42 protein-coding genes, 1 tRNA gene, 1 pseudogene and 1 other annotated feature (1 of these 45 running past the window's edge) are annotated in these 50,359 nt (G+C 58.5%); of the genes and pseudogenes, 22 read left to right on the top strand and 22 right to left on the bottom strand.

All coding sequences use genetic code 11. The annotated features are described in order from the left end of the window. The 5 genes and pseudogenes from NKJ21_RS20435 to NKJ21_RS20415 all read right to left on the bottom strand — a co-directional run. A pseudogene (locus NKJ21_RS20435) lies at positions 1-1,205 on the bottom strand (hemagglutinin repeat-containing protein); the annotation flags it as partial. A gap of 22 nt (positions 1,206-1,227) precedes the next feature. Next, entirely contained in the window at positions 1,228-1,584 is a 357-nt protein-coding gene (locus NKJ21_RS20430) for a hypothetical protein (protein WP_071787499.1), read from the bottom strand. 7 nt (positions 1,585-1,591) lie between these two features. After that, a complete protein-coding gene (locus tag NKJ21_RS20425; protein WP_239270566.1) occupies positions 1,592-10,777 on the bottom strand; it encodes a hemagglutinin repeat-containing protein in 9,186 nt (3,061 codons plus the stop codon). 12 nt (positions 10,778-10,789) lie between these two features. Then, positions 10,790-12,451, bottom strand: a complete 1,662-nt coding sequence (locus tag NKJ21_RS20420) for a ShlB/FhaC/HecB family hemolysin secretion/activation protein (RefSeq protein ID WP_239270565.1) — start codon at positions 12,449-12,451, stop codon at positions 10,790-10,792. A gap of 287 nt (positions 12,452-12,738) precedes the next feature. After that, positions 12,739-12,815: transfer RNA gene (locus NKJ21_RS20415), tRNA-Arg, on the bottom strand. A gap of 339 nt (positions 12,816-13,154) precedes the next feature. On the opposite strand from NKJ21_RS20415, the gene folD reads away from it, so the two are divergent. Together folD and ybcJ are read left to right on the top strand one after the other, a co-directional pair. Continuing rightward, positions 13,155-14,021, top strand: a complete 867-nt coding sequence (gene folD / locus NKJ21_RS20410) for a bifunctional methylenetetrahydrofolate dehydrogenase/methenyltetrahydrofolate cyclohydrolase FolD (RefSeq protein WP_004143017.1) — start codon at positions 13,155-13,157, stop codon at positions 14,019-14,021. 1 nt (position 14,022) lies between these two features. Further along, the gene (ybcJ, locus tag NKJ21_RS20405) at positions 14,023-14,235 is read left to right on the top strand and encodes a ribosome-associated protein YbcJ (RefSeq protein ID WP_004143016.1); all 213 of its coding nucleotides are present in this window, start codon (positions 14,023-14,025) and stop codon (positions 14,233-14,235) included. A 45-nt stretch (positions 14,236-14,280) separates the two neighbouring features. Here the strand turns inward: ybcJ and cysS are convergent, their stop codons facing one another. After that, positions 14,281-15,666, bottom strand: coding sequence for a cysteine--tRNA ligase (cysS, locus tag NKJ21_RS20400; protein WP_023297148.1), 1,386 nt, complete (start codon positions 15,664-15,666; stop codon positions 14,281-14,283). A gap of 175 nt (positions 15,667-15,841) precedes the next feature. On the opposite strand from cysS, the gene ppiB reads away from it, so the two are divergent. From ppiB to mnmH, 6 genes are all read left to right on the top strand, one after another. After that, positions 15,842-16,336 (top strand): peptidylprolyl isomerase B, encoded by a 495-nt coding sequence (gene ppiB, locus NKJ21_RS20395; RefSeq protein ID WP_008805471.1) that lies wholly within the window; start codon positions 15,842-15,844, stop codon positions 16,334-16,336. A 3-nt stretch (positions 16,337-16,339) separates the two neighbouring features. Continuing rightward, complete coding sequence (gene lpxH, locus NKJ21_RS20390) at positions 16,340-17,062, top strand: UDP-2,3-diacylglucosamine diphosphatase (RefSeq protein WP_032729472.1); 723 nt, start codon at positions 16,340-16,342, stop codon at positions 17,060-17,062. Positions 17,063-17,169: 107 nt separating this feature from the next. After that, positions 17,170-17,508 carry a hypothetical protein gene (locus NKJ21_RS20385; RefSeq protein WP_063266830.1) on the top strand — a complete coding sequence of 113 codons (339 nt, stop codon included), beginning with the start codon at positions 17,170-17,172 and terminating at the stop codon, positions 17,506-17,508. Between the two features lie 96 nt (positions 17,509-17,604). Beyond that, positions 17,605-18,114 (top strand): 5-(carboxyamino)imidazole ribonucleotide mutase, encoded by a 510-nt coding sequence (purE, locus tag NKJ21_RS20380; RefSeq protein ID WP_004204711.1) that lies wholly within the window; start codon positions 17,605-17,607, stop codon positions 18,112-18,114. After that, the gene (gene purK, locus NKJ21_RS20375; protein WP_032729471.1) at positions 18,111-19,178 is read left to right on the top strand and encodes a 5-(carboxyamino)imidazole ribonucleotide synthase; all 1,068 of its coding nucleotides are present in this window, start codon (positions 18,111-18,113) and stop codon (positions 19,176-19,178) included. Before purE ends, purK begins: the two co-directional genes overlap by 4 nt. A gap of 111 nt (positions 19,179-19,289) precedes the next feature. Next, positions 19,290-20,366 carry a tRNA 2-selenouridine(34) synthase MnmH gene (mnmH, locus tag NKJ21_RS20370; RefSeq protein WP_239270564.1) on the top strand — a complete coding sequence of 359 codons (1,077 nt, stop codon included), beginning with the start codon at positions 19,290-19,292 and terminating at the stop codon, positions 20,364-20,366. A gap of 106 nt (positions 20,367-20,472) precedes the next feature. Here the strand turns inward: mnmH and NKJ21_RS20365 are convergent, their stop codons facing one another. Next, entirely contained in the window at positions 20,473-21,618 is a 1,146-nt protein-coding gene (locus NKJ21_RS20365) for a porin (RefSeq protein WP_046882283.1), read from the bottom strand. A 91-nt stretch (positions 21,619-21,709) separates the two neighbouring features. Here NKJ21_RS20365 and NKJ21_RS20360 point away from each other — a divergent pair, with 91 nt between their 5' ends. Beyond that, positions 21,710-21,838 (top strand): hypothetical protein, encoded by a 129-nt coding sequence (locus NKJ21_RS20360; protein ID WP_046882284.1) that lies wholly within the window; start codon positions 21,710-21,712, stop codon positions 21,836-21,838. Here the strand turns inward: NKJ21_RS20360 and ybbP are convergent. Together ybbP and ybbA are read right to left on the bottom strand one after the other, a co-directional pair. Next, complete coding sequence (gene ybbP / locus NKJ21_RS20355; protein ID WP_038422197.1) at positions 21,800-24,214, bottom strand: putative ABC transporter permease subunit YbbP; 2,415 nt, start codon at positions 24,212-24,214, stop codon at positions 21,800-21,802. The two genes, NKJ21_RS20360 and ybbP, sit on opposite strands and share 39 nt — an antisense overlap. Continuing rightward, the gene (gene ybbA / locus NKJ21_RS20350; protein ID WP_008805463.1) at positions 24,211-24,897 is read right to left on the bottom strand and encodes a putative ABC transporter ATP-binding protein YbbA; all 687 of its coding nucleotides are present in this window, start codon (positions 24,895-24,897) and stop codon (positions 24,211-24,213) included. The genes ybbP and ybbA overlap by 4 nt, the downstream gene beginning before the upstream one ends. Between ybbA and tesA the strand changes: the two genes are divergently transcribed. The 3 genes from tesA to NKJ21_RS20335 are packed head-to-tail and all read left to right on the top strand — an operon-like array spanning position 24,868 to position 27,203. Then, entirely contained in the window at positions 24,868-25,491 is a 624-nt protein-coding gene (gene tesA, locus NKJ21_RS20345; protein WP_012542655.1) for a multifunctional acyl-CoA thioesterase I/protease I/lysophospholipase L1, read from the top strand. The two genes, ybbA and tesA, sit on opposite strands and share 30 nt — an antisense overlap. Further along, positions 25,481-26,290, top strand: coding sequence for an SDR family oxidoreductase (locus NKJ21_RS20340; protein WP_239270563.1), 810 nt, complete (start codon positions 25,481-25,483; stop codon positions 26,288-26,290). The genes tesA and NKJ21_RS20340 overlap by 11 nt, the downstream gene beginning before the upstream one ends. 58 nt (positions 26,291-26,348) lie before the next feature. Further along, positions 26,349-27,203 (top strand): co-chaperone YbbN, encoded by an 855-nt coding sequence (locus tag NKJ21_RS20335; protein WP_008805461.1) that lies wholly within the window; start codon positions 26,349-26,351, stop codon positions 27,201-27,203. A 96-nt stretch (positions 27,204-27,299) separates the two neighbouring features. On the opposite strand, the gene fetB is transcribed toward NKJ21_RS20335, so the two are convergent. Continuing rightward, positions 27,300-28,082, bottom strand: a complete 783-nt coding sequence (fetB, locus tag NKJ21_RS20330; protein WP_008805460.1) for an iron efflux ABC transporter permease subunit FetB — start codon at positions 28,080-28,082, stop codon at positions 27,300-27,302. Then, complete coding sequence (gene fetA, locus NKJ21_RS20325; RefSeq protein WP_022065246.1) at positions 28,069-28,746, bottom strand: iron efflux ABC transporter ATP-binding subunit FetA; 678 nt, start codon at positions 28,744-28,746, stop codon at positions 28,069-28,071. Before fetA ends, fetB begins: the two co-directional genes overlap by 14 nt. A gap of 140 nt (positions 28,747-28,886) precedes the next feature. On the opposite strand from fetA, the gene NKJ21_RS20320 reads away from it, so the two are divergent. Both NKJ21_RS20320 and NKJ21_RS20315 read left to right on the top strand, forming a co-directional pair. Further along, positions 28,887-29,804, top strand: coding sequence for an SPFH domain-containing protein (locus tag NKJ21_RS20320; protein ID WP_002892258.1), 918 nt, complete (start codon positions 28,887-28,889; stop codon positions 29,802-29,804). Continuing rightward, a complete protein-coding gene (locus tag NKJ21_RS20315; protein ID WP_239270562.1) occupies positions 29,801-30,259 on the top strand; it encodes an NfeD family protein in 459 nt (152 codons plus the stop codon). The genes NKJ21_RS20320 and NKJ21_RS20315 overlap by 4 nt, the downstream gene beginning before the upstream one ends. On the opposite strand, the gene cueR is transcribed toward NKJ21_RS20315, so the two are convergent. Then, positions 30,256-30,666, bottom strand: coding sequence for a Cu(I)-responsive transcriptional regulator (gene cueR, locus NKJ21_RS20310; protein ID WP_002892208.1), 411 nt, complete (start codon positions 30,664-30,666; stop codon positions 30,256-30,258). The two genes, NKJ21_RS20315 and cueR, sit on opposite strands and share 4 nt — an antisense overlap. Before the next feature lie 106 nt (positions 30,667-30,772). On the opposite strand from cueR, the gene copA reads away from it, so the two are divergent. From copA to ybaK, 3 genes are all read left to right on the top strand, one after another. After that, complete coding sequence (gene copA, locus NKJ21_RS20305; protein WP_239270561.1) at positions 30,773-33,274, top strand: copper-exporting P-type ATPase CopA; 2,502 nt, start codon at positions 30,773-30,775, stop codon at positions 33,272-33,274. A 131-nt stretch (positions 33,275-33,405) separates the two neighbouring features. Further along, positions 33,406-34,200 carry a TraB/GumN family protein gene (locus NKJ21_RS20300; RefSeq protein WP_239270560.1) on the top strand — a complete coding sequence of 265 codons (795 nt, stop codon included), beginning with the start codon at positions 33,406-33,408 and terminating at the stop codon, positions 34,198-34,200. A gap of 201 nt (positions 34,201-34,401) precedes the next feature. Further along, positions 34,402-34,881, top strand: a complete 480-nt coding sequence (ybaK, locus tag NKJ21_RS20295; protein WP_004204728.1) for a Cys-tRNA(Pro)/Cys-tRNA(Cys) deacylase YbaK — start codon at positions 34,402-34,404, stop codon at positions 34,879-34,881. A 105-nt stretch (positions 34,882-34,986) separates the two neighbouring features. Here the strand turns inward: ybaK and ushA are convergent, their stop codons facing one another. Then, positions 34,987-36,639, bottom strand: a complete 1,653-nt coding sequence (ushA, locus tag NKJ21_RS20290) for a bifunctional UDP-sugar hydrolase/5'-nucleotidase UshA (RefSeq protein WP_239270559.1) — start codon at positions 36,637-36,639, stop codon at positions 34,987-34,989. Positions 36,640-36,908: 269 nt separating this feature from the next. On the opposite strand from ushA, the gene NKJ21_RS20285 reads away from it, so the two are divergent. Then, a complete protein-coding gene (locus NKJ21_RS20285) occupies positions 36,909-38,129 on the top strand; it encodes an MFS transporter (protein WP_110199414.1) in 1,221 nt (406 codons plus the stop codon). 225 nt (positions 38,130-38,354) lie between these two features. Further along, positions 38,355-40,031 carry a YbaL family putative K(+) efflux transporter gene (ybaL, locus tag NKJ21_RS20280; RefSeq protein ID WP_008805453.1) on the top strand — a complete coding sequence of 559 codons (1,677 nt, stop codon included), beginning with the start codon at positions 38,355-38,357 and terminating at the stop codon, positions 40,029-40,031. Between the two features lie 35 nt (positions 40,032-40,066). Here ybaL and NKJ21_RS20275 read toward each other — a convergent pair whose 3' ends face one another. The 9 genes from NKJ21_RS20275 to NKJ21_RS20235 all read right to left on the bottom strand — a co-directional run bounded on the left by NKJ21_RS20275 (position 40,067) and on the right by NKJ21_RS20235 (position 49,450). Then, a complete protein-coding gene (locus tag NKJ21_RS20275; protein WP_008805452.1) occupies positions 40,067-41,371 on the bottom strand; it encodes an inosine/guanosine kinase in 1,305 nt (434 codons plus the stop codon). A gap of 63 nt (positions 41,372-41,434) precedes the next feature. Beyond that, positions 41,435-42,397 carry a ferrochelatase gene (hemH, locus tag NKJ21_RS20270; protein WP_008805451.1) on the bottom strand — a complete coding sequence of 321 codons (963 nt, stop codon included), beginning with the start codon at positions 42,395-42,397 and terminating at the stop codon, positions 41,435-41,437. 128 nt (positions 42,398-42,525) lie between these two features. After that, positions 42,526-43,170, bottom strand: a complete 645-nt coding sequence (adk, locus tag NKJ21_RS20265; protein WP_002892184.1) for an adenylate kinase — start codon at positions 43,168-43,170, stop codon at positions 42,526-42,528. 222 nt (positions 43,171-43,392) lie between these two features. Continuing rightward, on the bottom strand, positions 43,393-45,267 hold the full coding sequence (gene htpG / locus NKJ21_RS20260) for a molecular chaperone HtpG (protein ID WP_012542661.1): 1,875 nt from the start codon (positions 45,265-45,267) through the stop codon (positions 43,393-43,395). 112 nt (positions 45,268-45,379) lie between these two features. Then, positions 45,380-45,985, bottom strand: coding sequence for a recombination mediator RecR (recR, locus tag NKJ21_RS20255; RefSeq protein WP_008805449.1), 606 nt, complete (start codon positions 45,983-45,985; stop codon positions 45,380-45,382). Then, positions 45,985-46,317: a YbaB/EbfC family nucleoid-associated protein gene (locus NKJ21_RS20250; RefSeq protein ID WP_008805448.1), complete on the bottom strand. Its 333-nt coding sequence runs from the start codon at positions 46,315-46,317 to the stop codon at positions 45,985-45,987. Before NKJ21_RS20250 ends, recR begins: the two co-directional genes overlap by 1 nt. A 53-nt stretch (positions 46,318-46,370) precedes the next feature. Next, positions 46,371-48,278 carry a DNA polymerase III subunit gamma/tau gene (dnaX, locus tag NKJ21_RS20245; RefSeq protein ID WP_239270558.1) on the bottom strand — a complete coding sequence of 636 codons (1,908 nt, stop codon included), beginning with the start codon at positions 48,276-48,278 and terminating at the stop codon, positions 46,371-46,373. Further along, positions 46,974-47,038, bottom strand: a sequence feature (DnaX frameshifting element). Its footprint overlaps the gene before it by 65 nt. Positions 48,279-48,370: 92 nt before the next feature. After that, positions 48,371-48,922: an adenine phosphoribosyltransferase gene (apt, locus tag NKJ21_RS20240; RefSeq protein WP_012542663.1), complete on the bottom strand. Its 552-nt coding sequence runs from the start codon at positions 48,920-48,922 to the stop codon at positions 48,371-48,373. Positions 48,923-49,072: 150 nt separating this feature from the next. Next, positions 49,073-49,450 carry a DUF454 family protein gene (locus NKJ21_RS20235; protein WP_008805444.1) on the bottom strand — a complete coding sequence of 126 codons (378 nt, stop codon included), beginning with the start codon at positions 49,448-49,450 and terminating at the stop codon, positions 49,073-49,075. A 69-nt stretch (positions 49,451-49,519) separates the two neighbouring features. On the opposite strand from NKJ21_RS20235, the gene priC reads away from it, so the two are divergent. From priC to NKJ21_RS20220, 3 genes are all read left to right on the top strand, one after another. Beyond that, a complete protein-coding gene (gene priC / locus NKJ21_RS20230; RefSeq protein WP_016160398.1) occupies positions 49,520-50,047 on the top strand; it encodes a primosomal replication protein N'' in 528 nt (175 codons plus the stop codon). Positions 50,048-50,059: 12 nt separating this feature from the next. Continuing rightward, positions 50,060-50,233: a pleiotropic regulatory protein RsmS gene (gene rsmS / locus NKJ21_RS20225; RefSeq protein WP_008805442.1), complete on the top strand. Its 174-nt coding sequence runs from the start codon at positions 50,060-50,062 to the stop codon at positions 50,231-50,233. Positions 50,234-50,300: 67 nt separating this feature from the next. After that, positions 50,301-50,359, top strand: partial view of an Rpn family recombination-promoting nuclease/putative transposase gene (locus NKJ21_RS20220; protein WP_004191634.1) — the 5' end (the start) only. It continues 853 nt past the right edge of the window; only the first 59 of its 912 coding nucleotides appear in the window; it begins with the start codon at positions 50,301-50,303; the stop codon falls past the right edge of the window.

The raw sequence follows: 50,359 nt of genomic DNA, 5'->3' as shown, positions 1-50,359 counted from the left end.
TATCGCTGCCCGTGCCGTATTTCGCCTGTTCATCTTTGTACGTCTGCGTCTCTTTCAGCTGCTCCGCTGACATTGCCGGATGAACCTTGCGCGCCGCTTCCAGCGCGTTTATTTGCCCCTGCGTGCGCGCAATATCTGCCGCCTGGCGGCCAATCTCCCCTGTCAGCTGCACTTCCTGCAGGCGCCGCTGCTCCTTCTCCTTGTCAAATATCGGCCCGATACTGCCGCTGGCGTGTTCCGTGTCGCGACTCAGGTCAGCCACATCCTGCTTCTGATTCTCCCTGTCACGGATGGTGATAGTCCCCTCGGATACCGCCGACTGCGTCGTACCTTCCGCATGACCGCTGTTGCCGCCACCCGCCAGCAGGGCGCTGGTCATGTTCCCGGCGAACTGAGAGCCAATGCTGCCCCCGGTGCTGATACCCGCTCCCTGGTGCTGCGTCTTATAATCCGCCTGGTTGTGGATATCGCTGAAACCCAGCGTGCCGGTATTGAGGCTGTTCGGCAGCGATAACCACGTTACCGCCCTTAGATCCGACGGTGCTGAAGCTCTGGCTTTGCGTGGTGCCCGCCTCGTGTAAATCGTGGGTAGTTTTGCTGCTGCCGATACTGAATCCGATGCCGCCGGTACCCATCAGGCCGGATTTTTTCTCTTCCTTAAAGCGCCTGGAGGTATCCGTGTTGGTCGCGGCCACGATATCGACGTTATTACCTGCGTCAAGCGCCACGCTATTATCGCCCACTACGGAGGAGCCTTTCACCAGCAGGTTGTTGCCCGCCTGCACGGTGACGCTGTCGCCGGAAAGCAAGGTACCTGCTTCACGGGTCGCACTGTCTTCCTCTATGGTGTGAGTCGTTTTCTTGCTAAGGAACCCTTTTTTGGTCTTTGTCTCTTCCTTGTAGTGGTAATCGCTTTCTGTCGCCGTGGCCAGGTTCACATCGCGGCCTGCCCCCACGCCGATATCCCCGCTGGTGGTCACCTGCACCGCTTCGGTGTTGACGTCGCGTCCGGCGACGATAGTGGTGTTGCCGGAGCTGGCGATTTCGGTCCCCTGCTGGCGCACGGATTCATCGATAACGGTTTTCTTTTTCGAGTGTGAGCTGCTGCCAGTCACGGACTCTTGCGCCAGCAGATTAACGTCGCGCCCGGCCTGGATCCCGACATTCCCTTCCGCCACGATGCCTGCCGCCTGGCTGGTCACATCCGCCAGATGATCAGGATGTTACTTAACAAGCGATCACGGGATAATCCCCATGACTAGTTGTAATTACGTAAGATTCAAATCCATTTTTCTCAGGAATAATTCGAATACAACATTCCCTGCTAAAACATAATTTTAACACCTCACCATCAAGCATAGAACATGAATAAACCTTTTGATTAAGCATGGGGAAAAGAAGAACGCTTGTTGTGAGGTCCTCTCCATGTCCATTTTGGTAATGTTTTTCCCCCCCGCACTGGAACGGACATTGAATCAAAATTCTTCCCCCTGAGGAAAATAACAAAACTAAAGATCCAACCCCCACAATAACTCCAGTAAATATCGACGTTTCAAACTCTCTAAGCTCATCGATTGTAACCATTCGTAGCTTACCTTTTTGGTGGCATAGTATCTGTTGGTAGCGGTACATGCGTCTCTCCACGAGTTCCTGTACCGCCTGTAGCCGGATTTATTGGTTGTCCATTTTTGACAGATATCCAGTAACCGTTCTCGAGACCAGGTACAGGAGTTGAGCCAGATGGCATTACCCTTATGTAGGTACTTCCGGGACTACCAGGATCTGTATTTGGCGGATAGTAAATTGTACTTCCTGGTGTTCGCCCTGGCTTACTTACCCACCCCTGTGGAATAACAGGCCCTTGAGCAGAATTAGTAAATGGTTGCAATTTAGATGGAACCTTCGGAGTACCTTTACCAATCCCACCACCGCCTTTTAGCGGATCGCCGTCTGCACCTTCAATTCCAATCTTCAGCATCGGGTTGATGTCGAAGATTTTATCCTTACTCAGCGAGTTATTCTCAACCGCGTTCTTCCCGCCCTGCGCGCCCGCCACGGCTGACGCCGTACTGTCCCCGGCCAGACCGCCTGCCATTCCCGCTGAAATAGTGGCCAGCGTACTGACCATCTGCTTCTGTGCTTCCGTCAGTGTGGACAAATCCGTCACATCCGGGTACAGCATGCCCGCTATTGCCTTCGCGGCCAGTTCACCTGCTGCCGCGCCCGCTGCGCCCGCCGCCGCACTGTTGCCCTGCAATGCCGCCACCGCACCGCCCAGGATGGCGTGCGCCACCACCGCGGCACCGTCACTCAGCCCTGAACCGTGACCGATAAGATTCGCCAGCTCCGGCGCCGATGCCCCTGCCAGCGCCCCGGCGATATCACCGCCCGCCAGTCCCTGCAGCGCTGCAGTCGCTGCCTGGATACCCCGCTGCAGGTCACTGCCGGTTCCGTATGCAGCCATCGCGGTACGACCCGCCTGGTCCGCAATCTGTTCTGCCGTCGGACTACTGTTACCCTCTGCCTTCAGCTTCGCTTCCGCCGCCGTCAGGGCTGCAGGGTCTTTTATCGCCTTCTGTTTTGCTATCTCGCCCTGCGTACGCGCAATATCTGCCGCCTGGCTGCCAATCTCCCCTGTCAGCTGCACTTCCTGCAGGCGTCGCTGCTCCTTCTCCTTGTCAAATATCGGCCCGATACTGCCGCTGGCGTGTTCCGTGTCGCGACTCAGGTCAGCCACATCCTGCTTCTGATTCTCCCTGTCACGGATGGTGATAGTCCCCTCGGATACCGCCGACTGCGTCGTGCCTTCCGCATGACCGCTGTTGCCGCCACCCGCCAGCAGGGCGCTGGTCATGTTCCCGGCGAACTGAGAGCCAATGCTGCCCCCGGTGCTGATACCGCCGCCCTGATGCTGCGTCTTATAATCCGCCTGGTTGTGGATATCACTGAAGCCCAGCGTGTCGGTATCGAGGCTGTTTTTATCTGCGCTTCCTGTGGAAGCAATCACCCCGCCATTCAGCTGCGTGTGGCTGCCCACAGTGACATCAAAGCCACCCTGACCGGCAAATATCCCGCTCTGCTCCTGTACCGAGGACCAGTCACTGGTCATTTTGTCACGACTGGCATTCAGGCTTCCTGACCACGACCCGGCGCCGAAGGTGTAACCCAGGCCACCGCTGAGGCTGCTCTGTGTGCTGTCGTAATGGTCGCTGTCCCGCAGGCTGGTTATCGTCAGGTCGCGGCCGACATCAGCCGTCACCTGGTGACCGCTGACCTGCGCGCCGGCCAGCGTGGTATCCCGTCCGCTACTGATGATGACCTGATGACCGGCATCCACCGTGGTTTCATTCTGCCAGGTGCCGTTGCCGCTCTCATGCCCTTTGCTGCTGCTGGCGTTTGCCGAGATGCTGACGCCGGCTCCGCCGGAGCCCACCCCCACGCCGACGCCAATACTGCCGCCGCTGCTTTTGTTGCTGCCGGTAGTCTGCTGTGTGTCCTGTGATGCTGTCAGGTTCACATCCCTGAACGCCTCCAGCGTGACATCCTTACCGGCTTTCATCTGGCCGCCCGCGACCGTGATGTCGCCGCCCGTTGCCGTAACAGCGAGGTTATTTCCGGCATTCAGGGTGCTGCCGCTGGTCATCACCTGCTCCGAATGTGACCGGGAGGAAGAGGACTGCGAACCCAGCGACGCGCTGATACCAATCGTATTGTTATTGTCCTTATCGCTGCCGCCTCTGGCCCCATCCAGCGCGACGGCCTGGGCGGCCTGGACACCGGAAAGCGCCGCTTTTGTTCCCTGAAGCGCACTCAGGCGGCCATCACTGACCTCTTTCGCCTTCTGCGCGGCGGAAACCGTATTGTTCACCGCACCGCCTGCGCTGCCTGACAGGGCCACCGTCAGCCCGCTGGATTTCTGCTCAAACTTCTCGTCGACCGTCCGGGTGTCGTGCCCGGGGTCAATCACCACGCTGTCGCCGGTGATGCGGATATCCCGGCCCGCAACCACATCTGAACCACCGATATGCGCCTGCTTACCGGCAGAAATCACCACGCTACCGCCCGTACTTCCCGTCGTGGAAGCACTCTGGCTCTGGGTGGTGCCCGCTTCACGCAGCTCGTGCGTGGTTTTACTGCTGCCTATGGAGAACCCGATCCCCCCGGTTCCCGTCAGGCCGGATTTTTTCTCTTCTTTAAATCGCCAGGCGGTATCGGTATTGGTCGCCGCCGTGATATCGACATTATTACCTGCGTGGAGCTGAACATCACCCTCACCCACCACCGCCGAGCCCTGCAGCAGAAGATTATTCTCTGCCAGCACCTGAACCTGATCTCCGCTTAACAGCGTACCGGCTTCACGGGTGGCGCTCTCCTCTTCGATGGTATGCGTGGTTTTCTTACTCAGGAACCCCTTTTTGGTCTTCGTCTCTTCCTTGTAGTGGTAATCACTTTCCGTCGCCGTGGTCAGGTTCACATCGCGGCCCGCCGCCAGGCCGATATTCCCGCTGGCAGTCACCTGCGCCGCTTCGGCGTTGACGTCGCGTCCAGCAATAATCGTAGTGCTGCCGCCGCTGGCAATGTCGGTACCCTGCTGGCGCACGGATTCATCGATAACGGTTTTCTTACTGCTGTAATTGCTACTGCCTGCGGTGGTGGCTTCCGCCTGCAGGTTCACATCGCGTCCGGCCTGAATACCGACATTCCCTTCCGCTGCGATGCCCGCCGCCTGGCTGGTCACATCCCGCCCGGCTACCAGCGTTACCTTGTCGCCTGCGGTCACCGTGCTGCGCTCTGCGCCGCTCTGATGGCTTTCGCTGCCACCCTGGCGGCTGCTCTGTTCGTTACCCGCCGCGTTCAGGTTCAGGTCATTGGCCGCCACCAGCTGCGCGGTGTGACCCGCATTGATGGCGCTGGCCGTCACGTTCAGATCGCTACCCGCCCGCATTATCGCGTTACCGCCCGCCGTAATGCTGCTGCCCTGATACGTTGTGGATGATGAACGACTGTTTTTCTGGCCCCAGAAGCCAGACTGGCTGCGACTCTCGGTGAACTGGTTGGCGGCAATATTGATGTTGCTCCCGGCTTCCATCACCAGATCGCCGCCGGCGCTCACCGTCGCTCCGGTTATGTTGATCGTGTTCGCCGCGGCCATATACAGGCCGTCGCTGGCAGTAATGGCAGCCGTTTGCTCGCTATCGGTACCGCTGAACTGGATATTGCCCCAGCGGCTGTCATCGCCAACACGCCACTGCTCAGTGCGGGTGACGTTATTGATGCTACCGCCGGTGCTTACCAGCTGCAGCGTTTTCGCCGATATCGTCGAACCAATGTTATTGATATCGCCCGACGCGCTCAGGTCAAGACGGCCATCCGCGCGGATAAGTCCGGCGTTAAGGTTGCTGAAGCTATTACTGCTGTCAATGGCAAGGCCGTCTCGCGCCAGCAACGTACTGCCGCTGTTGCTGATATTGCCCCCTGCCAGTTGCACGGTATTGCCGCTGATTACGCTACCGTTCCGGACGCTAACGTCCTTCGGCGACAGGTAAACTTTCGGCACCATCACGGTCCGACCATTAAGCGTTGCGTGCTCCCACCACAGAATGCTGCGATTGAGCGCCGCCACCTGTGCGGCGGTGAGCGCCACGCCAAACGTCAGGCCAAGCGAGGTCTGCACGTCGGCCGCGTTGTCCATCAGATAACGCATCTGATCGAGATCAGAGCCGAGGCCATCAAGATAGCGTGACCCGGTCTGGTTCAGCACCACGTTGCTGACATACCGAGTATCAAACGCCGCATCGCCCAGAAAACGATAATCGCTGTCAGGGTTAAGCCCCAGGCGATCCAGCATATATGACGAGCCAAGAAACGAGTCGCCATCGGTGTACTGGCTGCCCGTCTCGCGTGGCGCGCTGCCTGGATTCATGCCAGCCAGCTTATACAGATCGCCAAACAGCGACGGATCGAGCTGGCCCAGGCCATTGAGCTTCGGATTGACCGTGATCAGATATGGGCTGTCCGGATCGTCGGACGTGACAAAATAGCCGTTGATGCCGGACGGCAGTGGATAGTTATCGCCCAGTGGTTCCTGAACGAGCGCCGTACCGTTGCCGATGGTCTGGCTGCCGCTACCGGTTGTGTCGTTCCAGTCCGGACGGGTGATGGCGGTGGTATCTGCCCCGGCGAGGGACTGCAGACTCTCACTGTCGTCAGTGAGTTGCGCTGAAGGTGTGTTCAGGTCAGGCGCGACAAGCGTGTTGCTTATTTTATCCGCATTAGCGATGCTGTTGGTGTTGCTGATGTCGCTGGCGAAACTGGCGCTGACGTTGCCGCCAGCCTGGATCACCGAACGGTAAATTTCTCCCTGTTCGGCCGTGGATTCATGCCCGGCCAGGGTAAAACCAATGGTAGAGCGTTCGGGCTGCGCATCCTCATAGTTATTGTCATCCGTGGGATAAGGCGCCCCCGGCGCAACGGCGTAGCCGGCGCCCTTGCCAAAGCCAATGTTGTAGCCATAGCGGTGCGGGTCGTACTGATAGATATACCAGTCAGTGACGGTACCGGCCTGCCAGCTCTGATTGTTGAGCATATTTCCCGTTAACGCGATATCGCTATTTGCCAGAATATGGCTGGCAACGTTCTCCAGCGTGCTGGCGCTAATATGTAGATTTTTCCCCGCGGCAAGGCGTGCTGCCCCGCCCCGGCTGGTGACCTCCGTCCGCGTCTGGCTGCCGATAAACTTCTGCTGTGCTGATTCGGCGTACATTGCATAATAGAGCTGGTTCCAGTTGTGATAGCTGCAGGCGCCATGACCGTTACATGCCCCTGACTCGCTTGACGCCAAATAGCTGCTCAGGCCGTACGTCCCGTCAGCCAGCTGGCTGATATCGACATCGATTATCGCCTCTCCGAGACCCGGAATGGCCTGCTCGCCGCTATTCTGCGAGATCTTCACCTCCAGCCCATCACGCTGATTGAGCAAGTACCCGGTGCTGATGGTCATGTCACCCTGCGTGGTTTCAATCGTTCCAGAGGTGTTAATCACTTCAGTATTGGCATCACCGCTGGCGTTTTTTTGCATCACCAGGTCATTACCCGCCAGTATGTCGCCGTGCAGGTTATGAATGCGGTTGGCAAACAGCGAGAGATTATGGCCCGCATACAGCAAGGCGGTGTTGAGGATCGTTCCGGTGGCCGTTAACACCAGGTTTCCCGCCGTACCGGTAAAGCCATCAAGCGTGATATGGCCAAGGCTGGTCAGGCTCACGTCCCCACCCGCCTGCAGGGAACCTTCCCCATTCATCGCAATCTGTTGCCCGGTCAATGCCGTATTGCCGTTGCCAGCTACCAGTTGACCGTTATTGATGAGCTGCCCGGCGGCGGTCAGCGTTACGCCATTGCCCTGTAAGGCGCCAGCGTTGGTGATATCGCTCTGGCTGCTGATGACAAGCTGTTTGTTTGCGGCCACAGTTCCCTGAGCGATCCAGCTGTTGACCAGCGCCAGCGTCAGATTACCCAGGGCGACTATCTGACCCGCACCGCTGAGGGAGGCGACGTTCGCCAGAAGATCGCCGCCGCTGAAGAGTTTGCCCGCGTCGTTGTTTACGCTGTCGCTGTAAAGCAACAGGTTCTGCTTGCCGAACAAGGTGCCGCTGTTGGCCAGTGTCCGGGTGTCGACACTTAACTGTGCGGCCTGAACGGTGCCGCTGTTTAATAGCGTGCTCCCCGTCAGCGTGGCCTGATTTGCCGCCAGCATCGTGCCTGCGTTGGCGATCTTCGCCGCGTCCAGAAGGAGATGGGTTGCCTGCAGCCAGCCGCTGCCGCTGTAGTCTGGAGTGGAAAGCGTCAGGTCTCCGCCAGAGACAATGTTGCCGGCATTGCGGGCATATAAGGTACTGTTGAGGCTGGTTGCGCCATGGCTTTGGATCGTGCCGTGATTGCTGAGCGCAGACGCCGTCAGCGTCAGCTCCCCCTGACTGAGGATGGCCCCGTTGGCCTGGTTGTTGAGCGCTTTTATCAAGTTCAGCGTCAGATTATTGTCACCCTGCAGGCGTCCGCTGTTGCTGAGCGAAGCCACGCTAATCTGCGTATTCGCCCCCTGCAACTGACCGCTGTTGTTCAGGTCTTGCGCATGGAGGACAAGCGATCCCCCGGTCAGCAATTTGCCCTGCTGCTGCAGATCGCCATTCAGCAATACGTCGAGATGGCTTACCCCGCTAATCTCTCCGCTGTTGATCAGCGAGTCGCCTTTCATCGTCAGCGTGCTGGCGCTCACCAGCCCCTCATTGCTGAGCGCGTGGCCGCTGATATGGACATCCCTCAGGGCAGTCATTTTACTGCCGTTAATCGCCTGCAGATCGCCGCTGAGCGTTAACGCCAGATCGACCGCGCTCTGGATCGCGCCGCTATTACTGAGGTCCGCGCCCTCAATAACGATGGTTTTCCCCTGCACCCGCCCGTGGTTAGCGATATCGCCAGCGGAGAGTGTCAGGTCGCCCTGGCTTAGCAGATCGCCGCGGTTATCCACGGTTCCGTTGCTGCTAAGCGTGAGCGCATCAAGCCCGATAACGGTCCCTTGATTGTCGATCGTCTCCTGCGTCAGTGCGATCCGGTTTGCCTGCAGCGAACCATTGTTGTTGAACAGGGCACCCGTTAACGACATATCGCCGGCGGCAAGGAGCTTGCCGCTGTTTGTCAGGGAGGGGGTTCGAAGGATGAAATCTCGCTGGCTCATGATGTCGCCATCATTGAGCAATGCGCCGCTGACGGTGGCATACAGATTGCCTGTCGCCAGGAGAGAACCGCTTTGCCGCCAGTCCTGAGTATTAATACGCAGTTGCTGCCCTTGTATGGCGCCTGCGGCGTTTAGCGTCGTCGCGGTGAGCGACATATCCCCTGCGGTCAGCCAACGTCCTGTGGCCCCCTGAGCCAGCGAATCGCCGGTGAGCGTGAGTGCCTGATTACCCTGAAGCAGACCGTCATCGGATAAAGTGACGGTTTTAACCGTTAACGTATCGGCGATGATGGCACCTGGATTGATCAGGGTCGTGCTGGCCAGGGTGAGCGCGTGGTCGCTGGTGATAAGCCCGCGATTGCGGATATCCGGGATAGCGAGCGTCAGATTTGCCGCGCTATAGAGCGTACCGTCCTGCTGGTTATTCAACGTTTGGCTGGTAACAGAAAGTTGAGCCTCGCCCTGTAGCAAGCCATTGTTGGTCAGAGACTGCGATTGCGTGGTCAGCCTGGAGGCGATGGCCACACCGCTATTGCTGAGTTGCGGGGCTTGCAATGACAGGGTATCAGCACTGCTTTTACCACTGTGGGTCAGTTTTTCGCTGGCGCGCACGGTGAGAGCGGATTTCGCCGCCTGAGTCCCTTTTAAATCAGCCTGTTTCGCCGCAATATGCAGGTGTTTTCCCTGGATTTGCGATGCCGCGCTGGTGGCGATTGTCTCCCCCGATACCGCGATATCGCCGGTGGCGTTTATCGCGCCATTCAACGTCTGGCGGGCGGCATCAAGGGAGATAGCGTTGCCAGCGATCAGGGCGCCATGATGGGCCAGCGTCTTCGCGGTCACCGAAAGATCGTCAGTGGCCGTCATTCTTCCCTCATTCGTCACGCTGTCGCCGGCCCGCAGCGCGATCTGGCGACCCGCATCGATTTGACTGTCGCTATCCTGGCGGATGCCGCTGGCCGTCAATGAGACATCCCGTCCGGCGGCCAGTTTTTCACTGCTTTGCGTGATTGAACCGCCCGCAGTCAGCCGCAGATCGGTATCGCTGGTCAGGGACCCATTGTTCAATACCAGATCGCTCTGACTATGCAATGTGATTGCGCCCCCGGCCTTGTGATCGCCGGTGAGCGTAATATGCTGGCCGCGAGCGGCGATCCCGCCGCTGGCCAATGAGTGACGCAAAGCAAGCCTGCCATTCGCTTCAAGGGTGATATCGCCCTGACGCGCGTTCAGGTCGCCGAGGTTCACCCCCACGCCGTTTTCGCTCGACACCAGACGAATACGATTGGCGTACATACCGCCCAGCGCCCCGGTATCCACCGCCAGCGTCGGGGCCTGACCTTCTCCGCTCATCGGGGTGACAGTGCCATGGCTATCCACCCGGTTGGCTCCGGCAATCACCGATAAGTCCCGGGCATGAACCGCCGCATTCACTTCCGTCGCTCGGGAGATAATCGACAACGCATCGCTGCCGCTGGCGTCAATGCCTTTGCCTTCAATGGAGATGGTTCCCTTCGCGACCTCCAGCGCCTGCAAATTTCCCGCCGCATCAAACACGGGTTTGCCAGTGGTCAAGGTTGCCTGGGGAGTGTTAATAAAGCCACAGCCGTTACAGGTGATGCCATAGGGGTTGGCGACCATCACGTTCGCCGCCTTGCCTGCGACTTCGGTGTACCCGTTCAACTGCGATCGATGACCACCGGTCACTTCGTTAATGATGCCCTTCGCTTCCCTGCCGGCCTGCAGATTCGGGTTGTTCTGGATCAGGCCACCGAGCTGGGTCTGATTCAGCTTCCCGGTCGCATTGTTGAGGATTAAACCCTCCTGGCCAACGTGGTAATCCTTAAACTGGTTATGCGAGATCCCGCTGCCGTTCGGGGTGGCAATATTAACGACCGGCACACCATTTGCGGCACTATCCACACCGGTGGCGCCCTCAGGATTGATCGCTGCGCCAATGGCGGGCAGGAGCGGCTGCCCGACCAGCAGGAGGCTAATCACGTAACTTAGCAGACGCGATGACAGGCGAATGGGAGGCTGATGCATGACGATAATCCTTTAAAATGCCACGGCAACGCGGTAGTAGATATTGAGGCGATCGGGACCAAGCCAGTCCGGATACGCCAGCGGACCAGCCACGGTAAAAGAGGTGGATAACCAGCGATTCGTCGTGGTGAACCCTACCGCTGCGCCCCACAAGGTTCCGGCGGCCCGGGGATCGAGTCGGTCAGCATGCAACCAGCCGCCATCCAGTGCGGCCAGAGCGCCGACCTGCCCAATGGCGGGGAGCGTAAAAAGCGCGTAGTTCAGTTCATTACGCCAGTAACCGCCGTTGTCCCCTGAAATATACTGTTCTTTAAAACCACGTACTGAGCTTTCCCCGCCTAAGGTCAGGCGCTCGCTGCCATATAAGCGGTCCGGAGACCACTGGCCGTAAAGGCTGCTAAGCCACCAGAGATCGTTGAGCAACGGGCGCTGAAAGCTGGCGCTCAGACTCCATTTTCTGAATTCCGCTTTTGGCAAATCGCCCGGTTTATTACCGTCACTTTCGGCACCAAACCACGGCATTCCGCGGGAAAACGTGGGGTTGAAGGTGGCAATCCCGACAAACACTTTTTGCGTGTGGTTGAGGCCAAACAGCAGTGTCGTCAACTTACGGCTACTGCTCTGCAGCAAAACATCGTCGAGATAATTGTGGTTGGTCCGATAACTCAGTCCGGCGGAGAGGCCCGTTTTCAGGTCGCCGTTGCGAAAGAGAACCTGTGAGAAGTTTAGCCGGTGGGTTTCGGTGTCACCGCTGGAACGCCAGATCCAGCCGTGGTTATCGAGTGTACTCAGGTAATTATTCCAGCTGTAGCTGTAGTCAAACAGCGTATAACCGTAAGGAATGCTGACCCCTGCGGCAACATTTTGCGCATCTTTGGCATTCGAAAACGCGCTGCTGCGCCCGCCGCTGACAAACCAGCGATCGGCCAGCCCTAAAAGATTGTTGCCTGTTAAACCCGCGTTGATTTGTCCGCTACCTGTACTCTTCTGGCCGCTGTTGTCGACGCTCATCGACAACAAAAGTGGGCGCTCCGCTGTCGCCGTCAGGTTAACGATGGAGCCGCCAGGTTTTTCGCCCGGCTGGATTTCAATTTGCACAGGCGTCGCGCGCGTGCGGTTAATCTGCTCCATCCCCTGTTCGATATCACGCAGGTTAAGAATATGGCCTTCCAGCCCTGGAAACGCCATTGTTAACTCACGTTTAGCCGCCCCTTCCATGGTGATTTTTTCGAGCTTTCCTTCAAGAATAGTCAGATGTAATACCCCGGAACGTAAATCCTGCTCGGTCAGAAAAGCGCGGCTGGTAATATATCCCCGACTGATATACCAGTCGGAAATAATATTTACGAGTTTAGTAATACGCGCAATATCCATGCACTGCCCAAGCCAGGGCTGGACTATTTTTTGCTGCTGACGCGGATCAATAAGCGTCGCGCCATCTAACGCGATGCGATGGATAGAAAAACAGGGACCATCAGAGGCTTCAGCCTGCGCAGGCATCGCCGCGTGAAGGCTGGGCGTGGCGCGCTCCAGCGATTCACGTTGCTGCTGGTTCTGACGCAGTAATTGTTGCTGCTGTTGCTCAATGCTGTCGCGATCGGCTGGCGATAAAAAAGCGGCGTGGGTGGTCAGACTCAGCGTCATTAGTCCCAGAGCCAAATACAGAGATTTCATCCGTGTTCTCGTTATTACTTAACGTGCAGTGCAAAAACATATTCCATTATATGTTGCGCGGATTTAAGCATGAAACTTACGGTATGTGAACATGAAATAATGAATGAGGATCGTTTTTAGGATAATGACTTTTGCGCAGAAAAATAGACGGCAGAGGAAAAATAACGAATGTATTAACACGTATTTGAAATATGTTTTTCAACCGCAATAGCACAGCCAGGTTACAGGATAGGGAAAATGGTGTCCGGTACGAAAAAGCAGCAAGAGGATAAGAAGCTGATATTGAATGGCACGCCCTACAGGATTCGAACCTGTGACCTACGGCTTAGAAGGCCGTTGCTCTATCCAGCTGAGCTAAGGGCGCCCTGAGAAGCGAGTGCTTCGCGGAGTGAAACGCCTGGAATTATACGGTCCACGTCCGTTGAGTCAATCCATTTTGCCAGGAAACTGCGGGGCTTATACGATGCTGGCGAAATATCCCTCAGCAACTGTACAAGAAGCATACCACCGGAGCTCATGCGCGCGAAAATTCACTTAGTGGCCAGGCGCAACACACCAATGACCCTGGACTTAACAGGGTCAAAACAGGCTAAATTCACCGCATACAGGATAAAACAGCAAACGAGGACTGACAGCGAGGCCCGCTTCTGACAAAATATCCTCATCCCCCTTTCGTAAAGATACAGATGGAATCCTCTCTCTGATGGCAGCAAAAATTATTGACGGTAAAACGATTGCGCAGCAGGTACGCTCTGAGGTTGCGGAAAAAGTGAAGGCTCGCGTTGCGGCCGGAAAACGCGCCCCTGGGCTGGCCGTCGTGCTGGTCGGTAGCAACCCGGCCTCGCAGATTTATGTCGGCAGCAAGCGCAAAGCATGTGAAGAAGTGGGCTTCGTCTCCCGCTCTTACGATCTCCCGGAAACCACCAGCGAAGCCGAGCTGCTGGAGCTTATCGACACCCTGAATGCCGATAAGACCATCGACGGTATTCTGGTTCAGCTGCCCCTGCCGGCAGGGATCGACAACGTCAAAGTGCTCGAGCGCATCGCGCCGGATAAAGACGTCGACGGCTTCCATCCCTACAACGTTGGCCGCCTGTGCCAGCGGGCGCCGCGCCTGCGTCCGTGCACTCCGCGCGGTATCGTGACCTTGCTGGAACGCTACAATATCGACACCTACGGCCTCAATGCGGTGGTCATTGGCGCGTCCAATATCGTCGGTCGCCCGATGAGCATGGAGCTGCTGCTGGCCGGCTGCACCACCACCGTGACCCACCGCTTTACCAAAAACCTGCGCCATCACGTCGAAAACGCCGACCTGCTGATCGTTGCAGTAGGTAAACCGGGCTTTATTCCTGGCGAGTGGATTAAAGAAGGGGCGATTGTGGTCGATGTCGGCATTAACCGTCTGGAAAGCGGCAAAGTGGTCGGCGACGTGGTGTATGAAGACGCCGCCGAACGCGCATCCTACATCACCCCGGTTCCCGGCGGCGTTGGCCCGATGACCGTCGCCACCCTGATTCAGAACACGCTGCAGGCGTGCGAAGAGTATCACGACGTTGAGGAGGCCTGAGATGGCGACATTTTCCTTAGGTAAACACCCGCACGTTGAGCTGTGCGATCTGCTGAAGCTGGAAGGCTGGAGCGAAAGCGGCGCCCAGGCGAAAATCGCTATCGCTGACGGGCTGGTGAAAGTTGACGGCGCGGTGGAAACCCGCAAACGCTGCAAAATCGTCGCCGGTCAGACGGTGAGCTTTGAAGGCCAGAGCGTCACCGTCACGGCCTGACAGCGAAAAGAAAAACGCCCGCTTTTGCGGGCGTTTTTTTATGGCTTACTTCCGGCGCCAGGTGGTGCCCTGCGGGCCATCTTCCAGCACAATGCCCATCTCGTTGAGACGGTCACGCGCCGCATCCGCCGCCGCCCAGTCTTTCGCTTTACGCGCGTCCAGACGCTGCTGGATGAGCGATTCGATCTCCGCCACTTCCGCGTCGTCAACCTGCGCGCCGCTCTGCAGGAACGCCTCCGGCTCCTGCTCCAGCAGACCCAGCACCGAGGCAAGCTTACGCAGGTGGGCCGCCATGGCGTTCGCCGCGGCCGCGTCCTCGGTTTTCAGACGGTTCACTTCACGCGCCATATCGAACAGCACCGAGTAGGCTTCCGGGGTGTTGAAGTCGTCGTCCATCGCCTCGATAAAGCGTGCTTCGAAGGCTTCGCCCCCCGCCGCGTCGACGGATTTGTCCGTCCCGCGCAGCGCGGTGTACAGACGCTCCAGCGCCGAACGCGCCTGCTTGAGGTTCTCTTCGCTGTAGTTCAGCTGGCTGCGATAGTGGCCGGACATCAGGAAGTAGCGAATCGTCTCCGCATCGTAATACTTCAGCACGTCGCGGACGGTAAAGAAGTTACCCAGCGATTTCGACATCTTCTCGCGGTCAACCATCACCATGCCGGAGTGCATCCAGTAGTTAACGTACTCGCCGTCATGGGCGCAGGTGGACTGGGCGATTTCGTTTTCATGATGCGGGAACATCAGATCCGAACCACCGCCGTGAATATCGAAGTGGTTGCCGAGCTGCTTGCAGTTCATCGCCGAGCACTCGATATGCCAGCCCGGACGACCCGCGCCCCACGGCGACGGCCAGCTTGGCTCGCCCTCTTTCGACATCTTCCACAGGACAAAGTCCATCGGATTCCGCTTGACGTCAACCACGTCGACGCGCGCCCCCGCCTGCAGCTGATCGAGATCCTGACGCGACAGCAGACCGTAGTTCGGGTCCGTCGGCACGTCAAACATCACGTCGCCGTTATCTGCTACGTAAGCATGGCCTTTAGCGATCAGCTGCTCGGTGATCTCAATGATCTCCGCGATATGGTGCGTTGCGCGCGGTTCGCTGTCGGGACGCAGAATATTCAGCGCGTCAAAATCTTTGTGCATTTCGGCAATCATGCGATCGACCAGCGCGACAAAGCTTTCGCCGTTTTCATTAGCGCGCTTAATGATTTTGTCGTCGATATCGGTGATATTGCGCACGTACTTTAGCTTATAGCCAAGAAAACGCAGATAGCGCGCCACGACGTCAAAGGAGACGAAGGTACGGCCATGGCCGATATGACAGAGATCGTAAACGGTAATACCACACACGTACATGCCGACTTCCCCGGCATGGATAGGTTTAAATTCCTCTTTCTGGCGCGTCAGTGTATTAAAAATTTTTAACATCGAAGATTCCGTGTAGACGTGTGTGGGTAATGAAGTCTCTATAATACCCATAATTCAGACCGGACGCAGCACACATTGCAAGGTGCATCGACCCCCGCGGTTATGCTATAACACCCCCCTATATCTCACCCGACATCGGGTGCTGGCACCACACTCATCGGAACAGGATGCAAAAATGGTTACTTTCCACACCAATCATGGCGATATCGTAATCAAAACGTTTGACGACAAAGCGCCGGAAACAGTTAAAAACTTCCTGGACTACTGCCGCGAAGGTTTCTACGACAACACCATTTTCCACCGTGTTATCAACGGCTTTATGATTCAGGGCGGCGGTTTCGAACCGGGCATGAAACAAAAAGAGACCAAATCTCCGATTCAGAACGAAGCGAACAACGGCCTGAAAAACACCCGTGGTACGCTGGCAATGGCCCGTACTCAGGCGCCGCACTCCGCCACCGCCCAGTTCTTCATCAACGTGGCCGATAACGACTTCCTGAACTTCTCTGGCGAAAGCCTGCAGGGTTGGGGCTACTGCGTTTTCGCCGAAGTGGTTGAAGGCATGGACGTGGTAGACAAAATCAAAGCGGTTGCCACCGGCCGCAGCGGCATGCACCAGGATGTGCCGAAAGATGATGTGATCATCAAAAGCGTCACCGTCAGCGAGTAATTCGTGGCGACACTTTTTATTGCAGATTTGCACCTGCAAACAGAAGAACCGGCGATCACCGCCGGTTTTCTGCGTTTTTTACAGGGCGAAGCCCGCCAGGCGGACGCCCTGTATATCCTTGGCGATCTGTTTGAGGCGTGGATCGGCGATGACGATCCGAACCCGCTGCACCAACAAATTGCCTCGGCAATCAAAGCCGTCGTCGACGCCGGCGTGCCGTGCTACTTCATCCACGGCAACCGCGATTTTCTCGTCGGCCAGCGCTTTGCCCGCCAGAGCGGGATGCTCCTGCTCGCCGAAGAAGAGCGACTGGACCTCTATGGCCGTGAAGTGTTGATTATGCATGGCGACACGCTGTGCACCGATGACCCAGGCTATCTGGCGTTTCGCGCCAAAGTCCACACCCCGTGGATCCAGCGTCTGTTCCTGGCCCTGCCGCTGTTTATCCGCCGCCGCATCGCCGCCCGCATGCGCGCCGACAGCAAAGCCGCCAACAGCAGTAAATCAATGGACATTATGGATGTGAATCCACAGGCGGTAGTTGATGTCATGGAAAGACATCATGTGCAGTGGCTGATCCACGGCCATACCCATCGCCCGGCGGTCCATGAACTGCAGGCCAACGGCCAACCTGCATGGCGCGTGGTACTTGGCGCCTGGCACAGCGAAGGTTCGATGGTCAAGGTGACACCGGACGACGTCGAACTGATCCACTTCCCGTTCTAGTTCCCCCGCGAGCACAATTCCGAAACCGTCTTTTGCCAGGGCAAAGGTGCGCGCTTCCCCCCGCCCGGCATGCTAGTCTTCCACAACATCACTCTCAAGGAACGAGTATGAGCAGGAAAAAGTGGAGTCAGCCGCTGATGTGGGGAACGATCATCGCGATCCTCAATCCGTTAGGGGTAAGTTATATCGCCTTAGTCGGCGTCGCTATCGGCAACACGCTGACGTTTGTCTGGTGTGCAATGCTGGCGTGGGCCATCTATTTCTATGCCATTTATTTGCTCTGTACCCGCCCCCACGATAGCCGGCTGGTACACATCTATTTACTGGTGATGGGCACCCTGATGCTCCCCTGGGGGCTAGTACTGCTCATCACCTGTATCATGAATGAGATAAAGGCCAATAAGCCGCGATCGACGTCATCACTGAACGAGACAAAAGACGGCTAACCATGCGCACGCAACCGTTTTCCTTGCTGGCAGTTCATGCTATTCTCTGTGGCCTCTAAAGCAGTGTGAAACACACCCACAGGAGTTTTAAGACGCATGTCTTCCCGCAATAATTCGGCGCGTATCGCCATCGTGATGGGGTCCAAAAGCGACTGGGCTACCATGCAATTTACCGCAGAAATCCTTGATGCCCTGAACGTTCCGTACCATGTCGAAGTGGTCTCCGCCCACCGCACGCCCGATAAGCTGTTCAGCTTCGCTGAAAGCGCCGAAAGCAATGGCTATCAGGTGATTATTGCAGGGGCAGGCGGCGCGGCGCATCTGCCGGGCATGATTGCGGCGAAAACCCTGGTGCCGGTGCTCGGCGTACCGGTTCAGAGCGCGGCCTTAAGCGGTGTCGACAGCCTCTACTCCATTGTGCAAATGCCGCGCGGCATTCCGGTCGGTACGCTGGCTATCGGCAAAGCTGGCGCAGCGAATGCTGGCCTGCTCGCCGCGCAGATCCTTGCCCAGCATGATGCCGAACTGCACCAGCGCCTGAGCGCCTGGCGTCAGGCACAAACCGATGAAGTGCTGGATAACCCGGATCCGCGGGGTGCGGCATGAAACAGGTATGCGTGCTCGGTAACGGTCAGTTAGGCCGCATGCTGCGCCAGGCCGGTGAGCCGCTGGGCATCGCCGTCTGGCCGGTCGGCCTGGAAGCCGACCCGGAAGCGGTGCCGTTCCAGCAGAGTGTCATCACGGCAGAAATTGAACGCTGGCCGGAAACCGCCCTCACCCGCGAGCTGGCCCGCCATCCGGCGTTCGTCAACCGCGATGTCTTCCCAATTATCGCCGACCGCCTGACGCAAAAGCAGCTATTCGACAAGCTTGGCCTCGCCACTGCTCCGTGGCAGCTGCTGGCGGATAAAAGCGAATGGCCGACGGTGTTTGCTCGTCTCGGCGAGCTGGCGATCGTTAAGCGTCGCGTCGGCGGCTACGACGGCCGCGGCCAGTGGCGCCTGCGCGCTGACGAAACCGCGCAACTCCCGGAGGATAACTACGGCGAGTGCATCGTCGAGCAGGGGATTAACTTCTCCGGCGAAGTGTCGCTGGTGGGCGCCCGCGCTCATGACGGTAGCACCGTCTTCTACCCGCTGACCCGCAACCTGCATCAGGACGGTATTCTGCGCGCCAGCGTGGCCTTCCCGCAGGCCAATGCCCGCCAGCAGGAACAAGCGGAAAGCATGCTGACGGCGATCATGAACGAGCTGAACTACGTCGGCGTGATGGCGATGGAATGCTTCGTCACCGCCGAGGGGCTGCTGATCAACGAGCTGGCGCCGCGCGTGCACAACAGCGGCCACTGGACGCAAAATGGCGCCTCCATCAGCCAGTTTGAACTGCATCTGCGAGCGATTACCGACCTGCCGCTGCCGCCGCCGGTGGTCAACAGCCCGTCGGTGATGATCAACCTGATCGGCACCGATCTCAACTACGACTGGCTGAAGCTGCCGCTGGTGCACCTGCACTGGTACGATAAAGAGGTGCGTCCGGGTCGTAAAGTCGGCCACCTGAACCTCACCGACAGCGATACCGATCGCCTGAGCGCGACGCTGGAAGCGATCAAGCCACTGCTGCCGCCGGAGTACACCAGCGGCCTGTTCTGGGCGCAATCGCAGCTCAGCTAAGCCCTTCGTGCCGGGGATTTGATCTATCCCCTTCCCCGGCACACCTTGAGGCGCGTACAATCCCCCCCTTGCTGTAAAGCCCATTTCTGTTTTGACTTCAGAGGATACCCCATGACCAATGGGACGGATTATCGCGCCATTCTCGCCAGCGATACGCCACTGATTGACGTACGCGCCCCGGTGGAGTTTAGCCAAAGCGCGATGCCGGCGGCGATCAACCTGCCGCTGATGAATGATGAAGAACGCGCCGCGGTCGGCACCTGCTACAAGCGTCAGGGACCAGAGGCGGCGCTGGCGCTCGGCCATAAGCTGGTTGATGGCGACCTGCGCGCCAGCCGGATCCAGGCGTGGCTGGAAGCGTGCGCCCGTTACCCGCACGGTTACCTGTGCTGCGCCCGCGGCGGCCAGCGATCGCATATCGTCCAGCAGTGGCTGAAAGACGCTGGCGTGGAATACCCCCTGATCGTCGGCGGCTATAAAGCGCTACGCCAGGCGGCGATCCAGGCCACCGACGAACTGGTGCAGCGCCCGATTGTGCTGATTGGCGGCTGCACCGGCAATGGCAAAACTCAGCTGGTCTGCTCGCGACCGGACGGTATCGATCTGGAAGGGCTTGCCCATCACCGCGGTTCTTCATTCGGTCGAACCCTGCAGGATCAGCACCCGCAGGCCACCTTTGAAAACCATCTGGCGGTCAGCCTGCTTAAAAAAGCCGAACAGCAGGCCCGCTGGGTGCTGGAAGATGAAGGCCATATGATCGGCGCCAACCATCTGCCGGAGTGCCTGCGCCTCCGCATGACGCAATCGCCGCTGGCGGTGGTGGAAGATCCGTTTGATGTTCGCCTCGAACGGCTGCGCGAAGAGTATTTCGATCGCATGTATCGCGACTTTATCGCCGCGTATGGCGAAGAGAAAGGCTGGCAGGCATACGGCGAGTACCTCCATCACGGTCTGTTTGCCATCCGCCGTCGCCTGGGGCTGCAGCGTTTTGCTCAGCTGACTGAACGGCTCGATGAGGCGCTGGCGCAGCAGCAGCGCACCGCCAGCACCGAGGCGCACTTCGCCTGGCTGGTGCCGCTGCTGGAAGAATATTACGACCCGATGTATCGCTATCAGTTGGGGAAAAAAGCCGGGAAGATCCTGTTTCGCGGCAGCTGGCAGGAGGTCGCCGCCTGGCTGGCGAAGTAATCGCATGCGCTATTGTCCCGGCTTGCGGCGTAAACGCCTTAGCCGGGCTACCGCTCGGCGCGATTTGTAGCCCCGGTAGCGCAGCGCGACCGGGGGTTGTGACCGCTTAGAAGTCGTAGCGCAGACGCACCAGGTTCATATCCCCCAGGTTGTCGGTGCTGGAGGTAAACACGTGTTCGTAGTCAACGCGGAAACCGTAATCCAGCTGGAAGCTGATCCCCAGACCGTTATCGATACGCTGGTAGTTGCGGCCATTCACGTACTGCAGGCGGTCGCCCATAAAGTACGGCTGAATAGATTTAACAGCGTATTGATTGATCGGGAATTTATAGCCCGCAAAATATTCAATCCCCCAGGCGTCGCCGGCGAAGTAGTTATGCACATCGGTTTTTTTGGTGGTGAGGAAGTTCTGATACCAGCCGCCGCCGAAGGAGAAGGTCCAGTTATCCGGGGTCCAGCTCAGCGCGGTACCGACGATGTTCTGGTCATAGGTTTTGCTGTCGGCGCTTGACGGGTCGCGCATTTCGGCGCGGGTATAGTTCCACGCGGTACCCCAGGTCAGGTCCTTCATGATGTGGTAGTCCGCACCAACAGAAGCGCCGCCTTTACGCTTGTAGCGCAGGCCGTTGCCCGGCAGATACTCACTATCTTCGAACAGATAAGAGCCGTATAGATCGACATCACCCACGGTTTTCTTATATTTCAGCATATTACGTGAACGATAGGAGCCATCGTAATCGCCGTTAATACCGTTTCCCGGGGCCTGACCGATCATGTCGTAGTCCCAGATATCGGTTTTCACCCCCACCACATCATAGTAAATGCTGTTCTGCTGCCCGTAGGTTAATGTGCCCCAGGTATCGCTTTTCAGGCCGGTATACAGCATGCGGCGGGTGGTATTGTTTGCGCCTTCCGCGTAGTGGTTATCCCAGTCAAACAGTGCCGGAATGTTCACCCCCAGTTCGTAGTAGCTGATCCAGCTAATATCATCGAACAGGTAGTAATCCGCCGCGAAGCGGAAACGGGTGCCACCGTCGAAACCGTTACGCTTATAGGATCCTTTATCACCATCACCGCTCATCATGTTGAACTGCGGACGAATACTCCCGCCGACGGTAAAGTTAAGCCGGCTTAACGGATCGCCCGCCTGCGGATCTTGTTTCAGCAGCGTGATCTCCGCGTGGGAAGCAAATGAAGCGAACACCAGTGTTGCGCCGATCGAGACCGCCAGCGCTTTTATTTTATGTGCCATAGTTTTTCCTTGATTAATAAGCAACCTTATATTTACCAGCTGAATATTAACCGCGAATCAGTACAGCGTGTTGTCGGTTTTTTAATGTTTTGTGCGCTTAAAAATCAACGAGTTATCAATTTGTGCGCTTAAAATAAAAGCGCCGCCAAAAACGGCGGCGCATCATCGAAATGCAATAATCTTACTGGCTAAACTGGCGGAACAACGCTTTCCCTTTTAACAAACGCAGCCCCAGCCCGCCGCCGCACAGAGATAACAACACCGCTCCCGTCAGCGGCAGCATCACCCACAAGCGCCAGTCCGGCGTCCAGGGGAAATCAAATACTTTCGTCTGCAGCATCGCCAGCGCCACTTCCGCGCCTATCGCCGCCACCAGTCCGGAAACCAGCCCCAGCAGGGCAAACTCCGCCCACAGCGTGGCGCGCAGCAGCGATTTCCCGGCCCCCAGCGTGCGCCAGACCACCAGCTCCTGATGCCGCTGGCGCATACCGACCTGGACCTGCGCCAGCAACAGCAGCACGCCGCAGGCCGTGACCAGGCCCACCATCACCTCCAGCGCCCGGCTGACCTGGGAGAGCACCTGGCCGACCTGACGCAGGATGGCGCCGATATCCAACAAGCTAACGGTGGGAAACTCGCGGTTCAACTGGGTCAACATCGCGGGACCGTTATCCCAGCGGAAGCTGGTGAGCCAGCTCTGCGGCTGCCCGTCCAGCGCCCCGGAGGGGAAAATAAAGAAGAAGTTGGGCCGCAGGCTCTCCCAGTCAACTTTGCGCACGCTGCTGACCTTCGCGCTGAAGTCCTGAGTATCGCCGGTAAAGGTCACCGTATCGCCGATCTTCACCCCCAGCCGCTGCGCCAGTCCCTCTTCAATCGATACCTCGCCCGGCTTCGGCGGCCAGCTACCGGCCACCAGCGGATTATGATCCGGACGCTGTTCGCTCCAGGTGAGATTAAGCTCGCGATTCAGCGCTTCGTCTTTGTTCCCGTCCGTGGAGTGACCGTTGATCTGCGTCAGACGAGCCCGGACGATCGGATAAAATTCCGCCGCCCGGGTCTGGTGTTCGGCGAGGAAAGTCTTCACCGGCATTATCTGCTCAGGGGCAATATTGATCAGAAAGTAGTTCGGGCTCTGCGGGGGCAACTGCTGCTGCCAGCGGTCAAGCAGATCGCCGCGCAGCACCAGCAGCAACGCCAACAGCATAAACGACAGGGAAAACGCCGCCAGCTGGCTGAGGGTCGACCACGGCTGGCGCAGCAGGCGGTTCACCGCCAGACGCAGCGGCAAGGCTTTGAGCGTCAGGCGTTTGAGCAGCCACAGCAATCCCCAGCCCACCAGGCCGCACAGCAGCGCCAGCACCACCGCCCCGGCCAGCACCGACCACAGCAGCGGGCTGCCGCCCATCAGCCAGGCCAGCCCGCCGACCACCACCGCGCAGACCACAGGAATATAGTGTTTCAGCGGCCAGACGTTAGCCACCACATCCTGACGCAGCACTCGCAGCGGCAGGGTCGCCAGCAGCAGTCGATACGGCCGCAGGCCCACCAGCAGGGAAATGACGCCTGTCGCCCCGATAGCCCACAGCCACGGCCAACCGCTGGCAGCGGGTAGCGCGGCGGGTAGCACCGGTTTGAGCATCAACAGCAGCAGGCGCTCCAGCGCCAGGCCCACGACCCCGCCGCTTATTACCGACAGCGTCAGCAGCAGCAGCCACTGGCCGACGATGAGCTTGCGCAGCTGCGCCCGCCCGGCGCCCAGCGTCTTCAAAATTGCGACCAGATCGTAGCGACTGCGGCAGTAGTGGCTCATCGCCACGGCGATCGCGGCAACGGCCAGCAGCAGCGTCAACAGCGCGGATAACAGCAGGAATTGCTGCGAGCGCTCAAGGGATTTGCCCAGCGCGCTGTCGTCCTGTTCAAGGCCAGTCCAGCGATGTTCCGCGCCGAGCTTCGGCAGCAGCCATTGTTCATAATCCGCCAGCTGTTGCGCGTTACCGGCGAACTTATAGCGCCATGCGACGCGACTGCCGGGCTGCACGGCCCCGGTTTTTGCCACGTCAGCCATATTCATCATCAGTCGCGGCGCCATCTGGAAGGGGTTAAACCCTGCATCCGGCTCCTGAATCACTTCCCCGGCAATGCGCAGCGTGGCATCGCCAACGTCAATCGTATCGCCGGTTTTCAGGTTCAGGAGCGCCATCAGCCTTGGCGCCAGCAGCACGCTCCCCGCCTGCGGCTTCAGCCCCGGCGGCTGCGTCTCGAGGGTGCCATACAGCGGATAACGGTCGTCCACCGCCTTAACGTCCGCCAGCTGCGGCGTATCACCGGCGAACGTCATGGTGGCGAAGCTCAGCTGCTCGCCGACGGTCAGCCCTGACTTCCGCGCTTGCGCGATCCACTCGGCGGGTACCTCGCGCGAACTGCGCAGCGTACGGTCGCCGGCCATAAACTCACGGCTTTGCTGGCTAAGGCCTTTCTCCATCCGATCGCTTATCGACCCCAGGGCCAGCACGCAGGCCACGGCGAGGCTTAACGCCAGCCAAACGATCAGCAGCGACGGCGAGCGCCATTCGCGCCAGAACCAGCGGGCGATCATGCTTCCTCCCGCAGCTGACCATCCACCAGGCGCAGACGGCGGTCGCAGCGCGCCGCCAGCAGCGGATCGTGAGTGACGAGGATCAGGGTGGTACCGTGTTCGCGATTAAGCGAGAACAGCAGATCGGCAATTTTGTCCCCGGTCTGGCGATCGAGGTTGCCGGTGGGCTCATCGGCGAACAGGAGGGCCGGGCGACCGTTAAAGGCCCGGGCCAGCGCCACCCTCTGCTGTTCACCGCCGGAGAGCTGCGCCGGCAGGTGGTGCAGGCGTTTGCCAAGCCCCAGTTGCTCAAGCAGCGCGCGGGCATCGCCCTGACTCTCGCTGTCGCTGGCACCGCGCAGCAGCGCCGGCAGCTCGACGTTCTCCAGGGCGTTGAGCGTCGGGATCAGCATAAACGACTGAAAAACAAAGCCAACGTGCTGCGCCCGCAGCGCCGCCCGCGCCTCCTCATCCATCCGATGCAGCGGTTTGCCCAGCATCGAGACTTCCCCGCTGCTGCCATCGTCCAGGCCAGCGAGGATCGCCAGCAGGGTCGATTTACCGGAACCTGACTCACCGATCAGGGCGATGGTCTGCCGCGGTTTGACAACCAGCTCAACTCCGGTAAGGATGGAGAGCTGATGCTCTCCCTGACCGACGGACTTCTTAAGATGATGAACTTCAAGTATGTTTTCCGCTGGCATGTGCCTTTCCTGTTTTTGTTCCTGTTTACCTGCCGCGCAATGGCGGCGGACACGCTGCTGATCCTCGGCGACAGCCTGAGCGCTGGCTATCGAATGGCGGCCAACGCCGCCTGGCCTGCGCTGCTCAATGAGAAGTGGCAGGCGAAAACACCGGTGGTGAACGCCAGCATCAGCGGCGATACCTCGCAGCAGGGGCTGGCCCGCCTGCCAGCGCTGCTTAAGCAGCATCAGCCGCGCTGGGTGCTGGTTGAGCTCGGCGGCAATGACGGGCTGCGCGGTTTTCCGCCACAGCAGACCGAGCAAACACTGCGCACCATTATTAAAGATATCAAAGCGGCCAACGCCGAGCCGCTGCTGATGCAAATTCACCTGCCGGCGAACTATGGCCGCCGCTATAATGAAGCCTTCGGCGCGATTTACCCGGCCCTGGCCAAAGAGTTCGATATTCCTCTCCTGCCTTTTTTTATGGAGGAGGTCTATCTCAAACCGCAATGGATGCAGGACGACGGCATTCACCCAAATCGCGACGCGCAGCCGTTTATCGCCGACTGGATGGCGAACCGGCTGGCTCCCTTAGTTAATCATGACTCCTGAACGCCAGGGGTCGCTGACAGGTAAAGTTATGCAAAAAACGGTTTTAGTGACAGGCTGTTCCAGCGGAATTGGTCTGGAAAGCGCGCTGGATTTAACCCGCCAGGGCTTTCGCGTGCTGGCGGCCTGCCGCAAAGCGGAGGACGTCGCGCGGATGCAGGAGCTGGGGCTAACCGGTATTTTGCTCGATCTGGATGACCCACAGAGCGTGGAGCGCGCGGCGGCGGAGGTGATTGCGCTGACCGATAATCGTCTCTATGGCCTGTTCAATAACGCCGGTTATGGCGTCTATGGCCCGCTGAGCACCATCAGCCGCCAGCAGATGGAACAGCAGTTTTCCGCCAACTTTTTCGGCGCGCATCAGCTGACCATGCTGCTGCTGCCGGCGATGACGCCGCACGGCGAAGGGCGCATCGTGATGACCTCCTCGGTGATGGGGCTTATCGCCAGTCCCGGTCGCGGGGCCTATGCCGCCAGTAAATACGCCCTCGAGGCGTGGTCCGATGCGCTACGCATGGAATTGCGCCACAGTGGTATTCAGGTCAGCCTGATTGAACCGGGCCCGATCCGCACCCGCTTTACCGATAACGTCAACCAGACGCAAAGCGATAAACCCGTAGAAAATCCGGGCATTGCCGCCCGCTTTACCCTCGGACCGGAGGCGGTGGTGGAAAAAGTGCGCCACGCTTTTACCAGCGATAAGCCAAAGCTGCGCTACCCGGTCACTCTGGTGACTCACGCGGTGGCGCTGCTCAAACGCCTGCTGCCTGCCCGCGCGATGGACAAAATTATCCACGGCTGAGTTGAAGCGCGGCATGCCACCCCCATGTAAAACAGAAATCGACTAACGAGAAATGCCCATGTCCGAACAGAATATTGTCAATATTAGCGAAGCGAACCTGCAGCAGACGCTACAGCAGTCCATGAACGTCCCGGTGCTGTTTTATTTCTGGTCTGCCCGCAGCCAGCACTGCGAACAACTGACCCCAGTCCTCGAGCGCCTGGCCGCCCAGTATAACGGCCAGTTCACGCTGGCGAAGGTCGATTGCGACGCCGAGCAAATGCTCGCTTCACAGTTTGGTCTGCGCGCCATCCCTACAGTTTATCTGTTCCAGAACGGCCAGCCGGTGGACGGTTTTGAAGGCCCGCAGCCGGAGGAAGCGATTCGCGCCCTGCTGGATAAAGTCCTGCCGCGTGAAGAGGAGCTGAAAGCCCAGCAGGCGCTGGCCCTGATGCAGGAAGAAAAATACGCCGAGGCATTACCGCTGCTGAAGGAAGCCTGGCAGCTGTCGAATCAGGACAGCCAGATTGGTCTGCTGCTGGCGGAAACGCTGATTGCCCTGCACCGTTCCGATGAAGCGGAAAGCGTGCTGAAAACCATCCCGCTGCAGGATCAGGACACCCACTATCAGGGTCTGGTGGCGCAGATTGAGCTGCTCAAACAGGCCGCCGACACCCCGGAAATTCAGCAGTTGCAGCAGCAGGTGGAACAGAATCCGGACGATGCGCAGCTGGCCTCCCAGCTGGCGCTGCAGCTGCATCAGGTCGGGCGTAATGAAGAAGCGCTGGCGCTGCTGTTCAGCCATCTGCAGAAGGATTTAGGCGCCGGCGATGGCCAGGCGCGCAAGATGCTGCAGGAGATCCTCGCCGCCCTCGGTACCGGCGATGCGCTGGCCGCCAAATACCGCCGCCAGCTGTATTCGCTGCTGTACTAATCAGAGGCGCTGACCCGGATAGCGCTACGCTTATCCGGGCTACAGATTACGCCGTGGTAGCCCGGGTAAGGCGTGAACGCCGCAACCCGGGATCGTTCATGGGTGCTTTTTCAGCTGCGTTACCACCAGCTGATGACGGGCATTGAAGAACTTCCGGTAGGTCAGATAGCCGGCGATAATCGTCGACAGGCTGGCGGTCGACAGCAGCATAAAGGTCACCATGATCTGGTACTTAATCGCCTTCACCGGGTCAATACCGGCAAAAATTAGCCCCGACATCATCCCAGGCAAGCTCACCAGCCCGACCGTTTTCGCTGAATCGACGGTGGGAATCAATGACGCGCGAATGCTCTCGCGAATCAGCCGCGCCGCAGCCATCTTCGGCGTCGCGCCGAGGCTCAGCTTCTCCTGAATCTGCTGCTGCTCGCTGCTGAAGCGCTGGCCCATATTGTTGTAGCACAGCCCCACCGCCACCATGGCGTTCCCGGCCACCATCCCGGCAATCGGGATCACCTGCATCGGCACGAAGGCGATCGACCCCGAAAAGACCAGTACCGCCAACGTTAGTCCGGCGCCAGTGGTAATAGCGATAAACGACGAGACAAAAGCTTTATCGATATATTTACTGCGCTTCTTCGCATTCCACGCCGCGTTAAAGCAGATAAACAGCACCATCAACAGCGTCAGAACCGCATGATTGACGTTAAAGATATATTTCAGCACATAGCCGACGATAATCAGCTGCACGATCGCCCGGCAAATACTCCAGATAATATCTTTTTCCAGTGCCAGTTTTTCCCGATAGCTGACCAGAATAGCGATCAGCACCAGCACCATCGACAGCGCCAGCGATTCGTTCGTAATGTTATGCCCGTTCATGCTGTACCTCCTGCATGTTTCCGCCGGCAGGTTGCAGCGTAATCACTTCATCGGCATGCGAAATTTCGTTGCGATCGTGGGTGACCCACAGAACAGCGACCTGTTTTTCCGTCGCGTAGCCATGAATAATGTCATTCACATTCTGTTTATTACTTTCATCCAGCGCGCTGGTAATTTCGTCCAGCAGCAGCACGCGCGGTAGAAATTGTAAATTGCGGATCAGCGATACGCGCTGCTTTTCCCCGCCGGACAGTTCGTTAATAGACTTTTCCAGCATATTTTCGCCAAGGCCAAAGCGCTGCAGGTCAGCCACCAGCGCCTGCGGATCGGGTTGTTTGTTGCGGATCTGCCACGGAAAAACCAGGTTATCGTAGACTGAATCACCGAACAGCGCCGGCGTCTGCGCGCAGTAAGACACCTGCTGACGATAGGTTTCCGGCGACAGCGTCGCGATATCCACATCGTCAAAAAACAGGCGTCCGGAGGTTGGGCTGAGCAGCGAGGCGATAATCTTCAGCAAGGTGCTTTTCCCGCAGCCGGAAGGCCCGGTAATCAGCTTAAATTCTCCGGGTCTGAGCTGAAGAGTGATATTGTGTAAAATAACTGCGTCGTCGGTCTTAAACCCCACACCCTCGAGACGCAAAAGCGCGTTATTTTCCTTCATGAGTCTTCCTGATTATTTTCTGAAACACCGCTAGTTTACCCCACTTTCCTTTCTCCAGGATGAGGAGAAAGATATACTCAGTTTAAACATGCGCTATTTCCTTGTAGCGCCCCACCAGGCAACAAGACAGGAGGTTTTTGATGCTGATTTTTATTCCTATCCTTATTTTCGTCGCGCTGGTCATTGTGGCCGCGGCGGTGAAAATTGTCCCGCAAGGCTATCAGTGGACGGTAGAACGTTTTGGGCGCTTTACCCAGACGCTGCAGCCGGGATTAAGCTTAGTCGTGCCGTTTATGGACCGAATCGGCCGCAAAGTGAACATGATGGAGCAGGTGCTCGACATCCCCTCGCAGGAGGTTATCTCCCGGGATAACGCCAACGTCACCATCGACGCGGTCTGCTTTATTCAGGTGATTGACGCGCCAAAGGCCGCCTACGAGGTCAGCAATCTTGAGCAGGCGATCGTCAACCTGACGATGACCAATATCCGTACCGTGCTCGGCTCGATGGAGCTGGACGAAATGCTCTCCCAACGCGACAGCATTAACACCCGTCTGCTGCATATCGTTGACGACGCCACTAATCCGTGGGGAGTAAAAATCACCCGCGTCGAAATTCGCGACGTTCGCCCGCCGGCGGAGCTTATTGCCTCAATGAACGCCCAGATGAAAGCCGAACGTACCAAACGCGCCTATATCCTTGAGGCCGAAGGGGTGCGACAGGCGGAAATTCTGAAAGCGGAAGGGGAAAAGCAGTCGCAGATCCTCAAAGCCGAGGGGGAACGGCAGTCCGCTTTCCTGCAGGCCGAAGCTCGCGAACGTTCCGCCGAAGCGGAAGCCCGCGCCACTCAGATGGTCTCCTCGGCAATCGCCTCGGGCGATATTCAGGCGATCAACTACTTCGTGGCGCAGAAGTACACCGATGCGCTGCAGCAGATTGGCGCCGCTAACAACAGCAAAGTGGTGCTGATGCCGCTGGATGCCAGTAGCCTGATGGGATCGATTGCCGGGATCAGCGAGCTGATCAAAGAAGGCGCTGGCGATCGGAAAAAATCATGATCGACATGATCTTCGCCCATCCGCATCTGTTCTGGTTAAGCCTGGGCGGGCTGCTGCTGGCGGCCGAGATGCTTGGCGGCAGCGGCTATCTGCTGTGGAGCGGCGTCGCTGGCGTGCTGACCGGCGCCCTGACCTGGCTCCTGCCGCTGAACTGGGAATGGCAAGGGACGCTGTTTGCCGTTCTCACCCTGCTGGCGGCGTGGCTGTGGTCGAAATGGCTGCGCAAGCGGGTCAAAACGCAGCGTCCGGCCGATGCTCAGCTCAACCAACGCGGGCAGCAACTGGTGGGCCGCCGCCTGACGCTGGATGCCCCGCTGGTAAACGGCCGTGGCCATGTACGCGTGGGCGACAGCTCCTGGCCGGTGATTGCCGATGAAGACCTCGCGGCGGGCAGCAAGGTTGAAGTGATTGCCGTAGAAGGGATTACGCTACGAATCAGACCCGCCGTCCGTTAAGCCTGCGCCTTGCGATGGCAGCAGCCGGAAAGATTATCGATAATCGGGCACTCCGCGCTGTCGTCGCCGGGGCAGGATTCGGCCAGCGCCAGCAGGTGCGCGCGCATATTTTGCAGCTCGCGGATATGGTTCTCGATATCCGCCACTTTCTCCAGCGTGCGTTTTTTCACATCGGCGCTGTGCCGCGACGGGTCGTTGAACAAGGCCACCAGCTCGCGGCACTCTTCCAGGTTAAACCCCACCTGCCGCGCCTGGCGCAGCAGCGTCAGCTCATCGAGATGCTGCTGACTGTAGGTGCGGTAGCCGTTTTCGCTCCGCAACGGCGGCGTCACCAGCCCCTTCTCTTCGTAAAAACGAATCGCTTTGCTGGTTAAACCGGTTTTTTTCGCCACATCGCTGATATTCATTTTTTCTCCTTGACCTTCCCCTTGCTGGAAGGTTTAACCTTCTTAATACTCGATGAAAGAGTGGGTCTGGTCAATCGTTGACCGGAAAATTATTCAGGAGTTATTTATGTCTAACACTATCGACCTGACGCTGGATGGCCTCTCCTGCGGCCACTGCGTCAAACGCGTGAAAGAGAGTCTGGAACAGCGTCCTGACGTTGAGCAAGCCGAGGTGACCCTCACTGAAGCCCATGTGACGGGTAGCGCCAGCGCGCAAGCGCTGATTGATACCGTGAAACAAGCCGGATACGGCGCGGAGCTCAGCCACCCAAAGGCTAAACCGCTGGCAGAATCATCAATCCCGTCGGAAGCACTGACAGCGGCCACTCCTGAGCTTCCGGCAGCCCATGACGAAGATGACAGTCAACAGCTGCTGATCAACGGCATGAGCTGCGCCAGCTGCGTCTCCCGGGTACAAAACGCGCTTGCCGCGGTGCCGGGCGTCTCACAGGCGCGGGTTAACCTGGCGGAACGCACGGCGCTGGTGATGGGCAGTGCGTCCGCCGCAGAATTAGTGCAGGCGGTGGAGAAAGCCGGCTATGGCGCGGAGGCGATCGAAGACGATCTGGAACGCCGCGAACGCCAGCAGGAAACCGCTATTGCTACGATGAAGCGTTTTCGCTGGCAGGCGATTGTCGCCCTGCTGGTCGGCGTGCCGGTGATGGTCTGGGGGATGATCGGCGATAACATGATGGTCAGCGATGACAACCGTTCGCTGTGGCTGGTTATCGGCCTTGTCACCCTCGCTGTCATGGTCTTTGCCGGCGGCCACTTCTACCGCAGCGCGTGGAAAAGCCTGAAAAACGGCACCGCCACCATGGATACGCTCGTGGCGCTCGGCACCGGCGTCGCCTGGCTGTACTCGATGAGCGTCAACCTGTGGCCGCAGTGGTTTCCGATGGAAGCCCGGCATCTGTATTACGAAGCCAGCGCGATGATTATCGGCCTGATTAACCTCGGCCATATGCTGGAGGCCCGCGCCCGCCAGCGCTCCTCGAAAGCGCTGGAGAAACTGCTCGATCTGACGCCACCTTCAGCCCGCGTGGTGACCCCTGAGGGGGAAAAGGATCTGCCGCTCGCGGAAGTTCAGGCGGGTATGACGCTGCGCCTGACCACCGGCGACCGCGTCCCGGTCGACGGCGTGATAAGCCAGGGCGAAGCCTGGTTTGATGAAGCGATGCTCACCGGCGAACCGGTGCCACAGCAAAAAGGCGATGGCGATGCCATTCACGCCGGCACCGTGGTGCAGGACGGCAGCGTGCTGTTCACCGCCAGCGCCGTCGGCAGCCAGACCACGCTGGCAAGAATTATCCGTATGGTGCGCCAGGCGCAGAGCAGCAAGCCGGAGATCGGCCAGCTGGCGGATAAAATCTCCGCCGTATTTGTTCCGGCGGTAGTCGCCATTGCGCTGATCAGCGCCGCGATCTGGTACGTCTTCGGCCCGGCGCCGCAGATCGTCTATACCCTGGTCATTGCCACCACGGTACTGATTATCGCCTGTCCGTGCGCGTTAGGCCTGGCGACGCCGATGTCGATTATCTCCGGCGTTGGCCGGGCGGCGGAGTACGGTGTGCTGGTGCGCGATGCCGATGCTCTGCAGCGCGCCAGTGAACTCGACACCCTGGTGTTCGATAAAACCGGCACCCTGACCGAAGGCAAGCCGCAGGTGGTGGCGGTGAAAACTTTCGCTGGCGTTGATGAGCATACCGCGTTGCGTCTTGCCGCCGCGCTGGAGCAGGGCTCAAGTCATCCGCTGGCGCGAGCGATCCTCGATAAAGCCGCCGACAGTTCGTTGCCGGAAGTGAGCGGCTTCCGCACCCTGCGCGGCCTTGGCGTCAGCGGCGAAGCGGAAGGTCATCGCCTGCTGCTCGGCAACCAGGCGCTGCTCAACGAGCAGCATATCGCCACCGGCGATATAGAAAGCGAGATGACGGCGCAGGCCTCGCGCGGCGCCACGCCGGTGCTGCTGGCGGTGGATGGTCAGGCGGCCGCGCTGTTCGCCATCCGTGACCCGCTGCGCGAAGACAGCGTCGACGCCCTGGCCCGCCTGCATCGGCAGGGCTACCGGCTGGTGATGCTTACCGGGGATAATCCCACCACCGCGAAGGCCATCGCCAAAGAAGCCGCCATTGATGAAGTGATCGCCGGCGTGCTGCCGGACGGTAAAGCCGATGCCATTAAACGACTGCAGAGCCAGGGGCACAAAGTGGCGATGGTTGGCGACGGCATTAACGACGCTCCGGCGCTGGCCCAGGCGGATGTCGGGATCGCCATGGGCGGCGGCAGCGATGTCGCTATTGAAACCGCGGCGATCACCCTGATGCGCCATAGTCTTCACGGCGTGGCCGATGCGCTGGCGATTTCGAAGGCGACCTTACGCAATATGAAGCAGAACCTGCTGGGCGCGTTTGTCTACAACTCGCTGGGTATCCCGATTGCCGCCGGGATCCTCTGGCCGCTGACCGGCACCCTGCTCAACCCGGTGGTCGCCGGCGCGGCGATGGCGCTGTCGTCGATCACCGTGGTGAGTAACGCCAACCGCCTGCTGCGCTTTAAACCAAAAGAGTAAACGCCGTCAGATGAAACGGGCGCCGACGTTGTTCGGCGCCTGTATTTTTGCTGACACAAGAAAAGCCCGCCGGAAGGGTGACGTGTATCACCATATGCGCTAGCATGAATGCCTCACACTTCGGAGCGCGTATGGGCCTGTTAAACCGGATAAAAATGCTGTGGCGAGCCGCCGTCGGCTCGTCTTATTCCTGGCCTGCGATGGATATCGTCCTGCCCGGCGAACGCTATTTGCACCTCGTCGGCAGTATCCATATGGGCACCCGCGACATGGCGCCGCCGCCGGCGAAGCTTCTGAAAAAAATACGCCAGGCCGACGCCTTAATCGTCGAGGCCGATATCAGCGGCAATGAAACCCCCTTTAGCAATCTCCCCACTTACCCACCGCTGGCGGAACGCCTGAGCGATGCGCAGCTGAGCGAGCTAGAGGCGCGAGCTGGCGAGCTGGGCCTGTCGGTCGGGCTGTTCGACAGCCAGCCGCTGTGGCAGGTGGCAATGGTCCTGCAGGCCACCCAGGCGCAGAAGCTGGGACTGCGACCGGATTACGGCATCGACTATCAGTTGCTGATGGCCGCCCGCGAGAGCAACATAACGGTGATGGAGCTGGAAGGCGCCGACAGCCAAATCGCGCTGCTGCGCGATCTGCCCGACGGGGGGATGGCGCTGCTGGAGGATACACTGACCCACTGGCGCACCAACGCCCGTTTACTGCAGGTGATGATCGGCTGGTGGCTGGAGCAACCGCCATCGCGCGGCGCGGTATCGCTGCCGACGACCTTTAGTCAGTCTTTGTATGATGTGCTGATGCACCAGCGCAATCTCGCCTGGCGCGAGACGCTGCTGGCCTTGCCGCCGGGGCGCTACGTGGTTGCCGTCGGCGCGCTGCACCTGTATGGCGAAGGGAATCTGCCGGATATGCTGACCTAAAAAAATGGCCAATATTGCTATTGGCCCGTCAAAGAGGAATTTCATCATTATTATTATCCCGGGATTTGCATCCCGGATCGTCTGATTGTCGCTCAAAGTGACCATCACTGCCAACACTATTGCGCAAGATGGTACTATTTTTTAGACAACCTGCGGGCGTATTCTGACGTCACGCAAAACCGGTTGGTAAGAAGGATAGCTATGACTCCCGCCGTTAAATTACTCGAAAAAAACAAAATCCCCTTTCAGATCCACAGTTACGATCACGATCCCAATGAGACCAACTTCGGAGATGAAGTGGTGCGCAAGCTCGGCCTCAATGCCGACCAGGTTTACAAGACCCTGCTGGTCGCCGTTAACGGCGATATGAAGCATCTGGCGGTCGCCGTCACCCCGGTCGCCGGGCAGCTGGATTTGAAGAAAGTGGCGAAAGCGCTGGGCGCCAAGAAAGTCGACATGGCCGACCCGATGGTGGCGCAGCGTATCACCGGCTATCTGGTGGGCGGTATCAGTCCGCTGGGGCAGAAGAAGCGCCTGCCGACGGTGATTGACGCTCCGGCGCAGGAATTTGCCACCATCTATATTTCCGGCGGCAAACGCGGTCTGGATATTGAGCTGGCGGCCAGCGATCTGGCGCAGCTTCTGGACGCGAAGTTCGCCGATATCGCCCGCCGCGATTGAGCACACCATCCCGGATAGCGGCGCACGCGCCTTATCCGGGTTATCCAACTCGTAGCCCCGGTAAGCGCAGCGCCACCGGGGAAGTAGCCAACCTGAAGCTCAGACCTACTGCCAGCTCACCTCGCCTTTCGGCTCGTAGGCTGCCGCATCCAGCGGCGAGTTCTTCTCGATATACTCTTTCAGCACTTCGGCATCGATAAAGCCGGTATTCACATACCCGGGTTTATCGGCAATGTTCGGATAGCCATCGCCGCCGGTAGCGTTAAAGCTCAGCGTCGCCATCCGGTAGGTCTTCGCCGGATCCACCGGTTCGCCTTTGATTTTCAGATCGTTCAGTTTGCCATCTTTGGCTACAAAGCTGACGTTGGCAAACTGCGGATAGGCGCCGGAATCCGGCTTCATCTGCGCGACGTCGGTCAGGTAATCCACCACCTCCTTGCCGCTCATATCGACATAGGTCAGCACATTGCCGAACGGCTGGACCTTCATCACATCCTTATAGGTGATATCCCCCGCCTCGATGGAGTCGCGGATCCCACCGCCGCTCATCACCGCGAAATCCGCGTTGCTGCGCGCCATCTGCGCCGCCAGCAGCAGGTGCCCCATATTGGTCTGCACAAAGCGCACTTTACTGCGGTCGCCCTCCAGATGACCATTCACGCTACCGATTTTGACCTGCAGCTGCGCTTTGCCTTTGTTCTGGAATGGCGTCAGCAGCGACATCATCTGCGGGTTCTCTGCGATCTGCGGCGTATACAGCACCCGCTCGCTTTGGCCGTTATCGTAAGTCACTTTTTTCTTCAGGTTCACCGGGATCAACTGATAATGCACCAGCTTCATCTCGCCGTTGCGGAACTCAAAATCGGCGCGGCCGACGTATTTGCCCCACTCATGCGCCTGGACGATCCAGATGCCGTTCTGACGATCCGGCGCGCACGGGGTGCCTGGCACATAATCGACCTGCTTTTTATTTTCCGACGCCATGCATACCGGATCCTGCGAGTGACCGCCGACGATCATCGCCAGCGATCCCGCAGGTAAACTCCGCGCCATTTCAACGTCGCCCGGCGCGTTAGAGCCGTGGTTGCCATTGTCGTAATGGCCCATATGGGTGGTGGCCAGGATCACGTCCGGCTTTTCATTCTGCTGCAGCTCCTGGATCACCAGCTTCGCCTCTTCCGCCGGTTTGCGGAATTCGATATCGGTGAAATATTCCGGATTGCCAATCTTGGCCGTATCGTCGGTGGTTAAGCCAATCACCGCGATTTTCAGCCCGCCGCGCTTAAACAGCGCCCAGGGTTTGAACAGCCGTTCGCCGGTGCTTTTCTGATAAATATTGGCCGACAGGAACGGGAACTTAGCCCACTTTTCCTGCTGGCGCAGCACGCTCAGCGGATTATCAAATTCATGGTTACCCACCGCCATTGCGTCGTAGCCGATCAGGTTCATGCCGCGAAAATCGGGCTCTGCATCCTGTAAATCAGACTCCGGCACGCCGGTATTAATATCGCCGCCGGATAACAGCAGGACGCTCCCCCCTTCCGCCGCCACCTCTTTTCGGATGCCATCGACCAGCGTTTTCTGCGCCGCCAGACCATATTCGCCGTAGTCATTGCGCCAGAAATGGCCGTGATGATCGTTGGTGTGCAGGATGGTAATTTTATAGGTTTTATCCTGCTCATAGGCCTGTGCGGACAGGCTGCCCAGCGATAAGGCGGCAAATAACGCCAGCGCTACGCGATGTTTAAAATACTGCATGCTTCACTCCCTGACTTAATCCCAAGTGCCGAAAGTATAGCGAGTTAGTCGCGTTGACAAATATGTTTTCAGAATTGCGACTTCCTTCAACCCCTAAGGACAGGTATGTTAGTCGGATAATAATTTCACCTGCATCCTCTATACGCCTTCGCGTTGTATGGCATTGCGTCAGCCCGTTGGTTATATTTCCCATGTAGTAGCCGGGAAAATCAGGGTCGTCGCCATGGCGTATAAATGACGAAAGCTATATAAAAAAGTGACGTGAACCTATGGCAATCAATCAGACCGCTCAACCCCTGTCCGGCCCCGCTGCGCCGCCGCAAAAAGCACGCACCTCGTTTGGCATCTTAGGCGCGATCAGCCTGTCCCATTTGCTTAACGATATGATCCAGTCGCTCATCCTTGCGATTTACCCACTGCTGCAGGCGGAGTTCTCCCTTACCTTCGTGCAGATCGGGATGATCACCCTCACCTTCCAGCTGACCTCATCGCTATTCCAGCCGGTGATTGGCTACATCACCGATAAACGCTCGATGCCGTGGTCGCTGCCGGTGGGCATGTGCTTCACCCTCTGCGGTTTGATTCTCCTGGCGCTGGCCGGGAGTTTCGGCATGGTGCTGCTGGCTGCCGCGCTGGTGGGTACCGGCTCCTCGGTTTTCCATCCGGAATCATCCCGCGTGGCGCGGATGGCCTCTGGCGGCCGTCACGGCCTGGCCCAGTCGCTGTTCCAGGTCGGCGGCAACTTCGGCAGCTCGCTTGGTCCATTGCTGGCGGCGGTGATTATCGCCCCCTATGGCAAAGGCAACGTCGCCTGGTTCGTGCTGGCCGCCCTGCTGGCTATTGTGGTGCTGTCGCAAATCAGCCGCTGGTATGCCGCACAGCACCGTATGAATAAAGGCAAACCGAAGCCGGTGATCGTTAATCCGCTGCCGCGCAATAAGGTGATTCTGGCGGTAGGTATTCTGCTGATGCTGATTTTCTCGAAATATTTCTATATGGCGAGCATTAGCAGCTATTACACCTTTTATCTGATGCATAAGTTCGGATTATCGGTGCAAAATGCCCAGCTTCATCTGTTTGCCTTCCTGTTCGCGGTTGCCGCCGGGACGGTGATTGGCGGGCCGGTTGGCGATAAAATTGGACGTAAATATGTTATTTGGGGCTCTATCCTCGGCGTAGCACCGTTTACTCTCGTTTTACCCTACGCTAGCCTTGAATGGACGGGGATTTTGACGGTGATTATTGGTTTTATCCTCGCCTCGGCCTTTTCCGCTATCCTGGTCTATGCGCAGGAGCTGCTGCCGGGCCGAATCGGCATGGTTTCTGGCCTGTTCTTCGGCTTCGCCTTTGGCATGGGTGGCCTTGGCGCCGCTGTGCTGGGCCTGCTGGCGGACCATACCAGTATCGATCTGGTGTATAAAATCTGTGCCTTCCTGCCGCTGCTGGGTTTCCTGACGATATTTCTTCCTGATAACCGGCAAAAAGCCTGATTATCCGGCGGCCAAAGTGCAACGTTGGCCGCCGTTATCCCTTGCGCCATCAGCCTGATGCGCGCATTCCCTCCGCGATTTTCCCTTCTGTGCCTTTTGGCCGGTTAATTCCATTTTTTTGCACAATTCAAGAATTATTCATAAACAAAGTGAACGTTTTTGTCATAAACTATTACCCGGATAGGGTAGCAAAATGGACCGATACACCACTGGAAAGGAGACGGAATGCACCACGCAACACCGCTTATCACCACCATTGTCGGCGGCCTCGTGCTCGCCTTTATTCTCGGCATGATTGCCAACAAGCTACGTATTTCTCCTCTGGTGGGATATCTCTTAGCGGGCGTGCTGGCCGGACCTTTCACCCCTGGCTTTGTTGCTGACACCAAACTGGCTCCTGAACTGGCAGAACTCGGCGTGATCCTGCTGATGTTCGGCGTCGGGCTGCATTTTTCGCTTAAAGACCTGATGGCGGTAAAGTCGATCGCCATTCCCGGGGCTATCGCCCAGATAGCCGTGGCGACGCTGTTGGGTATGGCACTCTCCGCCGCCCTTGGCTGGTCGCTGATGACCGGCATCGTCTTTGGCCTGTGTCTCTCCACCGCCAGTACCGTGGTGCTACTGCGCGCCCTCGAGGAGCGACAGCTTATTGACAGTCAGCGCGGGCAGATTGCCATTGGCTGGCTGATTGTAGAAGACCTGGTGATGGTCCTGACGCTGGTCCTGCTGCCAGCGATTGCCGGGATGACGGAGAAAGGTGACGTTGGCTTCGCCTCTCTGGCTCTCGACCTCGGGATCACCATTGGTAAAGTGGTGGCCTTTATCGCCATCATGATGCTGGTCGGTCGCCGGTTGGTACCGTGGATCATGTCGCGCAGCGCCGCCACCGGCTCACGTGAGCTGTTCACTCTGTCGGTGCTGGCCCTGGCGCTGGGCATCGCTTTCGGCGCCGTGGAGCTGTTTGATGTCTCCTTCGCCCTTGGCGCCTTCTTCGCCGGTATGGTGCTTAACGAATCTGAGCTGAGCCACCGCGCCGCCCATGACACCCTGCCGCTGCGCGACGCCTTCGCGGTGCTGTTCTTTGTCTCCGTCGGCATGCTGTTTGACCCGATGGTGCTGGTGCAGCAGCCGCTGGCGGTGCTGGCGACACTGGCGATTATTATCTTTGGTAAATCCGCTGCCGCCTTTTTCCTCGTGCGTATGTTTGGTCATTCGCCGCGTACCGCATTGACCATTGCCGCCAGCCTGGCGCAGATTGGTGAGTTTGCCTTTATTCTCGCCGGCCTGGGGATGGCGCTTAACCTGCTGCCGCAGGCTGGACAAAACCTGGTGCTGGCCGGGGCGATCATCTCGATTATGCTCAACCCGGTGCTGTTTACCCTGCTGGAAAAATATCTCGATAAAACCGAAACCCTCGACGAGCAGACGCTGGAAGAGGTGCTGGAAGATGAGAAACAGGTGCCAGTCGATATCTGTAACCACGCGCTGCTGGTTGGCTTCGGCCGCGTCGGCAGTCTGCTGGGCGAGAAGCTGATGGCCCAGGGGATCCCGCTGGTGGTGGTTGAAACCTCGCGTACCCGCGTGGATGAGTTACGCGAGCGCGGGATCAGCGCGGTGCTGGGTAATGCCGCCAATGAAGAGATCATGGAACTGGCGCATCTCGACTGCGCCCGCTGGCTGCTGCTGACTATCCCCAACGGCTACGAGGCCGGAGAGATTGTCGCTTCCGCACGGGAAAAATGCCCGAATATCGAGATCATCGCCCGCGCCCATTACGATGATGAAGTGGACTACATTATCGATCGCGGGGCTAATCAGGTGGTGATGGGCGAGCGGGAAATTGCCCGCGCCATGCTGCAGCTTCTGGAAACGCCACCGGCCGGTGAAGTCGTCACCGGCTGATGTACTGCCCTCTCCCCGTCGGGAGAGGGACGCGCTTACCGATCCCAGTACGCCTCTTCCAGGCTGTCCTCACGCTCCGGCAGGCCGCGGGTTAAACGCGGCGAGTGCTGGTTCAGTACCTGATAGCTCACGCGGTTGGCATATTTACACACCTGCGCCAGTGAGGAGTAGGTCAGCCATTTGCATTTGTGCTTGCTGGAGTTGGGCACGTTATTGCGGTGGTAGTTATTGGCGGTGATGTCATGCAGCAGCGCCGCCAGGGCGCCGTCGCCAGCGCCGTTGGTATTCATGATTTTTTCAGGCCCGCCCATATACGGGGCGATATGTGAATAGATACGCAGCGGATTAACGCAATCCTGGTGGCGCATCGCACGGCTGAATTCAAACTGGTTAAACTCCGGGATCGCCCCCGGCAGCAGCGGATGCTGGGTTTTCCGCTTCGCCTCTTCTTCGGTAAAGCCCGCCATATACAGGCCCGCCGGGCCGGCAGTGCACAGCACCAGGTCGACCCAGTCCAGCGCTTTATCCGCCGCCGACAGCGGATCGGCAAAACCGGTCAGGGCTTCCCCTTCCTCTTCATTCATCGCCAGAATCGAGACATGCTCCTGCAGGAACTGCTGCCACCACGCCGGGTTATCGGCAATCACGTATTTAGTTCCGAGAGTTAACACCACCGGCACATCATGCTTTTTGGCGTACTCGATGGCTTTCATCGTGGCGTCTGGCATCGGCTCGCCCGGCTTGCAGCGTACCAGGTAGGAGGTGAGCACCAGCGCCGAGGCGCCGGCGATCACCGCTTCCGGAATGCTTTCCGGGCGCAGCTTGTTCATGTGACCCGGGCTGATGGCGAAGGTGCGCTCGCCGCTGTCGCTGATCAGGGTAAAACAGCGGCCAATGGCGCCGTCGACGCCCTGCAGATAGTTCAGATCGGTGCGGCTGGAGGTATTGCACAGGTAACGATAGGCATAGCCGCCGATGTCGATATTGCTGCACATCACGCCAAGCAGCACCGAGCGATCGTCCGCCAGCACCGAGTAGTTGTGCATGGTATTGCCGATGGTGCCGCCGGCAAACTGATGGGTAATGAGATTATTGCGTACCAGCTCCTGGTACAGCGCCTCGGCGACGTCATCTTCAATCACCAGCGAGTGGCCCGCGCTCAGACCATAGCGTACGATAAACGCTTCATCCACTTTCGCTTCGATATCCACCAGCGTCTGGTCGATACCGACCACCCAGGAGACGCTGGATTCATTCTCCGGTTGAATTTGCTGCAGCAGCGGGTCGCGGGCGTTGACGGGAAAATAGTGTTTGGATTTGCGTTTACCGGGAAATTTCATAGTGGCGCTTAAATAACAGGGAACAAGCGGGAAATAGTAGCATATTCCCCGCCCTGCGCGCGATCAGCGATAAGGCGCCGTCAGGTTGACCATCATCTCAATATGCGCCACATCCGCATTTAGCGCCGGAATATATTCATACTGCTCGCCACCCGCTTCGAGGAAAACTTCCCGGTTCTGAACAGCAATCTCTTCCAGCGTTTCGAGACAGTCAGCGGCAAACCCCGGGCACAGCACCTGAATATGCTTCGTCCCCTGCTCGCCAAGCATCTTCAGCGTCTCATCGGTGTACGGCGTCAGCCAGGGTTCCCGGCCAAAGCGTGACTGGAAGGTCATCATCACCCGCTCCGGCGGCAGCCCCAGCGCGGAAACCAGTTCCCGCGTGGTATCGCGACAGCGCTGGGGATAATCATCGCCCTGGTTGGCATAGCGCTGCGGGATCCCATGGTAGGAGAGCAGCAGCAGATCGGGTTCCCCGTGCACCGCGAAGGAGGCGCGCACGCTGGCCGCCAGCGCATGGATATAGTCCGGGTGATCGGCATAATCGCGAATAAACGAGATACCCGGAATAGCGCGCTTTTTCGCAAGGATCCGTGCCAGCTCATCCCAGACGGCGGCCACCGTCGAACAGGAATATTGTGGGTACAGCGGCAGCACTACGATGTGCCCCACCCCCTGCGCCAGTAAATCATCCACCGCGCTGGCCAGCGACGGCGAACCATAGCTCATGCCCAGCGCCACCGGCGTATCCGGCAGCCTGGCGGCCAGCGCCTGCTGCTGGCGACGGCTGTATACCATCAGCGGCGATCCCTCCTCCATCCACACGGACTGATAGAGCTTCGCCACGCGCGGGGAGCGAATCGGCAGTATGACGCCACGCAGCAGCGGCCACCATAGCAGACGAGATGTATCCACCACCCGTTTGTCGCTGAGGAATTGTCGCAGATAGCGCTTCACCGCACCGGGGGTGGGCGCATCGGGAGTGCCTAAATTGGCCAGCAAGATACCTGTTTTCGTCTGATGCATTACCGCCTCTTAACCATTTGAATCGCAGCCAATTGTAGCTGAAATGGCGCTAAACGGAACCAATCATAGCAAAAGGTAGAAATGAGAGGAGTTCTCATCCTGCGGCAGCAGGATGAGAAAAGGCTTTATCAGCCGAGGATTTTTTCCAGTTCGGCGCGCACGTCAGCTACCGCTTTGGTGCCATCGACTTTGGCGTATTTGGTGTTGCCCGCCTGCGCTTCTTTGGTGTAGTAGCCGATCAGCGGCGCTGTCATCTGATGGTATTCCACCAGGCGCTTACGCACGGTCTCTTCCTGATCGTCTTTACGGGTGGTCAGCTCTTCGCCGGTCACGTCGTCTTTGCCTTCCACCTTCGGCGGATTGAATTTGATGTGGTAGACGCGACCGGATGCCGCGTGAACGCGACGGCCAACGATGCGGTCGACGATCAGTTCGTCCGGCACGTCGAATTCCAGCACGTAATCAACGGTAATACCCGCTTCTTTCATGGCGTCAGCCTGCGGAATGGTGCGTGGGAAGCCGTCCAGCAGGAAACCGTTACGGCAATCTTCCTGGGCGATACGCTCTTTCACCAGCGCGATGACCAGCTCATCGGTTACCAGCTTGCCGGCGTCCATAATGTCTTTCGCTTGCTTACCGAGCTCAGAGCCGGATTTTACCGCCGCGCGCAGCATATCGCCGGTGGAGATTTGCGGAATACCGTATTTCTCCATGATGAACTGAGCCTGAGTTCCTTTACCCGCGCCCGGAGCGCCAAGCAGAATAATACGCATTACGAAAATCCCCTCAAAAGTCGATTCAATTTTTCAAAAACGCTAAACCATACCACCAGAACGGCGATGGCTCAAGGAAGGCGGTGCGGCTGAAACGGTTAATGGTGAGATATTTTATGCAATCCAATGTGAAATGCCCCGCCGGAGCAAATTGCTCAGGCGGGGCATTTATCCCGTTCCCGGCGTCGCGTCGCTCGGCCGGGCTACTCGTTCAGGTTCGCGTCAGGAAGCCAGCAGCTGGTTCATACGACGGATAAACTGGTTCGGATCTTCCAGCGTGCCGCGCTCGGCCAGCAGCGCCTGATCCAGCAGCAGTTCCACCCATTCGCCGAACTGCGCGTCATCCTGGGTATCGGCGGCGCGTTTCACCAGCTGATGCGCCGGGTTCAGTTCGAAGATGTATTTCACTTCCGGTGCCGCCTGGCCCGCTGCCGCGAACAGCTTCGCCATCTGCGTGCTCATCTCATCGGCATCGGTAGTGACAATCGCCGGGGTGTCGGTCAGACGATGGGTCAGACGCACCTCTTTCACCCGGTCGCCAAGCAGGTTTTTCACCCGCTCAACGAACGGCTCCAGCGCTTTTTCAGCTTCTTTGGTGGACTCGTCCACTTCATCCGCCAGCTTGTCCAGCGACTCGTCGGCTTTCGCCACCGACTGGAACGCTTTGCCGTCGAACTCGGTCAGGTAGCTCATCATCCACTCGTCGATGCGATCGGAGAGCAGCAGAACTTCAATCCCTTTCTTACGCAGCAGTTCGAGGTGCGGGCTGCTCTTCGCCGCCGCATAGCTGTCGGCAGTGATGTAGTAGATCTTCTCCTGGCCTTCTTTCATCCGCGAGACATACTCTTCCAGCGACACGGTCTGCGCGGAGGAGTCGGTATGCGTCGTCGCGAAACGCAGCAGTTTGGCGATCGCTTCCTGGTTGCTCGGATCTTCCGCCGGGCCCTCTTTCAGCACCAGGCCGAACTGTTTCCAGAAAGTTTGATATTTTTCAGCGTCGTCTTTCGCCAGCTTATCCAGCATCTGCAGCGCGCGTTTGGTCAGCGCGGTACGCAGGTTGCGGGTCACGCTGCTGTCCTGCAGGATTTCACGGGAGACGTTCAGCGGCAGATCGTTGGAGTCGATCAGGCCACGCACGAAGCGCAGGTAGTTCGGCATAAACTGCTCGGCGTCGTCCATAATGAACACACGCTGCACGTACAGCTTCAGGCCGTGTTTATGATCGCGGTTCCACATATCCCACGGCGCCTGCGACGGGATATACAGCAGGCTGGTATACTCCTGCTTACCTTCCACGCGGTTGTGGCTCCAGGTCAGCGGGTCGCTGTAGTCGTGAGCGATATGCTTGTAGAACTCTTTGTATTCGTCGTCGTTCACTTCGGACTTGCTGCGGGTCCACAGGGCCTGCGCCTTGTTGATTTTTTCCCACGAAATCACGGTTTCGCCGTCTTTCTCTTCCTGCTTTTCAATCTCAACCGGCAGCGCGATATGGTCGGAATACTTGCTGATGATGGAGCGCACGCGCCAGTCGTTGAGGAAATCGTCTTCGCCCTCACGCAGATGCAGGGTGATTTCGGTGCCGCGATCGGCTTTGGTGATGTCGGCAACGGTATATTCCCCTTCGCCGGCGGATTCCCAGAACACGCCATTCTCAGGTTTATCGCCCGCCGCACGGGTACGCACGGTCACTTTATCCGCCACGATGAAGGCAGAGTAGAAGCCGACGCCGAACTGGCCGATCAGCTGGCTGTCTTTCGCCTGGTCGGAACCCATCGATTCCAGAAACGCTTTGGTGCCGGATTTGGCGATAGTGCCGAGATGATCGATAACCTCTTCCCGGTTCATGCCGATACCGTTATCGGCGATGGTCAGGGTGCGGTTGTCTTTATCAAACGAAACCCGTACGCGCAGCTCGCCATCGCCCTCATACAAATCCGGCTGCGACAGCGCGCGGAAACGCAGCTTATCGGCCGCATCAGAGGCGTTGGAAATCAGCTCACGCAGAAAGATTTCTTTGTTGGAATAGAGGGAATGGATCATCAGGTGCAGAAGTTGCTTTACCTCTGACTGAAAACCACGAGTTTCTTGTCCTTTCATCTGATTCAACCTCAACAATGCCATTTTAAATGGGGTAAAAAACCGTTGAGTGGGAGATGGGGACTGCGGGGAAATTTTTCAAGCGGAGGCGGCGCTGGCCGCCTCCATTTGTTCAGAAAGTAATCTTGTGACGACCGGCCAGCGAGTGGGACAGCGTGGTGCCGTCGACCATTTCCAGCTCGCCGCCCACCGGCACGCCGTGGGCGATGCGGCTGGCATCAACGCCATACTGCGCGCACAGCTCCGCGATGTAGTTGGCCGTCGCCTCACCCTCAACGGTCGGGTTAGTGGCAAGGATCACCTCGGTGATCGACTCCGCTTCCAACCGTTGTTCAAGGCGATCGAGCCCGATGTCATCTGGCCCGATGCCGTCGAGCGGCGACAGGTGCCCCATCAGCACGAAGTAGCGGCCGGAATACTGCCCGGTCTGCTCGATGGCGTGGATGTCCGCCGGACTCTCCACCACGCAGATCTGGCCGTTTTCCTGGCGACGCGGGTTGCTGCAGATATTGCACACCTCCTGCTCGGTGAAGGTGCGGCAATCGGCGCAGTGGCCGATCTCCGACATCGCGCGCGTCAGCGCCTGCGCTAGGCGCATACCGCCGCTGCGATCGCGCTGCAGCAGGGTAAACGCCATGCGCTGCGCCGACTTCGGGCCAACGCCCGGCAGACAGCGCAGCGCTTCCATAAGCTGAGTTAACAGCGGGCTGGTTTGCATCAGAACGGCATCTTGAAGCCTGGCGGCAGCTGCATACCGGCAGAAACGGAAGCCATCTTCTCTTTCTGGGTCTCTTCAATGCGGCGCGCGGCGTCGTTAAACGCGGCAGCCACCAGATCTTCCAGCATCTCTTTGTCGTCTTCCAGCAGGCTTGGGTCGATTTCCACACGGCGGCAGTTGTGCGCGCCGTTAATGGTCACTTTCACCAGACCCGCGCCGGATTCGCCAGTCACTTCCAGCTGAGCGATCTCTTCCTGCATCTTCTGCATTTTGTCTTGCATCTGCTGGGCCTGCTTCATCAGGTTACCCAGGCCGCCTTTTCCACCAAACATAGGCTTCTCTCTCAGTCATCGTTAAAGGTACTGAATGCCAGTCAGACTGGCGTTCAAATGGGGCGGATACTCTCTTCATCCAGATCGGCGTCGAAGAAACGACGCAGGGTCTGAATGTTATTATCCGCGATAATGGCTTCGCGCGCCTGCGCGAGCTTTTCTTCATAAATAGCCTGCCGCCACTCCAGCGGCGTACGCATCGCGGGATTATCATCTTCCACGATGGTCAATTCAACCGGCGTACCGTACAACACCCCCAGCGCTTCAGCCAGCTTTTGCTGCGCGCCGGTGGAATTGAGGTGACGCTGGCTGGGGCGCAGATGCAGACAGACGCGGCTGCCCTCCTGCTCTTTCCACGCGTTGAGCGCCACCTGCTCGACCAGCTTAGGTACCGCCAGCCGGCTCACTTCCGCCGCCCAGCTGTCGCGCTCGACCGCTTCTTCGGCGAGCTTGGCCGCCAGCTCCGGCGTCTTCTCATGCTCCAGCGCTTTTTTCAGCGCTTTTGGCGTGGCGACTTCGACTTTGGCCTCTTCAACCACTGTCGTCGCCTTCCAGCGATAGGCCTCTTTCTTCGCCGGGGCCTGCTCAAGGGCAGCCGCCGCCGGACGAGCCTGGACGCGCTCGGTAATCGAACTCAGTCGCTCCAGCGCAGCGTTATTCACCGGCCGCGCGCGGGAAGCGGCTGCCGGTTCACTCTTTTTTGGAGTGGTTGCTCCCTGGCTGCGCTGCAGGTGGCTGCGGGCCGCCAGCACCTGGCTGGTGGTCGGCGGCAAACTCTGCGACGGCTGCTGCGGCGGCGCAGCGGGGGCAACCGGCTGACGCGGCACGGGCGCGGCGGTCTGTGCTGGCTGCACTTCCGGCTCTGGCAGCGGCTTACGCGGATGAAACGCCAGCGCGCGGAGCAGCGTCATTTCGACGCCCATTCGCCGGTCCGGCGCATAAGGCAGCTCTTTGCGGCCCATCAGCAGCGTTTGGTAGTAAAGCTGAACGTCACCCGGCGGTACAGTTCGCGCCAGTTCGCGCATCCGCACTTCGACCGTGGCCATATCGGCGCCCAGCGCCGAAGGCGACAGCTGTACCATGGCGATGCGGTGCAGCAGGCTCTGCATCTCCACCAGCAGTGCCTCCCACTCGACGCCGCGTGCGGCGGCGTCATTGACGCCCGCCATCACCCGCTCGCCGTCGGCAGCAACCAGCGCTTCAATCAGCGACAGCGCCTGATCGTCATCAAGGGTGCCGAGCATAGTGCTCACCGATGCGGCCGTCAGCTGTCCTTCCCCACTGGCAATCGCCTGATCGGTCAGGCTTAAAGCATCGCGCAGGCTGCCGTCGGCTGCCCGCGACAAGAGCTGCAGCGCGCGGGGCTCAAAGGCAATCTGCTCTTCGCCAAGAATATGCTCCAGCTGATGGCGGATCTGTTCAACATCCAGGGCTTTGAGATGGAACTGCAGGCAGCGGGATAAGATCGTCACCGGCAGCTTCTGCGGATCCGTCGTCGCCAGCAGGAATTTGACGTGTGCTGGCGGCTCCTCCAGCGTTTTTAATAACGCGTTGAAGCTGTGGCGCGACAGCATATGGACTTCGTCGATGAGATAGACCTTAAAGCGGCCGCGGGCCGGCGCGTACTGGACGTTATCCAGCAGGTCGCGGGTATCTTCGACTTTGGTGCGCGAGGCGGCGTCAATCTCAATCAGATCGACAAAACGCCCCTGTTCAATTTCCCGGCAGTTATCGCACACGCCGCAGGGGGTGGCGGTGATGCCGGTTTCACAGTTTAACCCTTTCGCCAGCAGACGGGCGATGGAGGTCTTACCGACCCCGCGGGTACCGGAAAAGAGATAAGCGTGATGAATGCGCCCTAACGACAAGCCGTTCGCCAGTGCGGTCAGCACATGTTCCTGGCCGACGACGTCAGCAAAGGTTTGTGGGCGCCATTTACGGGCTAAGACCTGATAACTCATGGGCTGGCTCTGAAACGCTGGAAGGTGAAATCACGAAGGGGTCATGCTATCACAGCCCCGCCCGATCGGCGAGGCTATGTGGAGGGATTTGCTTAGTGGCCCGGGAACGGCACCAGGCTGTAGCAGTGGATCCCCAGCTTCTCCAGGCGCTGTTCGCCGCCCAGATCGAACAGGTTGATAATGAAAGCGGCATCGTGCACTTCGCCGCCGAGACGGCGGATCAGTTTGACCGTCGCGTCGATGGTGCCGCCGGTCGCCAGCAGATCGTCCACCACCAGCACCTTGTCGCCCGGTTTGATCGCATCAACGTGGATCTCCAGCTGATCGGTGCCATACTCCAGCTCATAGCTCTCGGCAATGGTTTCACGCGGCAACTTACGCGGCTTGCGAACCGGAACAAAGCCCACGCCCAGCGCCAGCGCAACCGGGGCGCCGAACAGGAAGCCACGCGCCTCAGTCCCTACCACTTTGGTAATACCCGCGTCTTTGTAGCGCTCGGTCAGCAGTTCAATGCTAAGCGCGTAGGCCTTCGGGTCTTCCAGTAAGCTGGTGACATCGCGGAAAAGAATGCCAGGTTTTGGATAATCCTCGATACTCTGGATGCTGTTCTTCAGATATTCAAGCTGCTGTGCAGTTGCGGTCATAAGTGTATGCCTGATTGAAACGGTGTTACCCACGGGCGTGCAAAAGGGGCCAAAGAAACATTTGTTTAACCTTTGACCAGGCTTGCCCGCGCTCGAAAACGCCAGAATTTACTGGCTGTCAGCAACAATTGCAACAGGCATTATTGCGCATCAGTGCTTTTGTTGCTTTGCGTCAACCACCGGAATGCGCCACATAAAGATCAGCAGGCAGGCCAGAATGACCAACAGCATGATGCGCACCCACGTAAGCTTAACCAGCCACAGCGAAATAGCAAAAGTCACCACGATCATCGCAATGGCGCGCGGTTTGGCGCCGCGAGGCATCGCGCGGTACTGCTGCCAGTGGCGAAGATAGCCGCCAAACCAGGAGCGATACAGCAGCCACTGGTGAAAGCGCGGCGATGAGCGGGCAAAGCACCAGGCGGCGAGCAGAATAAACGGCGTCGTCGGCAGCAACGGTAAGAAGATGCCCAGCGTACCCAGCGCTACCGCCAGCCAGCCGATAATGGTTAGAATAACAGGTGGCATAATGCGAATCGTTATCAAACAGATGAGGCTACTGTAGCACAGTTGGCTGGAAGGGAATGGAGAGGTGTGGTGAAAACAGCTCAACTTTTACAAACGCTGAACGATCAGCTCAGCGAGCTGGCCGCGCTGGTGGCGCCGCTGGCGGAGCACGCGACCCTGAGCCCACGCTTTGACCGTCAGCTCTTTCATACCCGCAGCACGCTGATGCAGGACTATCTGGCGGAAGCCCGGCAAAACTTTTCCCAACTGAGCCAGGCCGTCGAGCGCCAGCAACTGCCGCAGGTGGTCTGGATTGCCGAGCGTCTGGCGGCGCAAATCGCCGCGCTGCGTCGTGAAACCGCCACCTGGTCCTTGCGCAGTTGGGACCACGCGTCGCCAACGCTGAGCCGCTGGCAGCGCCGTCGCCTGCAGCATCAGGAGTATGAGCGCCGCCTGCTGGCGATGCGCGACCAACGTCAGCGTCAGCTGGCGCAGGCGACCAGCCTTGACGAGCAGCAGCGGCTGGGGAAAGAAGTTGAAGCCTACAGCGGCCGGTTGGCGCGCTGCCGACAGGCACTGGACAAGATTGAAAACGTACTGGCGCGGCTGACGCGCTAACAGGAGAGCCCGATGTCGCTGGAAAATGCATCCGATGAGGTCAAACTGGCCGTCGATTTAATCATGTTGCTGGAATCGCATCAGATCCCGGCGCAAACCGTGCTGGGCGCGCTGGAAATTGTCAGGCGGGATTATGCAAACAAGTTAAAAAACGCGGAAAGCGGGTCGCAAAACCCAGAGAAGTAGGATGTTGTCTCCGGCAGTGTGCTGGCAGTCTGGTCCTCTGCGCATGACGCCACTGGAGACAATATTGATGGAAAAAGTCAGTCAAACCCCACACGACGCGGTGTTTCGCCAGATGCTCATGCATCA

This window comes from Klebsiella sp. SWET4 (genome assembly GCF_024296565.1).
Classification (GTDB): domain Bacteria; phylum Pseudomonadota; class Gammaproteobacteria; order Enterobacterales; family Enterobacteriaceae; genus Klebsiella; species Klebsiella variicola.
This window is presented reverse-complemented; position numbering and strand designations above follow the sequence as displayed.

Excerpts from the sequence above, each read along its gene's own strand:
- NKJ21_RS20430 (WP_071787499.1), bottom strand. The coding sequence starts at position 1,584 with ATGGTTACAATCGATGAGCTTAGAGAGTTTGAAACGTCGATATTTACT.
- NKJ21_RS20425 (WP_239270566.1), bottom strand. The coding sequence starts at position 10,777 with ATGCATCAGCCTCCCATTCGCCTGTCATCGCGTCTGCTAAGTTACGTG.
- NKJ21_RS20420 (WP_239270565.1), bottom strand. The coding sequence starts at position 12,451 with ATGAAATCTCTGTATTTGGCTCTGGGACTAATGACGCTGAGTCTGACC.
- folD (WP_004143017.1), top strand. The coding sequence starts at position 13,155 with ATGGCAGCAAAAATTATTGACGGTAAAACGATTGCGCAGCAGGTACGC.
- ybcJ (WP_004143016.1), top strand. The coding sequence starts at position 14,023 with ATGGCGACATTTTCCTTAGGTAAACACCCGCACGTTGAGCTGTGCGAT.
- cysS (WP_023297148.1), bottom strand. The coding sequence starts at position 15,666 with ATGTTAAAAATTTTTAATACACTGACGCGCCAGAAAGAGGAATTTAAA.
- ppiB (WP_008805471.1), top strand. The coding sequence starts at position 15,842 with ATGGTTACTTTCCACACCAATCATGGCGATATCGTAATCAAAACGTTT.
- NKJ21_RS20385 (WP_063266830.1), top strand. The coding sequence starts at position 17,170 with ATGAGCAGGAAAAAGTGGAGTCAGCCGCTGATGTGGGGAACGATCATC.
- purE (WP_004204711.1), top strand. The coding sequence starts at position 17,605 with ATGTCTTCCCGCAATAATTCGGCGCGTATCGCCATCGTGATGGGGTCC.
- purK (WP_032729471.1), top strand. The coding sequence starts at position 18,111 with ATGAAACAGGTATGCGTGCTCGGTAACGGTCAGTTAGGCCGCATGCTG.
- mnmH (WP_239270564.1), top strand. The coding sequence starts at position 19,290 with ATGACCAATGGGACGGATTATCGCGCCATTCTCGCCAGCGATACGCCA.
- NKJ21_RS20365 (WP_046882283.1), bottom strand. The coding sequence starts at position 21,618 with ATGGCACATAAAATAAAAGCGCTGGCGGTCTCGATCGGCGCAACACTG.
- ybbP (WP_038422197.1), bottom strand. The coding sequence starts at position 24,214 with ATGATCGCCCGCTGGTTCTGGCGCGAATGGCGCTCGCCGTCGCTGCTG.
- tesA (WP_012542655.1), top strand. The coding sequence starts at position 24,868 with ATGAACTTCAAGTATGTTTTCCGCTGGCATGTGCCTTTCCTGTTTTTG.
- ybbA (WP_008805463.1), bottom strand. The coding sequence starts at position 24,897 with ATGCCAGCGGAAAACATACTTGAAGTTCATCATCTTAAGAAGTCCGTC.
- NKJ21_RS20340 (WP_239270563.1), top strand. The coding sequence starts at position 25,481 with ATGACTCCTGAACGCCAGGGGTCGCTGACAGGTAAAGTTATGCAAAAA.
- NKJ21_RS20335 (WP_008805461.1), top strand. The coding sequence starts at position 26,349 with ATGTCCGAACAGAATATTGTCAATATTAGCGAAGCGAACCTGCAGCAG.
- fetB (WP_008805460.1), bottom strand. The coding sequence starts at position 28,082 with ATGAACGGGCATAACATTACGAACGAATCGCTGGCGCTGTCGATGGTG.
- fetA (WP_022065246.1), bottom strand. The coding sequence starts at position 28,746 with ATGAAGGAAAATAACGCGCTTTTGCGTCTCGAGGGTGTGGGGTTTAAG.
- NKJ21_RS20320 (WP_002892258.1), top strand. The coding sequence starts at position 28,887 with ATGCTGATTTTTATTCCTATCCTTATTTTCGTCGCGCTGGTCATTGTG.
- NKJ21_RS20315 (WP_239270562.1), top strand. The coding sequence starts at position 29,801 with ATGATCGACATGATCTTCGCCCATCCGCATCTGTTCTGGTTAAGCCTG.
- cueR (WP_002892208.1), bottom strand. The coding sequence starts at position 30,666 with ATGAATATCAGCGATGTGGCGAAAAAAACCGGTTTAACCAGCAAAGCG.
- copA (WP_239270561.1), top strand. The coding sequence starts at position 30,773 with ATGTCTAACACTATCGACCTGACGCTGGATGGCCTCTCCTGCGGCCAC.
- NKJ21_RS20300 (WP_239270560.1), top strand. The coding sequence starts at position 33,406 with ATGGGCCTGTTAAACCGGATAAAAATGCTGTGGCGAGCCGCCGTCGGC.
- ybaK (WP_004204728.1), top strand. The coding sequence starts at position 34,402 with ATGACTCCCGCCGTTAAATTACTCGAAAAAAACAAAATCCCCTTTCAG.
- ushA (WP_239270559.1), bottom strand. The coding sequence starts at position 36,639 with ATGCAGTATTTTAAACATCGCGTAGCGCTGGCGTTATTTGCCGCCTTA.
- NKJ21_RS20285 (WP_110199414.1), top strand. The coding sequence starts at position 36,909 with ATGGCAATCAATCAGACCGCTCAACCCCTGTCCGGCCCCGCTGCGCCG.
- ybaL (WP_008805453.1), top strand. The coding sequence starts at position 38,355 with ATGCACCACGCAACACCGCTTATCACCACCATTGTCGGCGGCCTCGTG.
- NKJ21_RS20275 (WP_008805452.1), bottom strand. The coding sequence starts at position 41,371 with ATGAAATTTCCCGGTAAACGCAAATCCAAACACTATTTTCCCGTCAAC.
- hemH (WP_008805451.1), bottom strand. The coding sequence starts at position 42,397 with ATGCATCAGACGAAAACAGGTATCTTGCTGGCCAATTTAGGCACTCCC.
- adk (WP_002892184.1), bottom strand. The coding sequence starts at position 43,170 with ATGCGTATTATTCTGCTTGGCGCTCCGGGCGCGGGTAAAGGAACTCAG.
- htpG (WP_012542661.1), bottom strand. The coding sequence starts at position 45,267 with ATGAAAGGACAAGAAACTCGTGGTTTTCAGTCAGAGGTAAAGCAACTT.
- recR (WP_008805449.1), bottom strand. The coding sequence starts at position 45,985 with ATGCAAACCAGCCCGCTGTTAACTCAGCTTATGGAAGCGCTGCGCTGT.
- NKJ21_RS20250 (WP_008805448.1), bottom strand. The coding sequence starts at position 46,317 with ATGTTTGGTGGAAAAGGCGGCCTGGGTAACCTGATGAAGCAGGCCCAG.
- dnaX (WP_239270558.1), bottom strand. The coding sequence starts at position 48,278 with ATGAGTTATCAGGTCTTAGCCCGTAAATGGCGCCCACAAACCTTTGCT.
- apt (WP_012542663.1), bottom strand. The coding sequence starts at position 48,922 with ATGACCGCAACTGCACAGCAGCTTGAATATCTGAAGAACAGCATCCAG.
- NKJ21_RS20235 (WP_008805444.1), bottom strand. The coding sequence starts at position 49,450 with ATGCCACCTGTTATTCTAACCATTATCGGCTGGCTGGCGGTAGCGCTG.
- rsmS (WP_008805442.1), top strand. The coding sequence starts at position 50,060 with ATGTCGCTGGAAAATGCATCCGATGAGGTCAAACTGGCCGTCGATTTA.